Here is a 55,890-nt window from a genome sequence, read left to right on the forward strand (position 1 = left end):
CCAGGCATCGTCCGTGATGGCGTCGCCGGCATAAAAGGCGATTGTATAGGATGCGGGAAGCAGCACCGCCCCCAGAAGCCCGAGAATAGCGAACGATCTGGCAAGACGGTCGAGCAATGGTGGGACCCGACGTACCGAGTAAGTCAAAACAGCACAGATCAACGCGAAAACCGCCAGACCCGCCGCGGCCACCTTCGCCACGGGGACGAGGACCAGCGACAGGATGCCTGAGACGATGGCGAGGTAAAAGAGAAGATCGACCATCCTCTCAATCGTATTGATCACGGGCTGCAACAACTGCCCCGGACTGGCCGTGACCGACGCCACGCCGACGCCACCGGTGATATCGGCATCGCGGGCAACGCTCATCAGCGAGTTCGCGATCCGCAGCGTGCCGTAAAGCGCGCCACTGCCGATCATAACTTCACGGCTGAATCGGGCAGCAACATCCGCAAGCGGGTTGATAAAGAAAATGGCCACCGCGAACGTCGCGACGCTGAGCCAGATGATCGTGCCGTTGGTCCTGGTCATATGCGCTCCTCAGCAGTGGGACGATGAAACCACATGTCGAACGTTGACGCCTGGATGCCCTCAAAAACTATCGCAGGAAACTGCTAGCGACGCTGTCCAGTTCCGCTGTCTCGATGTTAGTATGCCTGTCATGCCGTTCTCAGACTATTCCGAATTCCTAGCCGCTCATCCGCGCCTGATTCTCGTCGAGGTTCTTGAAGCCAAGGGTTCGACCCCGCGCGAGGCAGGTGCCTTCATGCTTGTGGCAACGGAAGCGACATCCGGAACGATCGGCGGCGGCTATCTCGAATTCATGACGATAGACCATGCCCGCCGGCTGCTGGCGGGGGACAATGTCGACGCCGAGCTGGACGTGCCCCTTGGCCCCGAAATCGGCCAGTGCTGTGGCGGGCGCACGCGGATCGGCTTCACCGTCGTGGATGAAGCAGTGCGCGAAAACCTGCTACGCCGAGAGGATGAGCGGCGAGCCGCCGACCCGGACGTGATGATCTTTGGCGCCGGCCACGTCGGCCTGGCGCTGGTATCGGCACTGTCTTCCCTGCCCTTCAACGTTTCGGTGATCGAGACACGGTCAATCGATGAAACCGCCCTGCCCCGAAACGTCATAGCGAAACGTGTCGCCATGCCGGAAGCGGAGATAGCAGCGATCCGACCGGGCGGAGCGGTGCTGATCCTCACCCACGATCACGCGCTTGATTTCCTGATCGCTCGCCAGGCGCTCGCCCGGACAGACCTCGCCTATGTCGGCATGATCGGCTCGGCCACCAAGCGCGCCACCTTCCGCCACTGGCTGGAGCGCGAGGGCGGCGAAACGGATGACTTCGCCAGGCTGACGCTGCCGATCGGCGGCGATACCGTTCGCGACAAGCGACCGCCCGTCATAGCCGCCATGGTGGCGGCGGAACTGTGCTGCGTCCTGCTTGGCGGCAGGACGTGACATCAGAACGGCAGGTCGCGCATATGCCCGCGCCGACGCTGCTCCCAGAACTGCTCGACGCGCCCGAGCGGCTCGGGGTTTGGAAGACCGATATCATCATGAGGCGCGTCGAGAGCCTCGTCAGCCGTAACCTTCGACGGGGCGGCGGATCGTACGAATAGCGCCTTCAACAGACCGAAGAGCCGCCGGGTCAAAGGCATGGAAAGGGCGTTTGCGGACAGCACGGCTGCTCCACCTCGATGAATAAAACTGATTGTCATTCTTCCTTGATCGCGCCGATTGCAGCGTAAATCCAATTCAATTACGGTGACCAACGATCAAGAGAGCTTATCGATGAAATTGTCCCGCCAGTTTCCCCTGAATGCGCTGCGTGTCTTCGAAGCGGTCGCCCGTCTCGAAAACTTCACCCGCGCCGGCGAAGAGCTCGGCATGACCCAGACGGCCGTCAGTTACCAGATCAAGCTTCTGGAGGAACATCTCGGCGAAGCCGTCTTCATCCGCAAACCCCGGGCGCTGCAACTGACACCTGCTGGCGAGCGTCTGCTTCCCAAGGTGTCCGACGCCTTCAACCTTTTGGCCGAGGCAGTGTCCAGCGCCCAGAAAGCGGGTGGCGAAACGCTCGAAATTCACACGATCCCGACCTTCGCCTCGCAGTGGCTGGCCCGCAATCTGGGCAATTTCCAGCTGGCTCACCCGGAGGTGGCCGTGCGGTTGCTGCGCATTGCCAAATTCACGGACTTCCGTAACACGACGGCGGATGTGTCGATCTTTTGGGGCGGGGAGCAGCGGGACGACCTTGTCTACGTCGACCTTCTTCGTCCACTCTACTCCCCACTACTGTCGCCAAAGCTGGCTGCAACTATCGGTGGGATCGAAACGCCTGCCGACCTTCTCAAACTGCCGCTGATCAGCCCGAACGATTCCTGGTGGCTGCAATGGTTTCAGGCCGCCGGGCTGAGCGATCCTAAGCTTCCGGCCACCCGCCAGAACATTTTCGAATCCCAGGACCTCGAGGCCAGTGCAGCCCTGGCCGGCCAGGGCGTTGCGATCGTCAGTCCCTTCTTCTTTCCCGACGAGCTGGCATCAGGACGACTGATCCAACCCTTCGACCTTGCGCTGCAGGCCCGAGACCCAATCCGCCTCGTCTACCCCAAGGCCAAGCGCAACCAGCACAAGATCCGCGCCTTCCATCACTGGATCGAAACCGCGATACAGGCCTCAGAGGAAGCGCGGCGGACCGTCAACCAGTCTCCAGACGTCACGGCTTGAGAGCGCCTCCCGGCGGTCCGCACGTGCCTCGCGTTCTCCGATGTCGCGCCGCATCTCTGCGGACAGAAGCCCGCTCCTGCGCCGGGTCAGCGAAGGAGCAAGAAGCCGTTTGAGAAGACGCAGAATTCGCCTCGGCGCAATGAAGCTCATGGCCGTTCCTCGTTGACAAAGATGCTGTTCAGTTGATCTATGAGAGAGGAAATAGTGCGGATAATGATTGTAGACCAACCGAATATCCGTCTTGATGGATCAAGAGAACTCATCCATGAAACTCTCCCGCAACCTGCCGCTGAACGCGCTGAAGGTCTTTGAGGCAGCCGCCCGGCACCTGAGCTTCACCAGGGCCGGCAAAGAACTCGGAATGACCCAGACGGCGGTCAGCTATCAAATCAAGCTGCTGGAAGATCTGCTCGGCGAGCCGCTGTTCCTCCGCCGCCCGCGACAGGTGAGGCTGACGGAGGCGGGCGAGCGGCTGGCGCCAAAGCTGGGCGAAGCCTTTTCCATCATGCAGGAAGCGTTGGCGAACCTGGGTGAAAAGACACAGACAACGCTGACGATCCACTCCACCGCGACATTCGCGCATCAGTGGCTGGCGCACCATATCGGTGACTTTCAGCTGAGGCACCCGAAGATCGCGGTCAGGCTGGAGACCTCGCAGGACATGATCGATTTCCAGAAAACGGAAGCCGACGTGGCAATCCGGGCGGGAAAGGCTCCTTGGCCCGGCCTCGAACGGCAGCGCCTGATGAAGATAGACTTCACGCCCATGCTGAGCCCGCAATTGGTGCAAAGCATAGGCGGCCTCTCCTCGCCGGCCGACCTTTTGAAGCTGAGGCTGATCGATCCGGGCGATCCCTGGTGGAGGATATGGCTGACCGCCGCCGGAGTGACAGACCCGGACCTCGACAGCAGGCCACGCAGCAAACTCGGAGCGCAATCCATCGAAGCGCAGGTCGCGATCGCCGGAAAGGGCGTGGCCATTCTGACGCCTGCCTTCTACGGCCCAGAACTCGCGTCAGGCCAGCTCGTCCAACCGTTCCCGCTGGTGTGCAGCGAGGACTGCGACTACTGGCTTGCCTACCCCGAGAACCGGCGGAACATCCCCAAAATCCGCGATTTCAAAGCGTGGATCATGGAGGCATGGCAGCGTTGACAAATATCGACACAGCCGCCGATCTCCAACTCAGAACGACATATCGGGCGCATAGAGGCAGCGTGGCGTATTTTCGTCGGGGAACAGACAGAGATGATACTCGCTGTCCTTCGACCGCCGCGTGCTGTCTTGCGCAAACTTGAACGTGTGGCTCCTGGTAACCAGCCTGTGGTCACCGGGCGCCAGCGTCAGCTGGTATCCGCCTTGGATGATGCGGACGCTGCTCGCCGGAATCTGCTGGCAATCACCGGAATGTTCATTGCCGTTGCAGCAGAAGGCATCGTAGCGCCATCCGGAATGGGCGTCATGAGCCGAAACATCGAACGCAAACAATACACCGAAGGTCATCGCTATTGTGCGCATTGGCGGTTTCTCCGTTGAAGACCTTCCGCCGGTACCAACGCAAACCACCTCCCCAGCGGAATTGCGACACAAATATAACAGTTCTCAAATATGAGGACCAATGCACGTTCTCAGGGGTGCGTTTTCGCAGCGCACCATAGCCTGAGGAAAGCTTGGCCTTCGTCCGTGATTTCACTTTCCAACCCCGGCCTTTTTCGACAAGGTAACCGGTCGGGAGGAAGAAAGGGATGCTGCATGTATGAGTTCGCCATAGCCTGGGAATGGCTGTCCTTCGCCGTCCGCTGGCTGCATGTAATCACCGCGGTCGCATGGATCGGATCGTCGTTCTACTTCATCGCGCTGGACCTCGGACTTGTGAAGCGACCGGGCATGCCAGCAGGCGTTTACGGCGAGGAATGGCAGGTCCATGGAGGCGGCTTCTACCATGTGCAGAAATATCTGGTAGCACCGGCGTCGATGCCGGAGCATCTGACCTGGTTCAAGTGGGAAAGCTATTTCACCTGGCTCTCCGGCTTCGCCATGCTCTGCGTGGTCTACTACGGCGGCGCCGATCTCTTCCTGATCGACAGGCATGTGCTCGACATCGAGCCATGGCAGGCGATCTGTCTGTCGCTCGCCTCGCTCGCCGTCGGCTGGCTGATCTACGACCTGCTCTGCAAGTCGCCGCTCGGCCGCAACACCTGGGGCCTGATGATCCTGCTCTACATCGTGCTGGTTGCCATGGCCTGGGGCTATACCCAGGTCTTCACCGGCCGCGCCGCCTTCCTGCATCTTGGTGCGTTCACCGCCACCATCATGTCGGCGAATGTCTTCTTCATCATCATCCCGAACCAGAAGATCGTCGTCGCCGACCTGATCGCGGGGCGCACCCCCGATCCGAAGTACGGCATCATCGCCAAGCAGCGCTCGCTCCACAACAATTACCTGACGCTGCCCGTCATCTTCTTCATGCTGTCGAACCATTATCCGCTGGCCTTTGCCACGGCATACAACTGGATCATCGCGGCGCTGGTCTTCCTGATGGGCGTGACGATAAGGCACTGGTTCAACACCACGCACGCCCGCAAAGGCCGCCCGACATGGACCTGGGCGGCGACGGTGATCATCTTCATCGTCATTGCCTGGCTGTCGACGGTGCAGAAGCCGGCGCCGGAGACGGAACTCTCCGTCGCACCGTCGAACCTGCGCTTCGTGGAGAACCCACACTACGAGGCGGCGCGCGACATCGTGCAGGGCCGCTGCTCCATGTGCCACGCCGCCGAACCGGTCTGGGAAGGCATCGCTCGTGCACCAAAGGGCGTGAAGCTGGAAACCGACGCGGAAATCGCCAGCCATGCGCGCGAGATCTACATCCAGGCTGCCCGCAGCCACGCCATGCCGCCCGGCAACATCACGGAGATTGAAGAACAGGACCGCGCCTTGCTGGCTGCCTGGTACGAAAGCGCCGTCAGCGGGACCGCCACGCCATGAGCGCGGTGCTCTACCGTGGACGGCTGCTCTCCTTCTATCGCGCACCGCTCTCGGTCGACGACAACGATAGCTATCTTTATGAAGCGGACGGCGCCCTGCTGGTGGAACATGGCCGGATCGTCGCATGCGGTGACTTCACTGCCGTTAGGAGCGCGAGCCCGGATGACATCGAGGTCGTGGATCACCGCCCTCACCTGATCCTGCCGGGGCTGATCGATACGCACGTGCATTTCCCGCAGATGCAGGTGATCGGCTCCTATGCCGCCAACCTGCTGGAATGGCTGGATACCTACACCTTTCCCGAGGAATGTCGCTTCGTCGAGACGGCCCATGCCGAACGCATCGCGACGCATTTCTTTGATGAGTTCTTTCGCCAGGGGACGACGACCGCCGTCGCCTACCTCTCGGTCCACAAGGCTTCTGCCGACGCCTTCTTCGCCGAAAACCTGCGCCGCGGCAGCCTGATGATCGCCGGCAAGGTGATGATGGACCGCAACGCCCCGCAGGGCCTGCTGGACTCACCGCAGCTCGGCTATGAGGAGACCCGCGCCGTCATCGCGCAATGGCACTGCAAGGGCCGCAACCATGTCGCCATCACGCCCCGTTTCGCCATCACCTCGACGCCGGCTCAAATGGAGGCAACGCAGGCTTTGGCGCGGGAATTCCCGGACCTTCACATCCAGACGCATCTGTCGGAAAACCTCGCCGAGATCGACTATACCTGCTCGCTCTATCCTGAAGCGATCGACTACACCGACATCTACTCGCGTTATGGACTGCTGGGCCGCAAGACCCTGCTGGGCCACGCCATCCATCTTTCCGACCGCGAGGCCGACGCGATCAGCGAGGCGGGCGCGATCGCCGTCCATTGCCCGACGTCAAACCTCTTCCTCGGCTCGGGCCTGTTCCCGATGAAGAAGTACCAGAAGCGCGACAAGCCGGTCCGGATCGCGGTCGCCACCGATATCGGCGGAGGATCCAGCTACTCCATGCTGAGAACCATGGATGAGGCCTACAAGATCCAGCAACTGCTGGGGGAGCGGCTGAATCCGCTGGAAAGCTTCTATCTGATGACACGCGGCAACGCCGAGGCATTGTCGCTTGAAGACCGTATCGGCACGCTTGAGCCGGGGACCGATGCCGACTTCATTGTCATGGATGCCAGTGCGACACCCGCGATGGCGCTCAAGATGGAGGTCGTGAAAACGCTGGCGGAGGAACTCTTCCTGCTGCAGACCCTGGGCGACGACAGGTCGGTGGTGGAGACCTATGTCGCCGGTAGGCCAATGAAACCGGTCGCGACGATGTGAGGGACAATGAGCGACAGCGGCTATTCCGGCACGCCCCTTCCCCGGAAGCTCGGATTGAAGCCGGGCCTGTCCGCGCTGTTCGTCGCGCTGCCGGACGATCTTCGCCACCTGACCGACGAACTGCCTGAAGCGAGGATTGAGCCTTCAATGCCAGGAAGCGCGAGCGTCCGTCTTGATTATCTGCACGTCTTCGAAACAGAGCGCACAGCACTGGAGGATAATGCGGAACGGCTGAAAGGCAGGCTGAAGCCCACCGGCATGCTTTGGATTTCCTGGCCGAAAAAGGCCTCCAAGGTCCACACCACGATAACCGAGGATGTCCTGCGGGCGATATTCCTGCCGATCGGTCTCGTCGACATAAAGGTGTGCGCGGTCACGGATATATGGTCGGGCCTGAAATTCGTTTTTCGCAAGGACCAGCGCGGAAGCCTGGGTTGACGTCACGGACACCGCAATGAACATGCTCCTCAATCTGGCCCTTGGCACGCTCATGATCTCCCTGACGGTCGTGATTCATACATTCGGCCTGATGGGTGTGACCCAGGCGATGAGTTGGATCAGCGATCGCATCCGCCTTCACCGTCATCGCAGTCGCCTGATCGCGATGAACACCGTTGTGCTGGGGGTTTTTGCAGTCCTGACCACAGAAGTTTGGCTGTGGGCGATCTGTTATTGGCTGATCGGTTTCTTCGACAGTTTCGAGGTCGCCCTCTACTTCTCGACGGTCACCTTCTCGACCATTGGATACGGCGACGTCATCCCGCACCCCGAATGGCGCCTCTTGGCCGGCATGGAAGGCGTCGACGGCTTTTTGTTGATCGGTTGGTCTACGGCCTACCTCGTCGCGGCCGGCATCCGCGTCGGCCCGTTCCGGTCCGGCGAGCATTTTTGAGCATCTCTCGGCCGAAAAGAACGGAGGTAAAATATTTTTACCTCTTAAGTCCCTTCCTGTTTCCAGCGCGCCGCCTGTCGTGATATGGGCGATGGGGAACCTGGCCGAGGAGTGGATAATGGGCGCGAACCTGGAGATTGCCGACCTGAAGAAGCTGGCGCGCCGGCGCGTGCCGAAGATGTTCTTCGACTATGCCGACAGCGGCGCCTGGACCGAAGGCACCTACCGGGCCAACGAGACTGACTTTTCCAGGATCAAGCTGCGTCAGCGCATTCTGGTCGACATGACGAACCGCACGCTTGCCTCCGAAATGATCGGCCAGCCTGTCTCGATGCCGGTCGCCCTGTCGCCGACCGGCCTCACGGGCATGCAGCATGCCGATGGCGAGATGCTGGCGGCACAGGCGGCGGAGGAAGCCGGCGTTCCCTTCACGCTCTCGACCATGAGCATCTGCTCGATCGAGGACGTCGCCTCGGTGACGACCAAGCCCTTCTGGTTCCAGCTCTATGTGATGAAGGACCGGGATTTCGTCATCAACCTGATCGACCGCGCCAAGGCGGCTAAATGCTCGGCACTGGTACTGACGCTTGATTTGCAGATCCTTGGCCAGCGGCACAAGGACATCCGCAACGGCCTCTCCGCGCCGCCGAAGTTCACGCCGAAGCACATCTGGCAGATGGCGACCCGACCCGGCTGGTGCCTGAAGATGCTGGGCACGCAACGCCGCACCTTCCGCAACATCGTCGGCCACGCCAAGAGCGTCACCGACCTCTCCTCGCTCTCGGCCTGGACGGCGGAGCAGTTCGATCCGAAACTGTCGTGGAACGATGTCGCCTGGATCAAGGAGCGCTGGGGCGGTCCGCTGATCCTGAAGGGCATTCTCGATCCGGAGGATGCCAGGATGGCGCTCTCCACAGGCGCGGACGCGATCATCGTCTCCAACCATGGCGGCCGCCAACTGGACGGAGCCCATTCGTCGATCGCCATGCTACCGCGCATCGTCGACGCGGTCGGCGACAAGATCGAAGTCCACATGGATGGCGGCATCCGCTCCGGTCAGGATGTGCTGAAGGCCGTCGCCCTTGGCGCAAAGGGCACTTACATCGGGCGTCCCTTCCTCTATGGCCTCGGTGCCGGCGGCAGGCAGGGCGTCACGACGGCGCTTGAGATCATCCGGAAGGAGATGGACATCACGATGGCCCTTTGCGGTAAGCGCGATATCAAGACCATCGACGGATCGATCATCGCCGAAAACCCGTTCGCCGTCTGATTATCCGGCCCAGCCGGTCGAAAGCACACGCGCCCATGTATCGAAGCCTTGCTGCCGCGCGAGTTCAGCGGCTGCGAGATGATCGTAGGCAACCTGCTGGAAGGTCGGCTGCCAGCCGTGCGTTGTTTTCTCAAGGATCGCATAGCAGGCAAAGGGCGCGCCCTGCTCCAGCCGGTGCTCCCAAGGCTTGTGATAGGCAAACCCGGGGCAACCGACGCTCCCGGGATTGACGACCAGCCGGCCATCCGAAAGCGTTACCGCGCGTTGCACATGCGTATGGCCGCACAGGATCAGCGGATAATCGACACCTGCCGCCTGACGCTCGATATAGTCTCGGTCGCTGAGGCGAAAATAGCCCTCGGGCGTCAGCGTTTCGAGCCAGGCAACCGAGTCGCTTTCCGGCGTCGCATGGCAGAGCAGAACCTCGTCGGCGAAGACGAGCGTCAATGGCAATTGCCCGATCCAGTCGAAGTCCTCCCGGCGCAGCAGCGGATAGGCCGGCCGCTCCCAGTCGCCGAAAGCGTCTGGCTGCTCCTCGATCAGGGCCCGGTCGTGATTGCCCCTCACCGTCGGGAGATTCAGCGGCGCGAGGATCGCCGCAGTCTTTCCCGCATCGATCGGACCTGAGAAGATATCGCCGAGGTTGACGATATCGGTGACGCCGAGTGTTGCAATATCCTCGAGCACCGCCTCAAGGGCCAGATGATTGCCGTGGATGTCGGCGATAGCTGCAAAGCGCACTCAGTCCTCCGCATCGATGAAGCCGGTGGCAAGACCGCTCGCCCACCCCGCCCGACCGTTGCGCGCGGCGAGGTCGGCCATGGCCATATGATCGTACGGCACCTGCCGGAAGGTCACGGACCAGGCTCCATTCAGCTTCTCGCAGATCGCGTAGCTCGCGTGAACATGTCCGGCCTCCACCTTATGCGGATACGGCGTGTCGTCCTGGTATGCTGGCCCGCCGACACTGCCGGGATTGACGATGAGGCGCCCGTCGGAAAGCCTGACCATACGAGGCAGGTGTGTATGTCCACACAGGATCAACGACTGAGGTATGCCCTGGGCCCAGGCCTCAATCTCGCCAGCGCGACGCATGACCACGTGTCCGTCTGGTGTTACCGTCTCCAGCCAATACGTGTTGTCGTCTTTCGGGGTCGCATGGCAGAGATACACCTCCTCGCGCCAGACCATGGAAAACGGCAGGCTTCGCAGCCATTCCAGATGCGCCGGCGCCAGCTGCGCGAAGGAATCCGCCTCCCAGCTGTGCATGGCATCGACCGCATGCTCGACGAGATAACGATCGTGATTGCCGCGAACTGTCGGCAGATCCAAGGATACCAGAAGATCGGCGGTCCGGCCTGCCTCCAGTGGACCCGAGAGGCAGTCGCCGAGATTGACGACATCAGAAGGGGCGATGCCCTTATCTGCAATGTCCGAAAGGACGGCCTCCAGCGCCAGGCAGTTGCCGTGCACATCCGCGATCGCCGCAAATCGCATGTCAGCTGCCCCTGTAGGTGGAATAGCCGTAGGGCGACAACAGCAGCGGCACGTGATAGTGCGCCGTCGTGTCGGAAATGCCGAAGCGGATCGGGATAACGTCGAGGAACGGAGGTTCTGTGAGAGGAATACCGAGGTTCTTCAGGTATTCGCCGGCGTGGAAGATCAGTTCGTATTGCCCGACCGAAAATTCGTCTCCCGACAGGATGGGACCGCCGTCGACGCGCCCGTCGTCGTTTGTAAAAACCGTCCGGATCAGCTCGGGCGCTTCGCCGGCCATGCGCACCAACTGAATCCGCAGCCCCTTCGCTGGCTTGCCGAGGGCGGTGTCTAGGACGTGGGTGGTGAGGCCGGTCATAAGCTGGGCTCCAGAATCGTGAACGGGGCATCGAAGAAGAACTCCTCGAGATTGTGACCCGGTCCGTCGCGATCGACAATGAGGAAATCGCTCACCTCGCCAACCGCGATCAGCGGATGATGCCAGGTATTGCGACGATAATTCACCCCCTGGTCGCCGCGCGCCAGAAACGCCTGTGGCTTACCTGGCTTGCCGCTCTCATCTGGCGAAACGGCAACGAGATATGGCCTGCCGTTGAGCGGCGAAAAGCTCTGGCTGCCGAGAGGATGGCGCTCCATCATGCCGATCTCGTAGGGGAAAGATCGCGGCTGCCCGCGGAAGATATTGATGATCACCCGGGCGCCGTCACCCACGACGTCGGGAGTAGCAAGGGCATGGAAACGTTCCGTCGTGCCACCATTGATCAGCCGCATGGTGTCCGGCCGCGCTTCTATCACGTCTCCGAACGGAGCGAAGGCCTCCGCCGTTAGCGGACGGATGATGAGGGTCTGGAGCAAAGGGGTCATTCTCCCTGGATATTCGGATGTCGGAGCTGGTGGATCTGCCGGACCAGTCTTGGAAGGTCCGACTGCACCGTATCCCAAATGATACGCCAATCCAGTCGGTCGTATTGGTGAACCACGAGATTGCGCAGGCCCCTGATCTTGGCCCAGGCGATCTCCGGTTGCTCTGACGCGATATCCGGAAACAGCGTCTGGATACGAACTGCGGCGGCGGCAATCAGCACGAACGTCATGGCAACGGCGCGCTAACGCAAGAGATCCGACTCGAACGCCTCGAAGCTTACGCCATCAAGGAATCCGATGGCCTCAAGTGCCGCCTCCTCCATATCAATGAGATTATCGATCAGGCGCTCTGCCGGGGTCATATGGCTCTCGCCTCGGCAAGGATCCGGTCGCGCGTCCGCGCTTTCAGACCGCCGGCCGTGACAATGTCCACCCTGCAAGGCAACAGGCCTTCCATCTCTGCCTGCAGTCCTCCGAGATCGAAGAGCGTCATGCCCGGCAGCGCGTCAACCAAAATATCGAGATCGCTGTCCGGACCGTCCTCACCCCGCGCGACAGAGCCGAACACACGCGGGTTCGCTGCCTTGTGACGCGCCGTCGCATCGCGGATAGCCTGCCTGTTTTTCTCCAGCACTTCGGACGGTCTCATGTCTCGCCTCCTTGACCGCAATTATAGGACAAACGCGAAGCGCGAGAAAGCGCCGGACTTCCGCACCCCTAAAACGAAAACAGCGCCGGCGTTTCCACCGGCGCTGCATTCTTACGGTCAACCCGTGACGGATCAGGCAGCAGACTTTGCGTAGTCTGCGGTCGGAACTTCCGCGATGGTCTTGAGGACCTGGGAAGCGATCGCGTAGGGGTCGCCCTGGGAGTTCGGACGGCGGTCTTCGAGGTAGCCCTTGTAGCCGTTGTTGACGAACGAGTGCGGAACGCGGATCGAGGCGCCGCGGTCGGCAACGCCGTAGGAGAACTTGTTCCACGGAGCCGTCTCGTGCTTGCCGGTCAGGCGCATGTGATTGTCCGGACCGTAGACGTCGATGTGCTCTTTCCAGTTCTTGGCGAAAGCGGCCATGAGTGCTTCGAAGTACTCCTTGCCGCCGGTCTCGCGCATGAATGCGGTGGAGAAGTTGCAGTGCATGCCCGAGCCGTTCCAGTCGGTGTCGCCGAGCGGCTTGCAATGGAATTCGACGTCGATGCCGTACTTTTCGCAGAGGCGGAGCAGCAAGTAGCGTGCGATCCAGATCTGGTCCGCGGCCTTCTTGGAACCCTTGCCGAACACCTGGAATTCCCACTGGCCCTTGGCCACTTCTGCGTTGATGCCTTCGTGATTGATGCCGGCTTCAAGGCAGAGGTCGAGGTGCTCTTCAACGATCTCGCGGGCGATCGAGCCGACGTTCTTGTAGCCGACGCCGGTGTAATACGGGCCCTGCGGAGCCGGGTAGCCCTGCTCGGGGAAGCCGAGCGGACGGCCGTTCTCGTAGAAGAAGTATTCCTGTTCGAAGCCGAACCATGCGCCTTCATCGTCAAGGATCGTCGCGCGGGTGTTCGATGCGTGCGGCGTGACACCGTCCGGCATCATGACTTCGCACATCACGAGCACGCCATTGGTGCGCGCCGGATCGGGATAGACGGCGACCGGCTTCAAGACGCAGTCCGACGAGTGGCCTTCGGCCTGCATCGTCGACGAACCGTCGAAGCCCCACAGCGGCAGCTGCTCCAGGGTCGGGAAGCTGTCGAATTCCTTGATCTGCGTCTTGCCACGCAGGTTCGCTACCGGCTTGTAGCCATCGAGCCAGATGTACTCGAGCTTGTACTTGGTCATGGTTCTCTCTCTTCAGTCTCGCGTCCGTCATGGGCGCACACAGAGGGGTGATTCCCCGAATTCCGGGGCTCACTCAACGTGTAAGCACACAGCGTGCCAGTTTGAGCCTGAGACCAGCGCTCTGCCTGAATTGGGGGTACGCCCCGGGCCCATCGTCCCGGATTGCGACAGTTTTATTAAGGCTTTCCGACTATTATGAAGGAACTAGGACAGCCGTACCGTGTTTCCCGCACGAACATGCCGGCCAGAGGGCGGGTGATGAAAATCCACTCATCCATTTTCTTGTCGGAATACTGCACATAAAATAGGCAATATGCACTTTTCATGTGCATTCAGCTGAAATCTATGTTAGGGATGTGTCATCGACCGAGAAATCGGTGACGAACGAGAGGCAGTAGCATGACAACGAACATGGTTCGGGAATCGGCGAAGATCTACGAGTTCCCGGTAAGAAATGCCCAGAGACTGCGTGAAATGCAGGCGCGCCAAGCACTGGCCGGCCGCGTCATCATCGAAAGCGGCTGCGGCAGCTGGTACCACGAGGAAGCGATCCGCGAGGACCAGGAAACGCGCAAACAGTAGGCGCGATAAACCGGAAATTCCCGGAACCACCAGTGGCGCCGGGGACTTTGCTGTGTGCGGAAGAGCGGGCCTTGCGGCCCGCTTTGTCGTTTCAGGCCTTCGTTCCGAAAAGCCGCAACCGCATTACCCCGCCATCGGGATGCATCGCGATCCGCACATGGGTGACGGGGCCGATATCGGCGACCTTGTCGCCCTCGTAGAGATGTTCGGCATCCATCTGCATCTTGGTGCGCGCAACGATCGGCTTCCAGGTTTCGGACGCGGCGATGTCGGCATCGCTGAACGTGTCGCCTGCCGACGGAAGATGAGCCCCGAGAAGTTCGCAGGTGTCGGGGTAATTGCCCTTGTAGAAATGCGTGTCGATGATCACCCGCTTGATCAGCCCCGGATGGCCAAGCCGGATGATCGCCCAGTCGTGCCCCGGTCCGCGACGGCGCTTGGTCTCCCAGCCGTCGCCCATATTGGTACCGCGTCCAGGAGACAGAATCTTGTCGGGATGGCCATAATGCGCATCCGACCACGCGAGCGCCTTGGCGCCGTGGAAGATGTAGCCGAGATCGATCTCCTCGTCCGCCCCTACCTTCGACCAGTCGAAGAAGGCCGAGCCATAGACACGCAGGCGGGCAACGCCGCCGTCAGGGTAGATATGCAGGCGCAGATGCGTCCAGACCTTTTCCCGGTCGGCATTCTCGAAGAAATGCTGCGCCGACGGCCCGAGCGGCGACTTCGACACCAGTTCCACCCAGTCGGTCGCCTCCGTCGGATCGCCATCCGCCACGAACGCGGCTTCAATCGAGCAATGCGGTGGATAATTGCCGGTGAAATAGCGGGTATCGACGTCGAAGCCGAAGATACGGCCCGGCATGGCGAGCCGTATCACCGACCAGTCATGGCCGGGCACACGTTTGCGCCGGCTTTCCCACCCGTCCATGTACTTGCCGTTGTCGTCGTAAAGCGCCGGATCGAACCAGGCCGGCTCGTCGTTCAGCATGCGCTCGAGCGGAGCGAAGAACTCGTCCGTGGTGAACACACCCTTCGCGCCGAGACGGGCGGAGGCGAGATTGACCGCACCGGCCGCGAAGTCGGGCAGCGTGACGGTGGAGGTTTCGATCATGTCAGAGTGTCTCCGGTAACAGGCTTTCAAGACGAAGCCTTGCGATTTTCTCGACCTGTGCGCAAGCCGTCTCGAACTCCGTGTCACGGTCGTTGTCGATACGATGCTCGAAGGCCGCGAGAATGTCGTGACGGTTGAGCCCCTTCACCGCGATGATGAAGGGAAAGCCGAATTTCTGCGTATACTGGGCATTGAGCTCGGTGAAGCGGGCGAACTCCTCCGCCGTCAGCCGGTCCAGCCCTGCGCCCGCCTGCTCCTTGCGGCTGTCTTCGGTTAGTTCCCCCGCCACGGCGAGCCGCCCGGCGAGATCGGGATGGGCGCGCAGCACGCCAAGCCGCTCGTCCGGCGAGGCTGCACGAAACATCCTGACCAGAGCCGCATGCACGCCGGCAGCGGTCAACGGCTCCTCGATCAACCCGGCATCGAAGGCGCGTTCGGCGATAAACGGCGAATGCTCGAACACGCCGCCATACGAGGAAACAAAAACATCACGTTCCATCATCGTCGCCTCACCAGGTCGGCTTGTGATGTTTGTGCCAGTGTTCGGCGATCTCGATGCGCTTCGGGATCCACACCTTCTCGTGGCCGGTCACATAGTCGATGAAGCGTGCCAGCGCCGCCGCGCGGCCAGGACGCCCGACCAGGCGGCAGTGCAGGCCGACGTTCAGCATTTTAGGCGCGCCATTTTTCCCTTCCTCGTAAAGCACATCGAACGCGTCCTTCAGGTAGGTGAAGAACTGGTCGCCGGTGTTGAAGCCCTGCGGTGTCGCAAATCGCATATCGTTGGTTTCGAGCGTATAGGGGATGATCAGGAACGGCTTGCCGGCAAGGTCCGGCACCCAGAACGGCAGATCGTCGGCGTAGGAATCGGACGAATAGACAAAGCCGCCCTCCTCCATGACCAGCTTCAACGTGTTCATCGACGGCTTGCCCTGATACATGCCGAGCGGATGGGAGCCGGTGAGCTCCTTGTGCAGGCGCACGGCCTCGCGGATATGCTCGCGCTCGACCTCCTCCGGAAAGTCCTTGTACTCCAGCCATCGATAGCCGTGGCTGGCGATCTCCCATCCGGCCTCCTTCATCGCCGCAACGGCTTCCGGATTGCGGGCCATGGCAAGCGTCACGCCGTAGACCGTCGCCGCCACCTTGCGCTCGGTAAACATTCGCCAGAGCCGCCAGAAGCCGGCACGGGAGCCGTATTCGTAGATGGATTCCATGTTCAGGTTACGCTGCCCGGGCCACGGTTGGGCGCCGACGATTTCCGACAAAAGGCACTCCGACGCCGGATCGCCGTCGAGAATACAGCTCTCGCCGCCCTCCTCGTAGTTGATCACGAATTGCACGGCTATGCGCGCATCGTTCGGCCATTTCGGATCGGGAGCGGAGCGGCCATAGCCGATGAGATCGCGCGGATAGGAACTGGACTGCATCAAATCACCCTGTCTTTCGGCGAGACGGTATGCGCCGATGCCGGGGTTGTCGAGATGCAATTGCGCGACCGGACCGTTGCCTTGAGGGCATCGGTCCTGCGGTCGATCAGGCGATCCTGCGCGCCGAGACCCGGCCCATCGGATGCAGCGAATGCACCTGGAAGGGCGCCCCCTGCTCGCGTTCCACGAACAGCGCCAGGTTCGAAAACGGCACGGGATCACCGATCACCGGAGCGAAATACCCCTCCAGGACACTGGCGAACCGGCGCATGGTGTCGCCATCCAGCGGCCCCGTCAGATCGATGTGGAAACGATACTCGTCCATGACATAGGGATTGCCCCAGCGATAGAGATTGGCAAACTGCGGTGCTGTCAGAGCGTAAGGGTCGCGACGCTCGATCTCCGCCTCGGTCAGCGGCGCCCGGAAACCGTCGAACTGCTGCACGACCGTGGCGGCCAGGAGATCAATCATCCTGCAAGGTGTTTCCGGAACAAGCCCGAGATGGTCGCCAAGTCGACCGACGTGAAGCGGCGGAATGGCAAGGGGCTCGATGGTACCGGCGAACCGCATGAGCTCTCGCAAGAGCGCCGCCTCCGTAACATCGGGATGCAGCTGGAACGGCGCCATCAGCACCGCGTGGAAGCCATAGCGGCGCGGCAGGGCCGTATGGAACGCAATTTCGTGGAGGCCGAGGCCCCGGACGGAGGGATGGTCGACGGCCTCGCCTGAATAGACGCTGCGTCCGAGCCAGCTGGCGGCTGCCAGCGTCAGCGGATCGCCCGCGGGGGGCGTGAAGAAGATTGCGTAGCGCATGTCTCACCTCGTTCTTTCCGCCGCCGCGAACTTTAGCGATCGATGGGATAGTCGAGGAGGTAGGTGATTTGCGTAACAGTTTGACGACGCGTAGGTTCGGCAAATTCACGTTTTGCGTGAACAGAGGTCGAGATGGCTTTCGAAGCGGAAGCTTTCGGGAACGGCAAAGGCCCTTCCCTCCACCGCATCAAGCGCCGCATCCGCAAGCTTGTGGGCGAGGCCGAAGGACACCTTGAAGCCGCCCGTCAGGGCTACGATCCGGGGCTTTTCGGGATCCGGGCCGATCATGGGATCACGTCCGATCGCCTTTGGCCTCAGGCCCGCCCAACGCTTAACGACGAGCCCGTCCGCAAGGACAGGCGCCAGTTGCCGTGCCGAGGCGATCAGCGCGTCGAGCTGTTCGTCCGTCGACAGCGGATCGCCAAAACTGTTTTCGCTGGTGGAGCCGATCGCAACAGTGCCATCGTCATGCGGCACGATGTAGAGCCCGTCGAGATAGAGCAGCGGCCAGTCCGGATCGATATCAGCCTTGATCAGCGCCGCCTGCCCCTTCACCGGCTGGCCCAACGGTTTCTCAAGACCTCGCCCCGCGCCCAGAAGCGGGAACGATCTGTGGCCTGCCGCAACGATCACGTGACCGAAGGACAGGCGCTCCCCATCGGTCAGTTCGGCGAACCCGGCCACAGGGTCGAGTTTCTCAAGGCCGATATCCTCCCGAACCGAAACGGATGCCGCGCGTCCGATGGCCGAAACCAGCATTGCCGCCAGGCGTCGGGGCGAAACGCGGGCAGCGAAGGTGTCGTGGACGATCCCCGCCTTGGTAAAGCCGGCGTCGGGCCAGCCGGCAATGTCGCCCGCGTCCCCGACAGCCCATTCAAAGCTTCGACTCGTCTGCCGCCACCTGTCCTTCGCATCGAGTTCATACCGCAGGGCGATCGGACGGAGGTGATCCTTTGGGAGAGGGATCAGACGGCCACAGCGCCGATAGCCGGCTGCAAGCCCGGTCTCCGCCTCGAGACGCACAACCTCGTCTTCCAGCTGAAGAAGAGCATCGAACTGGAACTGCTTCTTTTCATTCCACTTATCCGGCGTGTGCGACATCAGCGCACCGAGCAGCCCGCCGCTGGCACCACCGGCCAGGCTACGCTCGTCGATCAGGAGCGTCTTCAATCCCCGTCGTCCCGCCTTCAGCGTCGCCCACAGCCCCATGATGCCGCCGCCGACAACGAGCAGGTCGACGGACGATTGACCGCCCGGCGGCTTCGCTCTATCGGCTGAGTCCATGACAGTATCCAATCCCGATCCGGAAGACGGAAGCGACGCCGAGGCCCTCACCTGGCACGACGGCGATATGCCCTATTCGACCGCCTTTGGCGATCATTTTTATTGCCGCAGCGACGGACGTCTCGAATGCGGCCACGTCTTTCTCGCCGGCAATGGGCTGCCGGATCGCTGGCGGAAAGACGGCACGTTCCGCATTGGCGAACTCGGCTTCGGCACCGGCCTCAATGCATGCGAGACATGGCGGCAGTGGAAGGCAACGCGACGGACCGGCGGCCTTTTGCACTTCATGTCCTTCGAACTTTATCCTATGCGGGCCGCCGACATCGACCGTGCACTCTCCCGCTGGAGCGAGATAGACGAGGAGCGGCTCAGGCTGGTGTCACAGTGGCCGGACCGGCCCGAGGGCATCATCGACCTTCAACTCGACGACCAGACGACGCTGACCGTGACCTGCGGCGAAGCCCTGGATGGCGTGAGCGTCACCGACCTCCCCTTCGACGCCTGGTATCTCGACGGCTTCGCACCGTCGCGCAATGGCGCGATGTGGAGCGAGGAGATCATGCGCGCGCTCTTCGACCGCACCGTGCCAGGCGGAACCTTCGCGACCTATGCCGCCGCCGGCTTCGTCAGGCGCAACCTCGTTTCCGCGGGCTTTGCTGTCGAGCGCTGGCCTGGCTTCGCCGGCAAGCGGGAGATGCTGCGCGGCGAAAAGTCCGCCTCAGCCGCCTGACCGCTGCGGAATAGTGTCAGCCGATCCGCTCATCCACTGCGCAATCTTCCCGCCAAGCAGTTCGGGACTGATCGGCTTCGACAGGTAGTCATCCATGCCGGCGGCAAGGCAGACATCCCTGTCCGACTCCATGGCATGCGCGGTCACGGCGATGATGGGAACATGCGCCGCCCCGCCCGCTGCCCGTTCGCGCTCGCGGATCGCCCGCGTCGCCTCCAGACCGTTCATGACGGGCATCGACACGTCCATCAGGATGAGCCCGGGCTGCAATCGCGCCGACGCTTCGACGGCCTCGCGACCGTTTCCAACGATTTGAAACTGCATGCCGAGGCTTTCCAGCACCTGCGTGAAAACGATTTGGTTCACCTCATTGTCCTCCGCCACGAGAATGTCGATGCGGTTGGGGTAGACCGTGACTGCCTGTGCCGGGGCTGTGTCCACCAGCGGGCTTTCGGATGCCGCGAGGCCGGAGGTAGACGCTCTCTGTCCGCCGTCCGTAGCCCCGCGCCGCCGCGACCGGACCGCCTCGATGATGGCGCCTCGCAGAACATTGGCACGAGCCGGTTTCATCAGATGAGCCTGCACGTCGAGCGACGCGAAAACCTGTTCATCACCGCCCATGTCCATCGACGTGAGAAACACCATGGCAACCGGATCGAAGCGGCGGTCAGCCCGCACGCGTCTCGCGAAATCGATGCCGTTCACATCGGGCATGTGGTAGTCGACGATCAGCGCGTCGATGCTTATTCCCGCCTGGAAGGCGGCATCGAGTATCGCAAGCGCGGTCGCTGCGTCTTCCGCGACCGCACCGTCGAAACCCCATTGTTGCAGCTGTTCTGCCAGGATCTGGCGATTAACGGGGTTGTCGTCGATGACAAGGACGCGCGCGCCTTCGACGTTGACGGGCAACTGCGTCTGGCGTCGGCGCTCACCCGCGATCGAGAGCGGCAGGTGGACGGTGAACACCGAGCCCATCCCGGCTTCGCTCTCCACTTCGATCACGCCGCCGAACAACTGGACTAGGCCGGCGGTTATGGCGAGCCCCAGGCCTGTGCCTTCGTGACGGCGGGTAGACGAAGAGTCGACCTGCGAGAACTTGTCGAAAATCGCCTTCAGCTTTTCCTGCGGGATGCCGATGCCGGTATCCGAAATCCGCAACGTCACCATCAACTCGCCGGACGGCATCGGCTCGCCCGAGAGCTCGATCAGCACATGGCCCCGCTCTGTGAACTTGATGGCATTGCCGAGCAGATTGGTGACGATCTGCCGGAACCGTCCGGGATCGCCGACCACCAGATGCCGGAGGGTCGCCTCGGCCCGGATGATCAGTTCGAGATCCTTTTCGGCCGCGGCGGCCGACAACAAGGTCGCCACGTCCTCGATCGCCTCCACCGGATCGAACGGCGCCTTGCGCAGCGTTAACTGCCCCGCGTCGATCTTGGAGAAGTCGAGGATGTCATTGATGATCGTGAGCAGCGCATTGCCGGATTTGACGATGATGTCGACGAAGGTCTTCTGTCGGGCATCGAGAATGGACTTCTGCAGGAGTTCCGCCATGCCGAGCACACCGTTCATCGGCGTACGGATTTCATGGCTCATATTGGCCAGGAATTCCGACTTGGCGCGATCGGCCGCCTCCGCGCGTTCGAGCAGGCTTGTCAGTTCCTGTTCGCGCTGCTTGATCTCGGTGATGTCGCTGAGCACCACCATCCAGTGACCGCGGCGGCTGACCGTCGCCTCCATCTGAACCCATGTGCGGCGGTCGATAAGGAAAGTGGCGGAAAAACCCTGACCGTCCTCCACCTTGTGTTGCCAATCCCGCAGCAGGGCCATCGGATCATCACCGAAATCCCCCCGCTTGGCGCAGTGGGCGAAACTGACGTGCCAGCTCTGGCCCGGCTCGAGGCTCACCGCAGGGACATCGAGAATGATGTGCGCGGCCTCGTTGCTCTGGACGATGACACCGTCTTCAATGACCAGAAGGCCCTGCGACATGACGCGGATCGCATCGCGCATCTGTTGGCCGATACGCTCCAGCTCGGCCCGTGCCTCGCTGATTTCCCGCTCGCGGCGGCGGGCTTCCGAGATGTCCGCATAGGTCACCAGAACCCGCTGATCGGTCAGACGCTTGGAGGTGATGACCACCTGACGGTCATCCATGACCATTTCGCGCTGGTGATCTCCGTCAAGCGCCTGCAACTGCTCCATGCGCCAACGAACATCAGAATCGAAATCCTCTTCCTCGGTCCAGCGCCAGCCGCGGTCGTAGTTGACCTTTGCGTAGGTGGGGAAATCGAGCCCGATCAGTTGCTGGTCGCCTGGCCAGTTCCAGATGTCGTAGACCCGCTGGTTGGCGTATTCGATCCTCAGTTCGCTATCGAGGATGAGGACGCCGATCGGCATCGAGCGCATGATGCCTTCGAGGTAGGCGTTGAGATTCTCCGCCTTGGCCTGCGCGGCCTCGAGCTGTCGCTCGCGCAGTTTGAGCGCCGAAACGTCGGTCACAGAGCCGACGACGTAGCGCTGCCCCGCCGACGTAACGATGCGGCCAAGACGCGTGATTGAGGTGATATCCCGCCCCTCGAATTCGAAGGTCTCTGTCTTCTCGATCGCCTCCCCTTCGAGCACGCGCGCGTTTTCCCGAGTGAACTGCTCGGCCCGCTCCGGGTACATGTCGTATTCGGTAAGTCCGATGATCCGTTGCCGATCGCCGCCATGCATCCGCTCGTAAGCGAGGTTGGCGAAAACAAGCCTGTGCTCCTCGTCGCGCACGAACACCGGAACCGGCACCTGCTCGATGGCGGAGCGGTAGAGCTGGCTTTCCTCCTCGCGCTGACGCAACACCGTGATGTCCGAATAGGTGATCATGTAGCGGCCGGTGCCCAGACGCTTGCTGGAGACCGCCAGCGCCCGCCCGTTCGGTATCAGCCATTGCCAGACAGGCGGCTCCTCGATCTGCTTGAACTGCCGGATGCGCGACTGGTAGATGTCATCCGCCGGAGGCGCATCCTCGCCATAAAAGCCGCGCCGATGATTGTAGGCGACGAAGTCGCGATAGGACCAACCCGCCACCTTCACAGGTTCGGATACGGGCCACATTCCATAGAAAGTGTCGTTGACGTATTCGATCCGGAAATCGGCGTCGAGAATCAACACACCCACCGGCAGCAGCCTCAAAAGCAGTTCCAGGCGCGCATGCAGTTCCAACGCCTCCTGCTGCGCGGCGATGCACTGGGCTTCGCGCTCTTTCAGCGCCGAGACGTCGGAAAGGCTGCCCAGCAGATAGTGGCGGCCGTCGACACCGCTGAGCCGGGTGCGCCGGGAGATGACCGGCACGCGACGATCCGCCGCGCCGAACATCTCCTCGACCTCGATCGACTCGCCGGTTTCGAGCACGCGGCGGTTTTCACGATGCAGAACCTCGCCGGCGGGGCCAAAACTTTCAAGTTCCGTCTTGCCGATCAACGCATCGGCGGAAAGACCGGAAATCTCGCGATAGGCCCGATTGGCGAGGATCATCCGGTTCGCGTCGTCGCGCATGAACATCGGCGACGGCAGTTCCTCGATCATCGCCGCCAGGGTCGCGATTTCGCCGGCGTCGTTGACGGATGGCAGCAAGGGACGGGAACCGCCTACGAATGGCAAGGTCTCAAAGAAAGCAAAGAGGTATGGAAGGTCGTCTTCGGTCAGGAAACGCTCGACCTTCAGCGCGTGACGCTCGTGACCGGCGGGATCGTAACAGAGCGCGGTCGCCTCCTCGCCGAAAACCAGGACACGCCGCTCGCGATCTTCCCGTTCGTGCTCTTCGGGCCGCGACAGAAGTTCGCTGCTCGTGCGACCGATGAACTCTTCGGAAGGACGGCCATAGAAGCGCGCATAAGCATCGTTCACCGCGACATGGCGCAGTTCGCAATCCTTGATGCATGCGGGAACGGCGAGATCTGCGATCTTCGCACTGGCACGCCCCAGCAATCCGCCCCTGACCGTCAAAAAACGATTCCTTCCGCCTTACGCAGCGCAATATCTAAACACGTTTATCCGCTTTGGCATAACCAAGGGCTGTACCACCCGAGAGCTTTACCCAGGCATCGTCCCGGCAATGAAATTCGCGACACGCCAACCCCTTTCCCTGTCGCATTTGGCCACTGATTTGTCGCAGCAACTCTGCCAGAATCGACGCGTCCAACATAGCCACGGTGAAACGATGCGCGAGACTGCCACCACTGCCTTGCCCGAGACTGAAACTGCCGGATCGGGCGAACGCCGCCGCCGGGGAGGCGGGCGCGGCGGAGATCGGGTCCGCACCGGTTCGGCGCGGAGCTATCTCAACATCGTCAACACGCTGAAGCCGACTGAACTGCTCTCCGAAGAGGCCCTGGACGCAATCCACGACACCTCGCTGACGGTGCTTGAGGAAGTCGGCATGGACATCATGCTGCCGGAAGCCCGCCGACGCATGAAGGCGGCCGGCGCCGATGTCCGGGAAGGCGAGGAACGGGTTCGCTTCGACCGTGGCCTTATCATGGAGCTCATCGCCTCGGTTCCGCGGCAGTTCACGCTGCACGCGCGCAATCCGCTGCGCAATGTCGAGATCGGCGGCAATAATCTGGTGTTTGCCCAAATCGCCTCGGCACCGTTTGTCGGAGACCGCGAAGGCGGCCGTCGGGCCGGCAACCAGGAGGATTTCCGCAAGCTGGTGAAACTCGCGCAGAGCTACGACGTGATCCACCTCACCGGCGGCTACCCGGTCGAGCCGATCGACATCCATGCGTCGGTGCGCCATCTCGACTGCCTGTCGGATCTTGCCAAGCTGACCGACAAGGCTTTCCACGTCTACTCCCTCGGCCAGCAACGCAATCTCGACGGCCTGGAGATCGCACGCATCGCTCGTGGAATCAGTGCTGAACAGATGGAGCGCGAGCCCTCGCTCTTCACCGTTATCAACTCGTCCTCGCCTCTGCGCCTCGACGGTCCCATGCTGCAGGGCATTATCGAGATGTCCTCGCGCAACCAGGTGGTCATCATGACGCCGTTCACACTGGCCGGCGCCATGGCGCCGGTCACGATCGCCGGTGCGCTCGTCCAGCAGAATGCGGAGGCGCTCTGCGGTATTGCCTTCACACAGATGGTGCGCAAGGGCGCGCCAGTGCTCTACGGCGGCTTCACCTCCAACGTCGACATGAAGACCGGGGCTCCGGCCTTCGGCACGCCGGAATACATGAAGGCCGTGATCGCCGGCGGACAGCTCGCCCGCCGCTACGGCTTCCCCTACCGCACCTCGAACACCAATGCCGCCAACACGCTCGACGCGCAGTCCGCCTACGAGTCGGCGATGTCGCTCTGGGCGGTGACGCAGGGCGGCGGCAATTTCGTGATGCATGCGGCCGGCTGGACCGAGGGCGGCCTCACGGCCTCGTTCGAGAAGTTTATCCTCGACGTCGACATGCTGCAGATGGTGTCAGAATTCCTGAAGCCGCTTGATGTCTCGCCGGATGCACTGGCGCTCGACGCAGTCCGCGAAGTCGGTCCCGGCGGCCACTATTTCGGCACAGCTCACACACTGGCGCGCTACGAGACCGCCTTCTATTCCCCGATCCTCTCCGACTGGCGCAACTTCGAAACCTGGACCGAAGCCGGCAGGCCGACGACCTACGACCACGCCAACCGCATCTTCAAGGAAACCTTGGCCCGCTACGAGCGTCCGCCGATGGACCCGGCGATCGAGGAAGAACTCGATGCCTTCGTTGCGAGACGCAAGGCCGAAGGCGGGGTGGCAACGGATTTCTGATCCTCAGACGAACTGCTTAATGTAGGCCTGATAGGTCTGGTGCGGTGCCGCCTCGAAGCGGTCGGTCAGAACCTTCCAGTCCTCCACGCGGTCAAGCCGGAAGTCGCGAAATCCATTGCGCATCTCGCACCAGGCGGTCATCACCCAGATCGTCCCGAAAGCGGCCAGCCCAAGCGGCCAGACGACCCGCTGGCTGCGCTCGCCGGGAAGCGAGTGATAGGCGATCCAGACCTTCCGTTTGCCTGAGAGCGCCGTTCTGACGTCGCCCAAACTGTCCGGCACCTCCGGCTGCGCCGAGGAGCGGAAAGCCCGGATTGGAGCGGTGACGAGCCTTTCCGCGTGCTCAACCGGTAGCATGCCAAGCATCTTCTCCTTGGCTTCCCTCGCCACCTGCCCGAGACGCGGATCGCCCAGCATCTCAACGGCCCGCAAGCCGAAAGCCAGCGCCTCCAGTTGCTCGAACGTGAAAGTAAGCGGTGGCGCGTCGAACGCCTCGCGCAGGAGATAGCCGACACCGCGCTCACCTTCGATCGGCGCGCCTGACGCCATAAGGTGCTCCATGTCGCGATAGACGGTGCGGGGCGCGACTTCCATCTTCTCCGCGATCTCGGCAGCCGTCATGGCCCGGCCGGTCGCGCGCATGAGCTGGATAATACGGAACAGGCGATCGGCGGGGCGCATTTGCAACTCCGTGAAGTCTATGGCCACAAGGCTGTCAGTTGCGCTGTGCTACGTCAAGCCGGCACACCAGCAACAGGAGAACCCGATGCACGACACCAAAATCCTCGAAATCGCCATTTGCGCCGTTGCCGACAAAGCGACGGCCGAACACGCACGTCTGACGGCAATGGAATCGGTACGCCACTATCCCGGTTTCATATCATGGCGGGCGACGAGCGCCCATGGCAATGAAGACATGGTGGCCGATATCGTCGAATGGGAAAACATCGACGCCGCCCGTGCCGCCGCCGAAAAAGTGCAGACGGACCCGGCCTTCATCCCTTACATGAAGCAGATCACTACCGTCGCCGTGATGCAGCACTTCGACACGAAGAACATCGTCTGAGCCATGCCGGAACCGCTGAAAAACCTGATCTCCGCCACCACCGCCCGCGACACGGCGGACGCCTTGTCGCGGACATGGCCGGACTTCGACCGGGATGCCTTTCTCGAACTGGTGCTGCCGACGTTAAACGAACTTGAGCTGATGCAGCGCAGCCAGTCGATCAGTGCAGCCATGCAAAGCTGCCTGCCCGACGATTTCGAGGCCGCGGCCGATCTTATGGAAAAGTGCCTTCCATCTTCGGGAGGTTCTTTATCGGGCTGGGCTTTGCTGGCCTTCAACCAGTACATTGCGGCTCGGGGGCTTGGACATCTCGAACGTTCGCTCGACCTGCTAAAAGCACTGACGCCGCATTTCACCGCCGAATTCGGAATACGCCCCTTCATCCATGCGGAACAGGAGCGTGCCCTGGAGATCATTTCCGGCTGGACGAGAGACCCGAACCACCATGTGCGCCGTCTTGCGAGCGAAGGCACACGCCCTCGCCTTCCCTGGGCGATGCGGCTACCGGAACTTGTGAGGAACCCGACCCCGATCTTGCCCATTTTGGAGGCGATGCTCGATGATCCCGAGGACTATGTTCGTCGCTCCGTCGCCAATAGCCTCAACGATATCGCCAAGGATCATCCCGACGCCGTCGCCGATTTCGTCGAGCGTCACCGGCAGGACGCCTCACCGGAGCGGATGTGGCTGCTGAAACACGCGTCGAGAACGCTGATCAAGAAGGGCCATGGCAAAGCGCTTGCGAATTTCGGCTACGAGGCAGTTGCAGACATCGTAGCCACCCTGACCGTCGCAACGGAGACGATCGTCTTCCCCGGCGAACTCGCATTCGCCGTTTCGCTGACGAATTCCGGCGACAAGCGGCGCACCGTGATGATGGACTACGTCCTGCACCACCAGAAAAAGGGCGGTTCGCTGACGCCGAAGGTGTTCAAGGGGAAAAGCTTGTCGATCGCCTCCGGTGAAACGGTCGTGATCGAAAAGCGACATGGCTTCCGACCGATCACCACCCGGATCTATTATCCCGGCCGGCACCGGCTGGAAATTCTAGCCAATGGCGGCATCGTGGCTGGCGCTGATTTCGAACTGATCATCGGGGATGAGTGACGGTGACGGGCGAACAACACGAAATCAGTTTCGAGGCGACGGTCGAGAAGTTCGAAGGTCCGGGCGGCTGGCACGCCGTCTATCTACCGGAGGATGCAGCCTCCGCGGCCTGCTTTTTCGGACGTGCCAATGCGCTTGGCGCCATATCCGTGTTCGCCCGCATCGGCAATACCGAGGTTCGAACCTCGCTGTTCCCTGACAAACGGCGTGGCAGCTTGATGTTACCCCTTAAGGCAAAACTGCGCCAGCGCGAATCCGTTCACGAGGGCGACCGCATCTCGGTCGTCCTCGTGCTGGCCGGCTGAGGGGGATTGTGCATGCTCAGTGACGGCGCTTCCAGCCTGTGATCATCGAGCGGACGAGGTTTTCCCGGTGTTCGATGCTGGCGAAAATCACACCTCCGACATGCAGTGCGATCAGGACGAGCGTCGAATAGACGAGCGTCTTGTGCGTATCCTCGACCCATTCGATGCCCCAATAGGCGTCTGTCGTCATCATGTAGCCGGTCGTGACGATGCCCGATACCATCAACAAAAGGGCGATCACCATGACGCCACCCGCCGGATTATGCCCGACATACCGCTTCGCGCGCATCGCAACGGAGTCAGCCAGGAAACGCGCGACGGTCATCGGCGAGTAGACGAAGCTGGAAAACCGCGCATGTTCGCTGCCGATGACGCCCCAGAGGAGCCGAACGCAGATCAGCGCCGCGATAATGTAGCCAGAGATGATATGGGCCGACTTCCATTCGTCTCCGGTGAGGAAGGAGAATGCAAAAAAGCCCACGAGCGACCAGTGGAACAGGCGGACGAGTGGATCCCAGACCTTCACCAGGTCCGGCCGCGCGATGCGGCCGGAGGCGGTGCCGGGCATATCTTGCTCGGCGTTGACCATCAGTCGTCTCCCTCGGAGCCGATTTGCTCGCCGGTTTCCGGGTTGAAGATCGCCTCGACCTTCTTGCCGTCCTTGATGCCATAGACTTCGTAGCAACCGTCTTCGACCTTGACCTGGCGCACGTCGTAGCCGAGTTCGACCGCCTTGGCCTTCATGGCGTCCTCGGTCATCCACTTGTCCTTCGGCACGTTGCATTCGTGATTTTCGCTGGCGCGGGCGATACCGGCAGCAGCGGATAGCGTCATAAGCGAAAGGATGATCAGCTTCTTCATCGGATAAAGTCCTTTTGAAACGACGAGGCGGGATTGCTCTCGACCGTTGGCGAAACAATTAGCTGACCGCTGCTGAGCGATGGCTGACGGTGAATGTCAGCGAAATTTCAGTTTCGCGGTGCTATGGTCAGGCCATGATCCGCACGCGCAGAGAATTTCTGATCCGATCCGTCGCGCTGGTCGGCGCACTGGCGTCGACCGGAATCGCCGTCGCTGATGATGACGACCACGACCACGACGAGGATGATCGGCAAAGGGACAGGCTCCGCGAAAAGGTTGCTCGCGGAGAAGTGAAGTCGCTGGCAGAGCTTAGGCGGATCGTCGCAAACCGCGTCGAAGGAAAGATTGTCGACACGAAGTTCGACCTGGAAGATGATCGCGCTGTCTATGAGTTTCGGGTCCTGAGAAGCGACGGCCGGCTGGTGGAGGTCGAGGTCGACGCCGCGACCGGTTCGATTTTGGAGATTGAGAACGACTGATGCGCATTCTCCTGGTCGAGGACGACCCCCGCATCGCGAGAGACACGATCGCGCATCTGGAACGCGCAGGCTTCGTTGTCGTCCACGAGACAGACGGTGAGGCAGGCTGGTTTACGGGTGACGAGGAAGAATTCGCGGCTGTCGTTCTGGACCTAGGCCTGCCCGGAATGGACGGCCTGTCGGTCCTGAAGCGCTGGCGCGCCGCCGGACGGCAAACACCGGTGCTGATCCTCACCGCCAGGGGCAACTGGCAGGAACGCGTCGAAGGCATCGACGCCGGCGCTGACGACTATCTGACAAAACCGTTCCAGATGGCGGAGCTTCTGGCGCGTCTGAGAGCGATTATCCGCCGCAGTTCGGGACAGGCCAATCCGGTTCTCCAGTTCGGCGATCTCGCGGTCGACACACGCAACAAGACCGTAACCGTCGGCGGATTGCCTGTCGACCTGACACCGCTGGAATACCGCTGCCTCAGCCATCTGGCCCTCAACGCGAATCGCCACGTGTCGCAAGCGGAACTGACCGAGCAATTATATGCTCAGGATTTCGAGCGTGACAGCAACTCCATCGAGGTCCTAGTCGGTCGTCTCCGCCGCAAGCTCGGAAAGGACGTGATCGCGACCCGGCGCGGTTACGGCTACAGGCTGGGGGGCGCCGCGCCTTGAGCAGGTCCATTCGCGGCAGGTTTCTGCTGGTCTCGCTAGTCACCGTGGTTCTGGCCCTTTCGCTTGCGGGAATCGCATTCGTGGAGCTCTTCACCCGCACCTTCGAAAAGCGGATCGACGAGGAGCTGGCCGATCACGGCACCAACATCGCCGGCGGCATCCGGTTTTCTGCCGACGGCAGTCTCACGTTGCCGAACCGCCCCGTCGATGCGCGCTTCAACGAGCCCTACGGGGGTCTCTACTGGCAGATCGTCGACGACCAAACGTCCGAACAGCTCCGCTCCCCATCCCTCTGGGACTATACCCTTCCCCTACCCGCGGACGGCCACGAAACCGGAGAGGTCCATAGATACCACCTGGAAGGCCCGGAACAATCAACCGTGCTCGTTCAGGAGCGGAAAGTGATCGTTGCGGCGCCAGACGGGCAGCATCCGGTGCGTATCGCCGTTGGCATAGATGTCGCAGCGGTTGCGAAGGCACGGTCGTCATTCGCGACCGATCTCTTTCCCTATATGGTGGCCTTGGCAGCCTTCCTCATTGCCGCTTCGCTTGTACAGCTCATCATCGGTCTGCGCCCCCTCTCTTCGGTGAGTGAAGGGCTGAACCGCGTGCGGGAACGACGGGCGGAGCGCCTGACCGGACAATATCCGGCAGAACTTCAGGAAGTCGTCGGTGCCGTCAACAGCCTGCTCGACGCCCAGCAACTGATTATCGACAAGGCACGCAGCCGGGCGGCGGATCTTGCGCACGGGCTGAAAACCCCGCTGACCATTCTCTCCAATGATGCCGCTACCCTGCACGACAAAGGCGAGACACAGATCGCCGACGAACTGGCACATCTCGCCGATGTCATGCGGGCCCACGTCGATCACGAACTGACCCGCAGCCGTATCGCCGCCAATGCCGGTCTGCGGCGTTCCGATGCGTCGCCAGCGCGCTGCATCGACAACATCATCAGAACGTTGAAACGCTCGCCGCAGGGGGAAACCCTCTCCTGGATCGCTCGTGTACCGGACGACCTGACGGTGCCGGTCGACCCCAACGATCTTCAGGAAATGCTTGGCAATGTGCTTGAGAATGCGATGAAGTGGGCCCGGTACGAGATCATCGTGGAGGCGGAAACGGACGATCGCGCACCGCGCCTGCGTATCCTGGACGATGGCCCGGGCGTTCCGCCGGAGCAGATCGATGCGATCATGCACCGGGGCGTCCGGCTGGACATGCAGACGCCGGGAAGCGGGATTGGCCTTTCAATCGTCCGGGAAATCGGCGAAATCTACGGGATCGGTGTCGCCATTGAAAATCGCAAAACCGGCGGGCTGTCAGTAACTTTGACCTTTCCGGCGTGATTGAACGCTACCCATCGTTTTGCCGCACTGCGAAGAATAACTTGACTTTCGGCAGCAAACGGCCCATTTGCAGGTCAGCTTTCCCCTTCCGGCCGCCGCGTGAGCGCGCCCTGCGACAGTAAGAGACGCGAAGAAGGGCAAGCGCGCAGCGAATGCGGGCCTCGCGAATGTTGGCCGGACGCGCTGGAAAGCTTTTTCAACACAAGTTCCCAATTCACGCGGGGTTCTTGACGCCACAAGGCAGTCGGAACGCGAAGCTGCGTGCGCCGATCTATGCCTGTGGCGCCCCCGAAAGGCATGACTTTGACCAATTTCGACCAGCTTGGCCTATCCAAGAACACTCTGAAGACCCTCGTTCAGCTAGGCTTCACCGCCCCCACCCCAATCCAGGCCCAGGCCATCCCCGTCCTTCTCGAAGGCCGTGACCTGATCGGCCTTGCCCAGACCGGCACCGGCAAGACGGCCGCCTTCGGCCTGCCGATCATCGAAATGCTGATGAAGAGCGAAGACCGGCCGCAGTCGCGTTCGACCCGCGTCCTGATCCTGGCGCCGACCCGCGAACTGGTGAACCAGATCGGCGACAACCTGCGCGCCTTCGGTCGCAAGTTCCCGCTGAAGATCACCCAGGTTGTCGGCGGCGCCTCCATCAACAAGCAGCAGCAGCAGCTTCTCGGCGGCACCGATATCCTCGTCGCCACGCCCGGCCGTCTGATCGACCTGATCGAGCGCAACGCCGTAACCCTGCGCAACGTCACGCACCTGGTGCTCGACGAAGCCGACCAGATGCTCGACCTCGGTTTCATCCACGCCCTGCGCAAGATTTCGAAGATGGTGCCGGCACGCCGCCAGACAATGCTGTTTTCGGCCACGATGCCGAAGCAGATCGCCGATCTCGCCGGCAGCTTCCTTACCAATCCGGCAAAGGTCGAAGTAACACCTCCGGGCCGTACCGCCGACAAGATCGAGCAATACGTGCATTTCGCCCGTGGACAGCAGCACAAGACGGATCTCTTGAAGGAGCAATTGACGGCGAACCCGGACGGCCGTTCCATCGTCTTCCTGCGCACGAAGCACGGCGCCGAAAAGCTGATGAAGCACCTGGAGCTCACCGGTTACTCGGTCGCCTCCATCCACGGCAACAAGAGCCAGAACCAGCGCGAGAAGGCACTCAAGGGTTTCCGTGACGGCGAGATCAAGACGCTGGTCGCCACCGACGTCGCCGCGCGCGGCATCGATATCCCGGCCGTCAGCCACGTCTACAATTTCGACCTTCCGGAAGTTCCGGACGCTTATGTCCACCGTATCGGCCGCACCGCGCGCGCCGGCCGCGATGGCATCGCGATCGCCTTCTGCGGTCCCGACGAAGGTCAGCTGTTGCGCGATATCGAACGCCTGATCGGCATCGAAATCGCTGTTGCCGGCGGCGAGGCTCCGGCCAAGATGGAACGTCCGGTCCGCAACAATGGCGGCGGCCGTCGCGGCAATGGCGGCGGCGGGAACCGCAACCATTCCGGCGGAGCGAAGGATGCCCGCAAGCCGGCTTCGGGCGGCGGCAACCGCCAGGCCGGCGAAGGCAAGCGCGCCGATGGCGCCAAGCCGTCCGGCCCCCGTCGTGAGCACCGCAATGATGGTGCTCGTCCAGCGGGTCAGCGCCGTCGTGGCGGTCGCGGCAAGGGCGGCCCTGCCGGCCAGGCTGCTGCCGGCGGGCGCCGCGGCGAAGCTTGATATAGCGCTGCGGACAAGCCTGACCGGCACCGAGTCCTGACAATGCCATGGTTGACGGGGTCGGCTCGCTTCATATAGCGCAATCAAAAATGATGCGGCCGGCCTCGTGTTCGGCCGCTTTCTTTATTGTGACCTTGGGAGGAGAGAGACCTATGGTCGAGCGCAACCTGATTGCCAACTACGTCCATTTTCATTCGTCGGGCGCCTATGGCTACGGCGGCAAGCATTTGCCCTGGGTACTGCCTCACATCATGGCCTTTAAGCCGGCGTCGCTGATCGACTATGGCGCGGGCCGCAGCTTCATTGCGCAACGGCTCGGCCGAAAGGCCGGCATCGCCGATGTCGTGTCCTTCGACCCCGCCGTGCCGGAACGGTCCACCCTGCCCGACCGCCGGTTTGCGGTTATCGTCAGCTTCGACGTGCTGGAGCACATCCCGGAAGAAGAAATGGATGCCGTTCTCGGCGAGATGGCCAGACTGGCACCCGACGCGCTCCACGTCATCGATACCCGCCCGGCCATAGCCATCCTGGAAGACGGCCGTAACGCACATGTCTCCCAGCACGACGAGGCGTGGTGGCTGGAGCGGCTCGGACGTTTCTGGCCACATGTCGTCGCCTTCCCGATGCGCAACGGTCGCGTCGGTATCAAGACCTGGACGACATCTTTCCCGACATGGCGACACAACCTCATGACGCTCCGCGAGCGCGTGAAGATGAGGCTGCGCAAACGGCTGGGCATTCACTGACGGGAACGACGCGGGAATCCGAACCCGCTCAAGCGCCGGCCGCCTTCCGGTTCGTCAGATAGACACCCGTCACCGCGATCGCCGTGCCGATCATCATCGGCAGGGTGAGTTCCTCTCCGAAGATCAGCGCCGCCTCCAGTGCGGCAAGCGGTGGCACGAGGTAGATGAGGGACGCGGCCTTGGCCACATCGCCGCGACGGATCAGGTAGAGCAGCAGCAGGATCGCGCCCATGGAGATGCCGATCACGGCCCAGCCGAGCGTCGCGACAAGCCCGAAGCTCCAGCCGATATGCATGTCCTCGAACAAAAACGCCATCGGCAGCGTCACCGCGAAGGCACCGACATATTGCAGCGTCGCGACCGCCCGGATGTCGCCTTCCTTCAGATAGCGCTTCTGGTAGATCGTCCCATAGCTGACGAACGCCATGCCGATCACGTTCACTGCTATAGCGAAAGCCGGAATGGCGGAGGCATCGACGGCAAAGACTTTCGGCAAAACCGCGAGCGAAATCCCGACGAAACCGAGGCCTAGGCCGAGCTTCTGGATGAGCGTCAGCCGCTCGCCGATGAGATAGGGCGCGGCGAGCGCTGTCATCAATGGCTGCAAGCCTGCGATGATGCCGGAAATCGCGGCCGGCACGCCTTGGCCGATTGCCCACCACACTGCCCCGAGATAGAAGCCGTGAAGGAAGAAACCGGAGACAATCGCGTGCAGGATCGTCTCCCGGTTGCGCGGCCAGATAACGCCCGTAAAGCGGCAGAGCAGAAAGAAAAGCGCCGCGGCCACCACATAGCGGAGGGCGAGGAAGGTGAGCGGATCGGCGAACTGGTCGGCAAACTTCGCCACGACCCAACCGGTCGACCAAAGGAAAACGAAGAGAACGGGGGCAAGGCGGGCAAGCAAGGGAGAAACTCCGGCACGACGGGGCAGAGGATCGGATGGCGCGCCCCGTTAAAGGCGTTAGAGACCTCCTGCCCGATCGTCAAAGGACTTTTGCTGATCGCTGCCGTGAATTCATTTGACGAAACATGCGTGCATCAGACGCGTCTAAAATTTAAGCAGTTTTCGCCGGGTTGTTTCAGAAATAGGCGAATAATGATGGAGCCAGCCATCTTTATTCGGAACACCTCACCCGCCAGGCCGTTTCCTCTGCCAAAATGCCGGGCTTCTGACGATCTTTTGCGCCGGCGCATAATGATGCGAATGTTCCTCGTGAACTGTGCACGCTTCTTGCATTGTGATGAACGTTGTACTCAAATGATAAGAAAAAGGGGACGGCGCCATTGGCATTCGATGAAATGTTGACCGCGGAGAACTCACCGCGGGACCCTTACAAGGCTTATTTCGATTGGTATTCCGGGCAGGACCCAGCTCACCTCCTTGCCAAATCCCGTGACGCGGAAAACATCTTCCGGAAGACGGGCATCACCTTCGCGGTCTACGGTCACGCCGACAGTTCCGAAAAACTGATCCCCTTCGACATCATCCCCCGCATCATCTCAGGCCGCGAATGGCGCAAGCTCGCTCAAGGAATCGAACAGCGGGTGCTCGCGCTCAATGCCTTTCTCGATGACATCTACCACAAGCAGGAGATCATCAAGGCCGGCCGCATCCCGCGCGAACTGATCGAGAAGAACGACGCCTTCCTTCCTGAAATGATTGGTTTCCGGCCACCGGGCGGCGTCTACACCCACATCGTCGGCACCGACATCGTCCGCACGGGAGAGAACGAGTTCTACGTGCTGGAAGACAACGCCCGCACACCCTCAGGCGTTTCATACATGCTGGAAAACCGCGAAACCATGATGCAGATGTTTCCGGAGCTCTTCCAACTGAACAAGGTGCAGCGCGTCGAGGACTATCCATACCTGCTGCGCCAGTCGCTTGCCTCGCTCGCCCCGCCCGGCTGCAAGGGCAAGCCGCGTGTCGCGGTTCTCACGCCTGGCATCTACAATTCCGCCTACTACGAACACTCGTTTCTCGCCGACATGATGGGCGTGGAACTGGTGGAAGGCTCCGACCTCAGGGTCGTTGACGGCAAGGTGAAGATGCGCACGACCCGCGGTTACGAGCCGATCGATGTGCTCTATCGCCGCGTCGATGACGACTTCCTCGATCCGCTCACTTTCCGCCCGGACTCGGCGCTCGGCATTCCCGGCATCATGGATGTCTACCGCGCCGGCCACATCACGATCGCCAACGCCCCCGGCACCGGCATTTCAGACGACAAGGCGATCTACAGCTACATGCCGGAAATCGTCCAGTTCTACACCGGTCGCAAGGCGATCCTCGAAAACGTGCCGACCTGGCGCTGCTCGGAAGCCGACAGCCTGAAATACGTGCTGGAACATCTGGAAGAACTCGTGGTGAAGGAAGTTCACGGCTCGGGTGGCTACGGCATGCTCGTCGGACCGACGGCCACGAAAAAGGAGCGTGCCGCCTTTGCCGAGAAGCTGAGGGCGAAACCCGGCAACTACATCGCACAGCCGACGCTCTCGCTCTCAACGGTGCCGATCTTCGTCAACAAAGGCATTGCGCCGCGTCACGTCGATCTTCGTCCCTATGTTCTCGTTTCCGACCAAGTCCGCATTATTCCCGGCGGCCTCACCCGCGTCGCGCTCAAACAGGGCTCCCTCGTCGTCAACTCCTCCCAAGGCGGCGGCACGAAGGATACCTGGGTGCTGGAGGACTGAGGCCATGGTGATGCTTGGAAGAACTGCAAACGGCCTCTACTGGATGTTCCGCTATATCGAACGGGCCGAAAACATAGCACGCCTGGTGGATGCCGGCCTCCGGATGTCGCTGACACGGTCCACCGCCGCCGATGATGACTGGGACGGCGTGCTGCAAAGTGCCGGCGTGCGCGAGAGCTTTTGCGACGCCACAGGCAAGGTCCCGGCGGCAGACGCCATCGACTACTTGATGCGCGACCGCTCCAACCCCTCGAGCGTGCTGTCCTGCATCGAATCGGGTCGCAACAATGCCCGCATGGTTCGCACGGCGCTGACGCGGGAAACCTGGGAGGCGACCAATGAATGCTGGATCGAACTCAAACAGGTGCTCGGCCGCAAGCTGAAATCGGCTGACCTGCCGGAGGTGATCGACACCATCAAGCGCCGGGCGGGTCTGATCCGTGGCGCCTTCCATGGGTCCATGCTGCGCAACGAGATATACAACTTTGCTCGCATCGGCACCTTCATCGAGCGCGCTGACAACACCAGCCGCATCCTGGACGTCAAGTATTACGTCCTCCTGCCTGCCATCACCCACGTCGGCAGTTCGATCGATAACATGCAGTGGGAATCTATCCTGCGCTCGGTCTCGGCGCACCGCTCCTATCGCTGGGTCTACGATGGCGAATACCGGCCGGCCAACATCGCCGACTTCCTGATCCTCAACGGGCAGATGCCACGTTCTCTGGCCTATTCCTACGAGAAGATCGTTTCGAATCTCGGGTATATCGCCAAGGGATACGGGGAGCGCCTCGCCGCCCACGACACGGCCGATTCCATCCGCAAAATGTTACAGTCGACCACCATCGAGGCGATCATGGATCAGGGCCTCCACGAATTCCTTGAGGATTTCGTGACACGAAACAATCGGCTGGGCGCGGAAATCAGCGACGGCTACCGCTTCTACATCTGAGGCAGAGGGTAAATCATGCGTCTCAAGATCACCCACACCTCGGAATACCGTTACGACACCCCGGTCAGCTATTCGCTGCAGCGTCTCCGCCTGACGCCCTGCTCCGGTCCCGTGCAGAATGTCATCAGCTGGACCATCGTCGTCGATGGCGCAAACGTGGAAGCCGGCTTCAACGACCAGTTCGGCAATCACGTCCATCTGGTGTCGACCGAGGGTGATACCCATACGGTCAATATCGTGGCGAGCGGCGAGGTGGAAACCCATGACAAGGCGGGTGTTTTCGGCCCTCACCAGGGCTACGTGCCGCTCTGGCTTTATCTGCGCGATACACCGCGAACGAAGGCGGGCAAACTTGTCCGCGAACTCGTTCGCGCCCTGCCCCAGGACAACGATCTGGCCCGCATGCATGCGCTGATGAAGGCCGTGAGCGAGGCGGTATCCTACATTCCCGGCACCACAGGAACGGAAACCACTGCCGAACAGGCGCTGGAAGCGGGCTCCGGCGTGTGCCAGGATCATGCGCACGTGATGATCGCCGTCGCCCGAGCACTCGCCATACCGGCACGCTATGTCTCCGGCTACCTGCTGACGGCCGGCACCCACGACCAGCCAGCAAGCCATGCCTGGGCGGAGATGTATCTCCAGGGACTGGGCTGGGTCGGCTTCGACGCGGCTAACAACCTATGCCCTGACGACCGTTACGTGCGGCTGGCCACCGGTCTGTCCTATGCGGATGCCGCACCGATATCGGGCATGCGGATCGGCCGGCCGGGCGACGAAGACCTTTCGGTATCGGTCGTGGTCGAGGCAACCGGCCAAAGCCAGAGCCAGTCGCAGAGCTGATGTCTGTTGCTGCGCAAGCCTGACACCATGTTGCCGCGCTGAAATGGCTGCGAGAGGATCGCGCCATGTTGTTCGGAAAATCGCTGTTTCAGTCCGTTGTCGACCGGCTATCGGCTGAGCGGCCGCCGGAGTTTGAAACGGAAGATATTGCCCCGAGGCGACGAGGCCGCGGGTCGGGCGTTTCCGCAAGCTTTCTTGCCACAGCTCCGCAGGTTGAGGATGAGGCGGAAGAACATCTTCTTCATCACAATCCCTATCAGGATGCGATTGTCGCAGGTGAGAGACCCGCCGCCGCCGTCGAGATTGCCGACACACCACCACCCATGCCGCCCCATCTGAGGCGGATCACCGAAAAGGAAGTGAGGGAGGATTTGGGCATCAGTCCAGGCGACGACGCCGCCAGGCTCACCGTCTTGCGGCGCGAATTCGCCCGCCTGAATCATCCGGACAGGGTTCCCACGCGCTACCGCACACAGGCAACGGTGCGCATGATGCTGGCCAATGCCCTGATCGACGACGCGCTGCGGCAGATCCCGCCCTCGGCGGCGGTTTACTCCGCCGCGCGGCGTCGTCAGTCGTAGAGTTTCAGCAGATACTCGTTGAGGCGGTCGCGCGCCTCGCGTCCGCCGAGACGCGCGATGATGCGCTCCTCGTGGTCGCGCAGGATCGGCTGGATCTCGTCGAGATAGTCGAGCCCGCCCGGCGTGATGTAGAGCGACTGGACACGTCGGTCCGTTTCCGACTTGCGCCGCTCCGCCAGGCCCTTCTGCTCGAGCCCATCGACGATCGCCACGAAATTGGCGCGCTGGATACCCAAAGCTTCGGCCACTTCGCTCTGTTTGAGCCCCGGATTCTTGGAGAGCAGCAGCAGAACGGCAAAGTCCGCAGGCCGCAGTCCCTTTGCGGCGAATGCTTCGTTGAAGTCCTGGTAAACGACAAGTTGGGCACGACGGAGACGATAGCCGACAAACTCGGCCATGGCTGAAAAATCAATTTTCGCGCCAGACGATTCTATGATTTCGTTTTCAAACATGATTCAATCTTCTTGTTCCCCCATCCGTGCGATCGACCGCCCCTTCGGTATCCCGCCAAATGCAGCAGCGAGCCTACAGGACGGCGCTGCCAGAACAAGCCGCCAGCGCAACATTTGTTCAAAAAAAAACAACTTAAATAGGGGAAATTGGAATGAGAATCCGCGTTTTGGCACCTGCATCCCACTGAGCGGCGGCTGCAACGCATACTTCGGGTAACCAATGGATTTTTGCCGTTGAAGCCGGCTCCGGTCTGCGCTATGAACCCCTCGCGGCTACAAATCGCCGCCAGCGCACCCGTAGCTCAGCTGGATAGAGTGTTGGATTCCGATTCCAAAGGTCACAGGTTCGAATCCTGTCGGGTGCGCCAAATCTTAAAAAATCCGCATATCCGCGTTAACCCTGCCCGTGTCGCACACGAGGAGGACTATCATGGGATTGTTCGACGGACTGCTCGGCCACGGAAGCAGCGTTGATCCGGCAGATCTGGCAAAACGCCTTGATGGCGTGCTGATCGACGGAGAACGGGCGGAGCTCGCCTACAGGGTCATTCGCGACTTTTTCGTCTTCACGCAATGGCGGTTGATCCTTGTCGACATCCAGGGGATGACTGGGAGCAAGGTGGACTACCTCTCCATCCCTTACCGTGCCGTCACGCGTTTTTCAGTGGAAACGGCCGGCACCTTCGATCTGGACTCCGAACTGAAGGTGTGGGTGTCCGGGTCGAATGAGCCGATTCAGAGAACCCTGAAAAAGGGAGCCGATGTGCGCGGAATCCAGCGTGCGCTTGCCACCGGTGTCCTCGCTCCGCGGTGAGACCGCCCTTCCCTACCTGACAGCGCGCCAGCTGAGTCCCACCACATTCCCTTGAACGGAAAAAACGGCGGCCCGTTTCCGGACCGCCGCCTGATCGTGTTGTACGGCGCGGCGAGTGCCGCGCCGGATGTCATCAGAGCGCGTTGTAGGCCGCGATGATGGCGTCGACCTGGTCGCCGCTGAGGGCTTCGACCTGCGAGGTCGTGAGGGCCAGCAGCAGATCGCTTTCCAGGTTGATGATGTCGTCGCTCGACAGACCGGCCATGGCCTTGGTGCTGATCGCTGCGATCTCGTCGGTCGCGAAGAGATTGATATCTTCCGACGACATCGCCGAGATGGACGCGGCGCTCAGAACCGCGACCTGAGCCGAGGTCAGCGCCTCGATCTGGTCGGTGGACATCGCGTCGATCTGCGTGGTGGTCAGACCACCGATCGCCTTCGAGCTGAGAACGGCCACCTGGTCCGTCGTCAATGCGCCAACCAGATCCGTGCCCATGGCGCCGATCTGAGCAGCGGAGATCGCCGCCACCTGGCCGGTCGTCAGGTTGGCAACCTGATCGGTCGTCAGGCCGGCAACCTGACCGGAGCTGAGGGCTGCGACCTGTGCCGTCGAGAAGGCGGCAACCTGGTCGGTTCCCATGCCGGCGAGGAAGGTGGTCGAGAGACCCTGCAGCGCCTTGACGCTGATCGCCTGGACGTCCGCCGAGTCGAAGGTGGCGAGGTCGTCCGTCGACATCGCGGCGAGGCCGGCAGCCGAGAGCACGCCGATCTGGGCGGTTGTCAGCAGGGCAACCTGGTCGGATGTCAGTGCGCCGACCTGATCGGACGTCAGGGCTGCGAACAACGTCGTTGTCAGGGCACCGAGCTGGGCAGTGTCAAGCAGCGCGACGTTGTCGGTCGACAGCGCCTGAAGCTGCGTTGCTCGCATTGCGCCGATCTGCGCCGTGGACACCGCACCGATCTGGTCAGTGGTGAGGGCTGCGACCTGCGTCGAGCTAAGACCGCTGAGCTGGCCGGTGGTGATCGCCGCAACCTGATCGGTCGAGAGCGCGGCGACGTTGGTGGTCGACAGACCGGCCAGCGCCTTCGTGCTGATCGCCGCGATGTCGGTCGCGTCGAAGGTGGCGAGATCGTCCGTGCCGAGCTGGCCGAGAGCCGTCGAGCTCAGCGCACCGATCTGGGCCGTGTCGAGCATGTCGAACTGGTCGGTGGTCAGGGCGTTGATCTGGCCGGTGGTCAGCGCGGCAATCTGGGTCGAACCAAGAGCGCCGATCTGGTCGGAGGACAGAAGTGCCACGTTGTCGGTCGACAGCGAGGCAACCTGCGTGGCGCTCAGAGCACCAATCTGGCCGGACGTCATGGCACCGATCTGGTCGGTGGTCAGAGCCGAAATCTGATCAGACTTGAGCGCGGCAACCTGGAGCAGCGTCAGTGCGGCAACCTGGTCTGTGCTGAGCGCTGCGATGCTGCCGGTCGAGAAGCCGGCCAGAGCCTTGACGTTGATCGCAGCGATATCGGCGCTGTCGAAGGTCGCGAGGTCGTCGGTTCCCATTGCGCCGAAGGCAGCGGAGCTGAGCGCACCGATCTGGCCGGTGGTCAGAACGCCGATCTGGTCCGTGGTCATGGCGGTGATCTGATCGGAGGTCAGTGCGGCGACCTGGGTTGTCGTCAGCACGACAACCTGGTCGGTCGTCAGGACGGCGACGTTGTCGGTCGAGAGCGACTGCAGGGCCTTGGCGCTGATGGCGGCGATATCGTCGGTCGAGAAGGTGACGATGTCGTCGGTGGTGAGCGCGCCGATTGCGGCGGTTCCAAGGGCGGCGACCTGGCCGGAGGACAGCGCCTCCAATTGTTCCGAAGTCATGGCGTCGACCTGAGCAGTGCTGAGGCCGGCAACCGTCTTTGTGGCGAGAGCAGCAACCTGATCGGTATCGAGCAGGGCGATGTTGGTCGTGTCGATCCCGGCGATCTGTGTTGCCGACAGGACCGCGATCTTGTCCGTGGTGAGGGCCAGAAGATCGTCCGAGCTAAGGACGGCGATCTGGTCGCTCTTCAGCGCGGCGACCTGACCGGTCGTCAGAGCGGCGACCTGGGTGTCGGACAGCGATGCGAAGTTGCCTGTCGACATGCCGGCCAGAGCCTTGACGTTGATGGCGGCGATGTCGCCGGCGTCAAAGAGGGCAAGAACGTCGGTCGACATGGCGGAGAGGCCAGCCGATGTGAAGGCACCGATCTGACCGGTCGTCAGCGCGCCAGCCTGGTCGGTCGTGAGAGCCGCGACCTGATCGGTGCTGAGCGCGGCGATCTGCTGCGTGGTGAGAACGCCAACCTGATCGGTCGTCAGGACTGCGACATTGTCTGTCGAAAGGCCGGCGAGAGCCTTTGCGCTGATGGCGGCGATATCGTCGGTCGAGAAGGTGACGATGTCGTCGGTGGTCAGTGCGGCAAGCTGGTCCGAGGTCATCGACTTGACCTGAGCCGTGGTCAACGCCTGGGCCTGATCCGAGCTCATGGCATCGATCTGGGCCGTCGAAAGGGCGGCGATCGCCTTCGAGCTCAACGCCGCGATCCGGTCGGTACCGAGTTCGGCGAAGTTGTCGGTGGAGAGGGTGCCGATCTGGGTTGCGGTCAGGGCAGCGGCCTGGCCGGTCGTCAGGGCAGCAGTCTGATCCGTTGATAGACCAGCGATTTGGGTTGTCGAAAGACCGACAATCTGGGCCGTGGTCAGAGCCGCCACCTGGTCGGTGGAGAGCTCGGTGATGTCGAGACCCTGGATCGCCTTGGCGCTGATCGCCTGGATGTCAGCTGACGACAGAGTGGCGACGCCATCCGATGTCAAACCACTGATTGCCGTGGAGCTGAGCGTGGCGAGTTGGGCGGTCGACAGAGCGTCGACCTGATCCGTGCTCAGCAAGAAGAACTGGTCGCTGGTCAGCGCAGCCGTTGCCTTCAGGTTGAGGGCCGCGAGCTGATCGGTCGAAAAACCACTGGCCAGGAAGATTGGGCTGAGATTGGCGATTTGTGACGCCGTGAGGGCAGCCGCTTGAGTGGTCGTCAGCGCATCGCCGTTGCCAATTGCGAAAAGGTCTTGCAACTGTTCGTTACCCAGTGCGGCTACCTGCGACGTTGTAAAGGCTTGGATCTGGGCGGAAGAGAAGTCCACACCAAAAGCTACTCGGTTAATGCTTGAAACCGCCTTGGAACTGATGGCGGCAATCTCGTCGGTGCTGAAGGTCGCGATCTGGGTCGCGGACAGTGCGCCAATTTGCTCCGAGCTGAGGACGGCGACCTGGCTCGTCGTGAGCGCGGCGACGCTGTCAGTGTTGGCCATAGCAAGCTGATCCGTTGTCAGACCCTTGACGGCCTTTGTGCTCAGTGCTGCGACCTGGTCCGTGGACAGATAGCTGCCGGTAAGCAGGAAACCGCCCATCCCTCCCACCTGAGTGGCGCTGAGGACGGCGATCCGGTCAGTGGCAAGTGCGCCAAGCTGGTCGCTCGAGAGGGGAATCAGCTGACTGGTGTTGAGCGCGGCAACCTGCGCCGTGGTCAGAGCAGCGATCTGGTCGGTCGACAGATCGGAAATTGAGATAGCACCGATAGCCTTGGCGCTGATGGCGGCGATTTCGTCAGTCGTGAAGGTGCCGATTTCGTCGGACGTCATGGCTGCCAGATCGTCCGAGCCGAGCGCGGCGATCTGCGTGGCGTTCAAGGCGGCGATCTGGTCGGAATCCATGGCGAAGATCTGGGCAGTCGAGAGAGCCGCAATCGCCTTGGTGCCGAGCTGGCCGATCTGGTCGGTCGTCAGAACCGCGATATTGTCGGTCGAGAGAGCACCGATCTGAGCGGCGCTGAGAACGGCGATATGCGCCGTGGACAGAGCGCCCATCTGGTCGGTGGTCAGGACGGCGATATGGTCGGTCTTGAGCGCCGCGAGCTGGCCGGTGGAGAGGCCGTCGAGCTGGTCGGTGGTCAGGGTGACGAAGTTGGCGGTCGAGATGCCTGCAAGCGCCTTCGGGTTGAGAAGCGCGATTTCATCCGAGGAGAAGGTCGCGATTTCGTCGGAGCTGAGAGCCGCGATGGCAGCGGAACCGAGCGATGCGACCTGGGTGGTGGTGAGAGCCGCGATCTGGTCGGAATCGAGCTGAGCGAACTGGGTCGAGCTCAGGGCCGCGAGCTGCGCGGTGCCGAGGCTCTGGATGTGGGTGGTGTCGAGCGCATCGAGCTGCGCAAGCGTCAGTCCCTTGATACCAGTGGCGGAGATGGCAGCCAGCTGATCAGAGTCGAACGCAACGAGATCGTCGGTCTGCAACGCCGCGATCTGCGTGGAGGAGAGCACTTTCACCTGATCGGTGCGGAGCGCTGCGATGTCGTCACTCGTGAGCGATGCGATCGTGTTCGTGGAAAGCGACCGGATCTGGTTCACGGTCAGAGAGGAGATGATCGAGGTCATGGACGCGCCCTATCAAGTTGGCCAAATTAAAGTGTTCGTCTCGCTGCCACGGCCACGCGGTCGGACTGACGTCCTCCGTCGCAACCTCGAACGCATCCTGCGCCCTTCGGCATCCTTGCCCCCCGTCGCCTGGCACCCCACGGGCATCCACACTTCGGGCGTCCTTACGGACAAAATGAATTTTCACGGAACATGGCTCGACCGAGCCGGCAGGTTGGTAAGGGCATCATGCTCAGGACGCTACAGCGCCCTGCCCCCCGCCTGAATAGAAGTGCCCGCCCCCATGGAGAGACACTGTCGGCTCCCACCCTGAGCGCACCTGAAAGATTCGTGCAGAGATGGAAACTCGAGGAAGAGTTAGTTCCACACTCGCTAATTTTGGGTTAACCGAAGCCTAAAGTGCAGTCTTCGGCAAAAATAACTGTCCATTATCGGAACAACGCGCCCAACACCCGGCTGCCGAGCATAAATATTAAAAATCAAAAACTTATAAGAAATTTCGGCGTCCTTTCGGGCCCAATTAAGCAGAGGCTGCAATACGGGGTAGAGTTTTCAGTTCAAGCAAGGCATGACTTTTTTTGGTTAAACAGTGAGGCGTGACTGCTGGAGCGAGTAAAAAATCGGCCACGGCGGCGGCTCAGCACTTCACCCCTATGTATTGTCTCGGCTTTTTTCGTTCAGCCCGCAAATTTTAGTCGCCGGCCACAAATGCTTTCGGCAAGTCCAACGCAAGCTAGCGCGCCTAAGCAGGTTCAACGCTCCTGCGTGTGATTCAACCAGAGCCGTCAGGCCGCCTGCTTCGGGATTAATGTCGATGAACACCAATGTTCCTGCTCCAGATCAAGTATCGCCGCTTCCCAATCTTCTTGATCGGGCACGTAACGGGCAGATGTCGCTCATCGAACTCTTCCAGATTACCGAAACACTCAACGCTGGCGGACATCGCCCGCAGGCCATGGAATTCTTCAAGAACTGGATTGCGTTTAACGAGAGTAATCCGCTCGCCCATGTCGCTCTATTCAACTATTCCGTGGCGCTGAGCCAGTCCGGCGACACGGCGGGCGCCATCCAGGCGCTGCGCACGGCGATCAAGCAAAACCCGCTGTTCGGCCCCGGCCACATCAATCTTGGCCGAGCGCTTGAGGATGCCGGCCAGGCCGCCAAGGCGATCGAGCAGTGGCGCCAGTATGTGCAGCTGACGGCCGACGTAACGCCGGACCGCCTGTCACACAAGCACATGAGCCTGCAGCACATCGGTCGTGTGCTGGAAGGTGCCGCAATCCTCGAGGAAGCCGAAAACGCACTCTGGCAGGCGATCGAACTGCATCCGGACCGTACCGAGGCCGGACAGCACTGGACTGCGCTGCGCCAGCGCCAGTGCAAGTGGCCGGCCCTCGTCTCGTCAGAACACGTCTCGATCCGCCAGTTGATCGACGCGATGTCACCGCTGACGCTCGCAAACTATGCCGACGACCCGATCTTCCAGCTCGCCAAGGCCTATCGCTACTACAAACACCTCGTTGGCCGCCCGGACCTTTCCGCCGTCCAGCGCAAGCCCGTGCGCCACAAGACCGGTACCGGACAGCGCCTGCGCGTCGGCTATGTCTCGTCGGACCTCCGCGAACACGCCGTCGGCTTCGCGCTCTGTGAAGTCTTCGAACTGCACGATTCCAGCAATGTCGAGGTGTTCGCTTATTATTCCGGCGAGAACCGTCCGGCTGATTCCACCCAGAACCGCATCAAGGCCGCGGTTCACACCTGGCGCGACATCACAGCGATGAGCGACGTGGATGCCGCACGCCTGATCGTCTCCGACGAGATCGACGTGCTCGTCGACGTCAACGGCTACACCAAACATGCCCGCACGAAGATCTTTGCCTATCGTCCGGCACCGGTCATCGTCAATTTCTGCGGCTATCCGGGCACCATGGCGACGCCGTTCCATCAGTACATGATCACCGACGACACCATCGTGCCGCCGGAAAACGAGATCTACTACACGGAGAAGGTTTTCCGCATTGCCTGCGACCAGCCGCTCGACCGTAAGCGCCCGATCGCGCCGCGTCCGTCGCGCAAGGATGTCGGCCTGCCGGAAGACGCCTTCGTCTACGCCTGCTTCAACGGCATGCAGAAGATCACCGAGAAGACCTTCGCCCGGTGGATGGAAATCCTGAAGGCGACGCCGGGCAGCATTCTCTGGCTGCTGGTCGGCGACGAGGACGTCAACCAACGCTTGCGCAAGCTGGCCGGTGACGCCGGTGTCGAGCCGGAGCGACTGGTTTTCGCCAAGAAGACGCCGAACCCGCTGCACCTCGCCCGCATCGGCGTTGCCGACCTGTTTCTCGACACCTTCCCCTACGGCGCTCACTCGACCGCCGCCGACGCGATCACCTCGGGCCTGCCGGTGCTCACCATGCCGGGCAAGAGCTTTGCGTCCCGCTTCTGCGCCAGCATCGTCAACGCCGCCGGCGCACCGGAATTGATCTGCTCGTCACCCGAGGAGTATGTCGAGCGCGCCATCGGCTTCGCGCGCAATCCGGAAAGCCTGACGAAAATCCGCCAGGCGATCGCCGACCAGCGCGAAGCGAGCGTGCTCCGCGACATGCCGGGCCTCGCCAAGCGGCTCGAGGAGATCTACTGGGACATGCAGGGCGAATGCGAGCGTGGCGAGACGCCGGTTCCGGACCTGCGGAACCTAGACGTCTATTACGAGGTCGGGCGCGAGATCCTCGCCGAAAACGTCGAGTTCGAGGATGACACGACCTACCGCCAGCGCTATCTCGACAAGCTGGTGAAGTGGAACGAATACGAACCCCTGATGCGCGACAGACGCCTCTGGACCGAGCCGAAGGCCTGAGACCCGGGATTACGACGCGACAGGACGTGGGGGCACGATGTCATACAGGAAGATAGCCGCCGTCGGCGCCGGCCTTTCCGGCGCCGTGATCGGCCGGGAACTTGCGGAAGCCGGTTACGAGGTCGAGATTTTCGACAGTCGCGACCACATCGCGGGCAACTGCCATACCGAGCGCGATCCGGAGACGGGGGTGATGGTCCATGTCTACGGACCGCATATCTTTCATACCGATGACGCTGAGGTCTGGAACTACGTCAACCGCTTCCAGGCCTTTCTGCCCTACAAGAACCGGGTGAAGACGACGAGCGGCGGGCAGGTCTATTCCCTGCCGATCAACCTGCACACCATCAACCAGTTCTTCGGCAAGACGCTTCGCCCGGACGAGGCGCGCGCCTTCATCGAAACGCAAGCGGATACGACGATCGAGGATCCGCAGACCTTCGAGGAACAGGCGCTTCGCTTCGTCGGCAACGATCTCTACGAGGCCTTTCTGAAAGGCTATACGCAGAAGCAGTGGGGCTGCTCGCCCAAAGACCTGCCGGCCTCGGTCCTGAAGCGCCTGCCGGTCCGCTTCAACTACGACGACAACTATTTCTTCCACAAGTTCCAGGGCATGCCGGAAAACGGCTACACCGAGATGGTCGCCGGAATCCTCGATCATCCGCGCATCACCGTTCACCTCGGCACGCGATTCGGCCGGGACCAGGTGAGTGAATACGGCCATGTGTTCTATTCAGGCCCGCTCGACGGCTATTTCGGCTATGAACTCGGCCAACTCGGCTATCGCACCCTCGACTTCGAACGCTTCACCTATGACGGCGACTATCAGGGCTGCGCGGTGATGAACTATGGCGACGTCTCCGTCCCCTACACCCGCATCACCGAGCACAAGCACTTCTCTCCGTGGGAGGAGCACAAGGGCTCCGTCTGCTACCGCGAATTCTCACGCGAGTGCGGTCTCGACGACATCCCCTATTACCCGATCCGGCTGGTGAAGGAGAAGGAACAGTTGGCCGCCTATGTCGCTCGCGCCGAGCGGGAAGACGGCATTACATTCGTCGGGCGCCTGGGAACCTATCGGTATCTCGATATGGACGTGACGATCCGCGAGGCGCTCGACACGGCGCGCCTGTTCCTCACAAATGCGGGGGAGAACGCACGAATGCCGGCCTTCTTGCATCCTCCCGTCTGACGCGCAGGCCTTTTAGCGAGACGATCACCGCGCTGTGACGCGGCGGTAGCCGCGCAGGAAGCGCATGATCTTGCGCAGCAGGACAGAGGGTGTGAGCCGCTCCACATCACCGGGACCGGTGTCGATGGTGGTGGTAAACGTCGTGGTCTCCGGGTTGGCGAACTTGTCCTGTATCGCCACCGCAGGCGTCAACTGATAGATGTTGAGGAGTTCCGGCACGGGCGACGCTTCGTAGCAAAACAGAAAATAGTCGGCGACGGTGTGCGTGCTCTTGTCGAGGGCAAGGAGCTTTGCCGCCGCCGATTTCGACAGCAGATAGGCGCCAGTGCACCAGGTGGACGACCGGATACGTCGCAGCGAGCGACCGTCCGCGTCGAGCGTGGATGGTCCTAGCAGCACCGAGTTAGTGGTGGACTCCAGTCTGACGATGTCCGCATCAGTCGGAAAGCCGGCAATCGTGTAGAGCGCCGCAAATTTTCCAAAGTCCCCGGACAGATGCAGGTCGTCCTCGAGCACAACGCCGTACGGGTCGTCGCCGGCGGCAATCTTTGCCCATGCTTCGACGTGGCTGAAGAAGCAGCCGACCTGGCCGCGCGACCAGCTTGCTCCCGGCCGCTCGGCGCGGATCACAGCAAGCTCCTCGTCGGTCAATCGGCGACCGTCGAAAGCCGGCAGCCGCTCGAACGCCAGCCCGTCGAGCTGTCGCGTCATGTGCTCCAGCCGGTCCGTGTCGCGGTCCATGTTGATGAGGTAGATTGCCATGGAAACACAGCTGCCTTTTGGTCCCTGAAAATGAAAACGACCCGCGCCATAGCCCGGCGCGGGAAGACCGCCGCACCCAGAGCTTAGCGCGGGCGCAGTTAAGTTTGCGTGAAATCCCGAGCGCTTCTGTCCGCCCGGGCGACGCTTCGAATGATATCGACCAGTTGTCGGCGGGCCGAAAGCGGTGTGAGCATGTGGTCCGTTTCCTCGATGATCTGAAGGTCGATATTGTCGAATGATTTGAGGCCGGCGAGGTCGCCGCCGAAATAGCGGGCGAGTTCGTCCAGACTTCCATCGATCCGGCAGCCTACAAAAGTCACGCGGGCGCCACGGGCTTTCATGTCCCGCAGCATGCCAAATAGCGTTGCGCGGAAGCGTCCGAGCTTTGTGAGCCTCCCGAGATAAGGCGCAAGTCCGCGGACAAGACGGCCGGCAACGAGGCGAAGAAGATTGCCGATAGCGCGCCGGACATCGATGTCGCCGTCCAACAGTCGGCGATAGGTCCCAAGGCTGAACGCACGTCGCTGGTAGTCGGCCAGAGGCCTTGCTCCGGCCCGAAGCGTCTCCTCGACATCCTCATCTTCGTCCCAGATCAGCCTCAACTGGTTTACGCTAACCACACCGGCAATGTCACTGTTGGCGCCCGCGAAACTCAGTGCCGCATAGGCACCGCTGCAGGTTCCGATCAGATAGACCGGTCCGCAATTCTCCTGTTGAAGCGCGTCTACCGCCTCCCTGAGATCGTGCTGCTGGGCGGAGGCATAGACGACCTGTTCGGGTGTCCCAGGTCGCGCCGGACTGTCGCCGATATTGGAAAGATCGACGCGCAGCGACCGGATGCCATCGGCCGCCAGTGTCCGCGCGGCATCCACCCAGAGGCAGCCCCAGCCAATGTGGTACGTATAGGCCATGTTGACGAACACCACAGTCGCGCGCGGTTCGAGATCCCGTGGCTCGCACAACACACCGAACAACCTGGGCTCTGCTCCAATCAGCAGCGGTGTCTCGATATAACTCCCGTCCTCTATCGAAGGAGCGGGCAGATCCGGCGTCACCTGCCGCCCGACAGAATCCGCAATGGGCCAGCGAGCCGCGATCCATTCAACGACAGCTCCAATCGGTTCAGGCGGCGTCACCGACACATTGAGCCCGTTCATCATCTCGCCGTAGCCCGGAAAGGTAGCCACATCGACGGCATGTCCGGCCTCGCGCAGCCCCTGAAGGACCTGTTCGTCGGTGGCGTTCTCCGGACGTTTGAGGAAAAGCAGTGGCGTACCGTCTTTCAGGCCGCGACCCTCTACGCCAAAGGATTTTAGCTCTGCCGCGACACCTGTCGGCAGGATGAAACCGGCCAGCGAGACGCTACCCTCGGGATAATCGAGGGTGATGCCGAGGTCTTCGACAATGACCCGTTCGCGCAGGCCGGTCTCGCGGAGAAACCGGCGACCATTGAGTGCCGGCACCGCAAGCACGACGCCGGATGTGGCGTTGAAGCGCTCGGCCGCAGCCAGGGCAATCGCCCCGCCGAGCCCCAACCCATAGAAAATCACGGAGCCGCAACCCGAAAGGCGACGCAATTCGTGGCCCGCAGACACAGCGCCTTCGATCCAGCTTTCCAAATCAGCGCCACCCTTCACGGCTGGGGCATCACCCTCACCGGGATAATCGAAGCGGAGCGTCGGATATCCACGCGAGGCTATAGAAGCGGCCAGCACGCGATGAAACTTGCGCGCACACAGCTGGTCGAAACCCCAGGGACCGCAGATGACGATTCCAACCGGCCCGCCACCCGGCCCGAAATGGCCCACCATTCCGGCAAAGGCGATCGGAATTTCAGCCCATTGCGTGACAGAGCCCTCGATCCGCGCGGCGCTGTTTTTCTTGACTGTCGACATGGCCACCGTCACCGAACCAGCAAGGCGTAACGCAGGATACCGGCGAAACGATTTGGAATTCGACCAGCAGCCCAATCCGCAATCATTGCGCGGTCCTCGGCTGGAATGGCAGTCAAGGCCAAAAGACCGACGCCGTAAACGACGGCACCTGCGACGATGCCAAGCAACATGCCGGATGGTCCAGGCAACCACCACATGCAGGCGCGCGCAGCCGCAGCGCAGAGCGCCGCCGCCGCAAGGACCTTGAAGAGACCCGCGAGCCTGAACGATACCCCCAGCACGCGTTTGCAGAAGATAGCGTAGAAGACCATGGTGCCGACCGACACTGCTCCCTTCGCCCAGGCCGCGCCCTCACCGCCATAACGTGGCACCACCAGCATCAGCAGTATGACCGATATCAGTCCGCTGACGATCGACAGCCGCAACGCCTCGCTGCTGCGCTCCGTCGCCAGCAGCAGTCGTCCCGGAACATATTCAAGTGCCTGCGACAGGCAGAAAACCAGGAGAACAACAGAAACGGATATGGACGGAGTAAACTCTGCTCCGAACAGGAACGGGATAAGAACCGGGGCAATGGCAGCTCCCCCGAAACTGATAGGCGCAAGCACGATCGTCATGCCAAGCAGGCTGCGATTGAAAACGCGCGTCAGGGCTTCCCTGTCGCCACGATCGTAATGATGCCCGAGATAGGGAACGAGCGTCGCGACCAGAAAGAGCGCGACCTGGATAACCATGCCGCTCATAGTGATCCCGATACTGTAGAAACCGACATCGGAAAGCGTGAAGAACAGGCCGATCAACGCAAGTTCGATGCGAGAACTCAAGATGGCCGACAACCCGCCCGACAGCCAGTTGTCGCGGGCGTAGCGGCGCATGGCGGGTGTGACGACAGATGGCGCTGCCGGTCCCTTGCTCATGTAGCGGCGCAATGACAGCGCTTGCGGCAGGTGGCGAAGAGCGTGGCCGAAAATCGCACCAGCCGGCCCAAGCAGCAGGCCGCCAACAAGAACGGAAAACGGTTGAATCAACGATCCGACGGCGGCGTAGAAAGTGCTTTCACGAAACCGGCCAAGCCCTTCGGCTGCGGCGAGCGCCATCGTCGAGTAGCCATAGGTCAGGAACAGTACGGTCGTCGCAATCCACATAAGACTGCTCTCGCCATTTCCCTGAAGGCCGATCCAGATCGCGTAGGCGCAGAGTGCTGCTCCGACTATCCCCGTCGAAAGCGCGAAACGGCGTGTCAGAACGTTAACCAGGCCACCACCTTCAGGTCCACCCTCGGTGCGCGCGATAAAGCGCAGAACGGTGTGCGGCATGCCGAAGCCTGACACGAGCGTTGCAAGTGACATGATCCAGAGCGCATAGGCGACGAGACCGGCTCCCTCGACACCAAGCAGTCGCGCCACGAGCACGCTGCTCCCAAGTCCCGCGACCAGTGACAGCAGACCGGCAGCGGTATTGATCAGCGATGAGCTCAGCATAGACTGCATGGGCTGGGAAACGTCTCCGTGGCGCCGGCGGCGTCCTGCATCGGACAGCACACCCATAAGCCGTAGTCCTTCGGGTTTAATATTCTGTTTCCCTTTCGCATGCCGCCTTTTTCTTTGCGGTGCACACTTAACCGGGGCTTAATGATGCGACGTTAGCGTGGAAGATGCGGACTGACATAGTTCGCGAAGGATCCCCGATGCCCGACATTTCCCTTTCCTCGCATCACGAAAGCTGGCTGAAAACAAAGCTGCAGCATCTGTTCTGGCGCCTGATTTCAAGGTTGCCGGACCGGCCTTATCTGCGCTGGAAATACTTCTCTATGGCCGGGCGCTTCCCTGATCTCGATCGTCCGACGCTGTTCAGCGAGAAGGTCCAGGTCCGCAAACTTTACGACCGAAACCCGCTTTACCCCGTGATGGTCGACAAGCATGGCGCTAAAAAACTGATCGCGGATCGAGTGGGTGAGCGCTACGTCGTTCCAACATATTGGGCGGGCGAGGATTTGACGACGGTCGACTGGTCGAACGTGCCCTTGCCAGCGGTCGTCAAACCCACACATGCGTCCGGATGCGGCGCCTTCCTTCACCGGCAGGCGGATATTGACGCGCTTTTATCCGCGAATCCCACCGGGGAATGGCTGAATCTCAAGTACCACCGCATCAATCGCGAGTGGGCCTACGGCCAGTTCAAGCCGCTGATCATCATCGAGAAAATGTTGGTCGAGCACGGGGATGCCCCGGACGATTTCCGATTCTTCGTGTTTAACGGTCAAATTTCCCATATTGAAGTCCGGCTTCGACGCGGCGGCGAAGGCTACGAGTGCAACTATACGCCCGATTGGCAACGAATGGAGTTCGACACCGGCTACTACCGGTCCTACCCTGCACTGTCCAAACCGGATCAGTTGCCGGAGATGATCGAGGTAGTGAAAGGGATTGCCGCCGATAGCGACTTCATGCGTGTCGACCTCTACATTTGCGAAGGGCGCATCTATGTCGGCGAACTGACGCTCTATCCGGGTGGCGGTTTCAAGGGTTGCGTTGCCGACGAATATGACGCGATGCTGGGTGCGAAATGGAAGCAGACGCTCACGCCGGCGCACGGATCGGCCGAGACATGACGAACCGATGAAATTCCTGTTCCTCTCGACGCACGCGTTTCTGCCGACGACACGCAAGACCAGTGTGCATTTCGTCTCGGAGGCGCTTGCCGAGCGGGGGCATGATGTCTCGACGATCAGCGTCGGCTACAGCCGCCTCACCGCCCTCAAGAAGCCGGAACTGCACGCGCAACTCTCGGCCGATCAGAAAAACCGCTTCGTCGAAAGCCGCCCGCGATATCGATCGGCCTGCTACCTGCCGCCGCTCCATCCGTTCAGTTCCGGCAACGCCCATATCAACAGGCTGACCGCCCTATTTTTCCCGCTCTATGGCAACCTGTTGCCGGGCTTCTTCCGTGAAGCGATCCGCGACGCGGATGTCGTGGCGATCGAGTCCGGCACGGCGATCGCCTTCTTCGATGCCGTCCGCCGCTTCAATCCCCGCGCCCGCACGCTTTACTTCAACCGGGATCGGCTGGATACGGTGGGCGCGTCGACCTATCTCCAGGCCCTGGAACAGCGCGTGTCGCCGCAATTTGATCGTGTTATCGTTCCGTCTCCGAAGATGGCTGAACACCTGCCGCCGAAAAGCCGCGTCGTCTATATCCCGCAGGGCATCGACAAGGCTGGCTTCGACGCATGCGATACCTCACCCTTCGCGGCGGGAACGAAAAACGCCGTGTCCGTCGGAAATATGCTCTTCGATCGCGAAGCGGTCGTGGCGATGGCGTCGAGCAGTCCGAATGTGACCTTCCATTTCTTTGGCGCGGGAATACCCGAGGATCTGCCGGCGAACGCGGTGGTCTACGGCGAAAAGCCGTTCCTGGACATAATACCGTTCATCAAGTTCGCAAATTTCGGGATTGCCCCCTACCGGCTCAGCGAGCGCGAGCTCTACCTCGCCCAGTCCAGCCTGAAGCTGCAGCAATACAGCTATTGCCTTCTGCCAATCATGGTACCGAACCTGCTGGAGGGTAGCCGCGCCAATCTGGTTTGCTACGGCCAGCATGGCGAGCCCGACTGGACGGGCAAGGTGGCAAGGGCCGCTTCCATGCCGCATGAGGAGAACTGGCGAGACGGCATTCTGACCTGGGCAGAAGTGGCCGGCCGCATCGAAGAGGAAATCGCCGCTCTCTGAGGCGGGCGGGCCGTCCATTTGTCGCACCACCCGCGATGACGACGCGCTTGCGCGGCGAGAGCTGTCGGGGCAAAAACGCGTCAGTTGCGAAAGGACGACCGTGACACAAGAGACGATCACCCTCTATGAGGCCATAGGCGGCGACGATACCGTGAAGGCGCTGACCCGGCGGTTCTACGAGCTGATGGACACGCTTCCCGAGGCAGCAAGGTGCCGGGCCATTCATCCTTCGAACCTCGCGGAAAGCGAGGAGAAACTCTACGAGTATCTGAGCGGCTATCTCGGTGGCCCGTCTCTCTACATCGAAAAACGCGGGCATCCTATGCTGCGCCGTCGCCATTTCGTCGCTGAGATCGGAGCCGAAGAACGCGATGAGTGGCTGCTCTGCTTCCGTCGCGCCATGGACGACACGATCGCCAACGAAAAACTCCGCGACATCATCTGGGAGCCGGTCGAACGGCTTGCGCACCACATGCAGAACAAGGAGTGAGCCACATGGATCTGCCGGAACGCCTGAGTCCATTGGTTGGCGTGCTCGCCGGGCTGATCGGCATGGCCGGGGTAGGCCTTGCCGCCGCCGCAACCCATGCAGGAGGTGTCCTGCTCGGACCGGCATCGGCCATGTGCCTTGCCCATGCGCCAGCCATGCTCGCACTGTTCGCGGCGCAACGTCTGCTGCGCACGGCAACTGTTGCGGCGCTGGTGATGGGGCTTGGATGTTGCCTCTTCGCGGGCGACCTGACGCTCAAGCAGTTCTATGGCGTCGGCATTTTTCCAATGGCAGCACCCATTGGCGGCATGACGATGATGGCCGGATGGCTGCTCGCCGGCGTAGGCGCTCTCATCCGCCAGCCGAAACGCTGAGATCGACCAGCAAACACGGTCCGCGGTCGCCGTTTTCGAGACGATCCGCTTAACCGGGATCGGCGGGCCGCGTTCAGAGGCTGCCGGTCTCGCGCTGACCGAACATCAAGAGGTTGCCGTGCGGGTCGCGGACATAGAACCGTGCGATGCCGCCATCGTCTTCGGCTGTGCGCATCACACCATCGATGCCACGTGCAACAAGTTCCTCATAGAGACTTGAAACGGAATTGCAGCGGATGAAAACGGAGCTGTTGCTGGACATCAGCGGATCCTCACACTGCCAAAACTGCAATTCCATGCGACCACGCCGAAACACGATGTAGTCTTCACAGGCGACCGGCTTCTGTTCGAAGCCGAGCGCATTGACGTAGAAGTCGCGGGTC

At 61.5% G+C, this 55,890-nt stretch carries 56 protein-coding genes and 1 tRNA gene (2 of these 57 cut by a window edge); 31 read left to right on the forward strand and 26 right to left on the reverse strand.

Going from position 1 to position 55,890, the window contains the following annotated elements; genetic code table 11:
- On the reverse strand, window positions 1-531 hold the 5' portion of the coding sequence (locus J5J09_RS15535) for a hypothetical protein (RefSeq protein ID WP_208551977.1). It extends 351 nt beyond the left edge of the window; 531 of the gene's 882 nt are visible here — the first part of the coding sequence; its start codon is at window positions 529-531; the stop codon falls past the left edge of the window.
- A gap of 130 nt (window positions 532-661) precedes the next feature.
- On the opposite strand from J5J09_RS15535, the gene xdhC reads away from it, so the two are divergent.
- Window positions 662-1,468 (forward strand): xanthine dehydrogenase accessory protein XdhC, encoded by an 807-nt coding sequence (gene xdhC, locus J5J09_RS15540; protein WP_208551979.1) that lies wholly within the window; start codon window positions 662-664, stop codon window positions 1,466-1,468.
- Between the two features lie 2 nt (window positions 1,469-1,470).
- Here xdhC and J5J09_RS15545 read toward each other — a convergent pair whose 3' ends face one another.
- Window positions 1,471-1,692, reverse strand: a complete 222-nt coding sequence (locus tag J5J09_RS15545) for a hypothetical protein (protein ID WP_208551982.1) — start codon at window positions 1,690-1,692, stop codon at window positions 1,471-1,473.
- Window positions 1,693-1,801: 109 nt separating this feature from the next.
- Between J5J09_RS15545 and J5J09_RS15550 the strand changes: the two genes are divergently transcribed.
- Window positions 1,802-2,737: a LysR substrate-binding domain-containing protein gene (locus J5J09_RS15550; protein ID WP_208551983.1), complete on the forward strand. Its 936-nt coding sequence runs from the start codon at window positions 1,802-1,804 to the stop codon at window positions 2,735-2,737.
- Between the two features lie 265 nt (window positions 2,738-3,002).
- Window positions 3,003-3,890 (forward strand): LysR substrate-binding domain-containing protein, encoded by an 888-nt coding sequence (locus J5J09_RS15555; RefSeq protein WP_246745853.1) that lies wholly within the window; start codon window positions 3,003-3,005, stop codon window positions 3,888-3,890.
- A gap of 30 nt (window positions 3,891-3,920) precedes the next feature.
- Here J5J09_RS15555 and J5J09_RS15560 read toward each other — a convergent pair whose 3' ends face one another.
- Window positions 3,921-4,253 (reverse strand): hypothetical protein, encoded by a 333-nt coding sequence (locus tag J5J09_RS15560; RefSeq protein ID WP_208551988.1) that lies wholly within the window; start codon window positions 4,251-4,253, stop codon window positions 3,921-3,923.
- 234 nt (window positions 4,254-4,487) lie between these two features.
- Between J5J09_RS15560 and puuD the strand changes: the two genes are divergently transcribed.
- From puuD to J5J09_RS15585, 5 genes are all read left to right on the forward strand, one after another.
- Window positions 4,488-5,723 carry a urate hydroxylase PuuD gene (gene puuD, locus J5J09_RS15565; RefSeq protein WP_208551992.1) on the forward strand — a complete coding sequence of 412 codons (1,236 nt, stop codon included), beginning with the start codon at window positions 4,488-4,490 and terminating at the stop codon, window positions 5,721-5,723.
- A complete protein-coding gene (gene guaD, locus J5J09_RS15570; protein ID WP_208552003.1) occupies window positions 5,720-7,033 on the forward strand; it encodes a guanine deaminase in 1,314 nt (437 codons plus the stop codon). Before puuD ends, guaD begins: the two co-directional genes overlap by 4 nt.
- Window positions 7,034-7,039: 6 nt before the next feature.
- Window positions 7,040-7,471, forward strand: a complete 432-nt coding sequence (locus J5J09_RS15575) for a hypothetical protein (protein WP_208552008.1) — start codon at window positions 7,040-7,042, stop codon at window positions 7,469-7,471.
- Window positions 7,472-7,487: 16 nt separating this feature from the next.
- Window positions 7,488-7,925 carry a potassium channel family protein gene (locus J5J09_RS15580; protein WP_246745854.1) on the forward strand — a complete coding sequence of 146 codons (438 nt, stop codon included), beginning with the start codon at window positions 7,488-7,490 and terminating at the stop codon, window positions 7,923-7,925.
- A 118-nt stretch (window positions 7,926-8,043) separates the two neighbouring features.
- Window positions 8,044-9,195 carry an alpha-hydroxy acid oxidase gene (locus J5J09_RS15585; RefSeq protein ID WP_208552011.1) on the forward strand — a complete coding sequence of 384 codons (1,152 nt, stop codon included), beginning with the start codon at window positions 8,044-8,046 and terminating at the stop codon, window positions 9,193-9,195.
- Here J5J09_RS15585 and J5J09_RS15590 read toward each other — a convergent pair whose 3' ends face one another.
- From J5J09_RS15590 to J5J09_RS15620, 7 genes are all read right to left on the reverse strand, one after another.
- On the reverse strand, window positions 9,196-9,936 hold the full coding sequence (locus J5J09_RS15590) for a metallophosphoesterase family protein (protein WP_208552013.1): 741 nt from the start codon (window positions 9,934-9,936) through the stop codon (window positions 9,196-9,198).
- A complete protein-coding gene (locus J5J09_RS15595; RefSeq protein WP_208552015.1) occupies window positions 9,937-10,692 on the reverse strand; it encodes a metallophosphoesterase family protein in 756 nt (251 codons plus the stop codon). It abuts the gene before it with no gap.
- Window position 10,693: 1 nt separating this feature from the next.
- A complete protein-coding gene (gene uraH, locus J5J09_RS15600; protein WP_208552020.1) occupies window positions 10,694-11,050 on the reverse strand; it encodes a hydroxyisourate hydrolase in 357 nt (118 codons plus the stop codon).
- Window positions 11,047-11,547 (reverse strand): ureidoglycolate lyase, encoded by a 501-nt coding sequence (locus J5J09_RS15605; protein WP_208552021.1) that lies wholly within the window; start codon window positions 11,545-11,547, stop codon window positions 11,047-11,049. The genes uraH and J5J09_RS15605 overlap by 4 nt, the downstream gene beginning before the upstream one ends.
- 5 nt (window positions 11,548-11,552) lie before the next feature.
- Window positions 11,553-11,786 carry a DUF86 domain-containing protein gene (locus J5J09_RS15610; protein WP_208552022.1) on the reverse strand — a complete coding sequence of 78 codons (234 nt, stop codon included), beginning with the start codon at window positions 11,784-11,786 and terminating at the stop codon, window positions 11,553-11,555.
- 128 nt (window positions 11,787-11,914) lie between these two features.
- The gene (locus J5J09_RS15615) at window positions 11,915-12,205 is read right to left on the reverse strand and encodes a nucleotidyltransferase family protein (protein WP_208552024.1); all 291 of its coding nucleotides are present in this window, start codon (window positions 12,203-12,205) and stop codon (window positions 11,915-11,917) included.
- 132 nt (window positions 12,206-12,337) lie between these two features.
- Window positions 12,338-13,378, reverse strand: coding sequence for a glutamine synthetase beta-grasp domain-containing protein (locus J5J09_RS15620; protein ID WP_208552027.1), 1,041 nt, complete (start codon window positions 13,376-13,378; stop codon window positions 12,338-12,340).
- A gap of 399 nt (window positions 13,379-13,777) precedes the next feature.
- On the opposite strand from J5J09_RS15620, the gene J5J09_RS15625 reads away from it, so the two are divergent.
- Window positions 13,778-13,960: a DUF2735 domain-containing protein gene (locus J5J09_RS15625; RefSeq protein ID WP_208552029.1), complete on the forward strand. Its 183-nt coding sequence runs from the start codon at window positions 13,778-13,780 to the stop codon at window positions 13,958-13,960.
- A 91-nt stretch (window positions 13,961-14,051) separates the two neighbouring features.
- Here the strand turns inward: J5J09_RS15625 and alc are convergent, their stop codons facing one another.
- The 5 genes from alc to J5J09_RS15650 all read right to left on the reverse strand — a co-directional run bounded on the left by alc (window position 14,052) and on the right by J5J09_RS15650 (window position 18,602).
- The gene (gene alc, locus J5J09_RS15630; RefSeq protein ID WP_208552032.1) at window positions 14,052-15,074 is read right to left on the reverse strand and encodes an allantoicase; all 1,023 of its coding nucleotides are present in this window, start codon (window positions 15,072-15,074) and stop codon (window positions 14,052-14,054) included.
- 1 nt (window position 15,075) lies between these two features.
- Window positions 15,076-15,576: a 2-oxo-4-hydroxy-4-carboxy-5-ureidoimidazoline decarboxylase gene (gene uraD, locus J5J09_RS15635; protein ID WP_208552034.1), complete on the reverse strand. Its 501-nt coding sequence runs from the start codon at window positions 15,574-15,576 to the stop codon at window positions 15,076-15,078.
- A gap of 7 nt (window positions 15,577-15,583) precedes the next feature.
- A complete protein-coding gene (gene puuE / locus J5J09_RS15640) occupies window positions 15,584-16,504 on the reverse strand; it encodes an allantoinase PuuE (RefSeq protein WP_208552037.1) in 921 nt (306 codons plus the stop codon).
- Between the two features lie 106 nt (window positions 16,505-16,610).
- Window positions 16,611-17,318 carry a DUF1045 domain-containing protein gene (locus J5J09_RS15645; RefSeq protein ID WP_208552039.1) on the reverse strand — a complete coding sequence of 236 codons (708 nt, stop codon included), beginning with the start codon at window positions 17,316-17,318 and terminating at the stop codon, window positions 16,611-16,613.
- A 105-nt stretch (window positions 17,319-17,423) separates the two neighbouring features.
- Window positions 17,424-18,602 (reverse strand): FAD-binding oxidoreductase, encoded by a 1,179-nt coding sequence (locus tag J5J09_RS15650; RefSeq protein ID WP_208552041.1) that lies wholly within the window; start codon window positions 18,600-18,602, stop codon window positions 17,424-17,426.
- Here J5J09_RS15650 and mnmD point away from each other — a divergent pair.
- Window positions 18,601-19,332 carry a tRNA (5-methylaminomethyl-2-thiouridine)(34)-methyltransferase MnmD gene (gene mnmD, locus J5J09_RS15655; RefSeq protein WP_208552042.1) on the forward strand — a complete coding sequence of 244 codons (732 nt, stop codon included), beginning with the start codon at window positions 18,601-18,603 and terminating at the stop codon, window positions 19,330-19,332. The genes J5J09_RS15650 and mnmD overlap by 2 nt on opposite strands.
- Here the strand turns inward: mnmD and J5J09_RS15660 are convergent.
- The gene (locus tag J5J09_RS15660; protein ID WP_208552044.1) at window positions 19,321-23,322 is read right to left on the reverse strand and encodes a PAS-domain containing protein; all 4,002 of its coding nucleotides are present in this window, start codon (window positions 23,320-23,322) and stop codon (window positions 19,321-19,323) included. The two genes, mnmD and J5J09_RS15660, sit on opposite strands and share 12 nt — an antisense overlap.
- Window positions 23,323-23,536: 214 nt before the next feature.
- On the opposite strand from J5J09_RS15660, the gene J5J09_RS15665 reads away from it, so the two are divergent.
- Window positions 23,537-25,120 carry a trimethylamine methyltransferase family protein gene (locus tag J5J09_RS15665; protein ID WP_208552045.1) on the forward strand — a complete coding sequence of 528 codons (1,584 nt, stop codon included), beginning with the start codon at window positions 23,537-23,539 and terminating at the stop codon, window positions 25,118-25,120.
- Between the two features lie 3 nt (window positions 25,121-25,123).
- Here the strand turns inward: J5J09_RS15665 and J5J09_RS15670 are convergent, their stop codons facing one another.
- Window positions 25,124-25,801, reverse strand: coding sequence for a YafY family protein (locus J5J09_RS15670; protein ID WP_208552047.1), 678 nt, complete (start codon window positions 25,799-25,801; stop codon window positions 25,124-25,126).
- 85 nt (window positions 25,802-25,886) lie between these two features.
- On the opposite strand from J5J09_RS15670, the gene J5J09_RS15675 reads away from it, so the two are divergent.
- From J5J09_RS15675 to J5J09_RS22720, 3 genes are read left to right on the forward strand one after another with little or no spacing between them, the layout of a single operon-like run.
- A complete protein-coding gene (locus J5J09_RS15675) occupies window positions 25,887-26,186 on the forward strand; it encodes a hypothetical protein (protein WP_208552048.1) in 300 nt (99 codons plus the stop codon).
- 3 nt (window positions 26,187-26,189) lie between these two features.
- The gene (locus J5J09_RS15680) at window positions 26,190-27,293 is read left to right on the forward strand and encodes a DNA alkylation repair protein (protein ID WP_208552049.1); all 1,104 of its coding nucleotides are present in this window, start codon (window positions 26,190-26,192) and stop codon (window positions 27,291-27,293) included.
- Window positions 27,294-27,295: 2 nt separating this feature from the next.
- Window positions 27,296-27,598 (forward strand): DUF1905 domain-containing protein, encoded by a 303-nt coding sequence (locus J5J09_RS22720; RefSeq protein WP_348646468.1) that lies wholly within the window; start codon window positions 27,296-27,298, stop codon window positions 27,596-27,598.
- A gap of 16 nt (window positions 27,599-27,614) precedes the next feature.
- Here the strand turns inward: J5J09_RS22720 and J5J09_RS15690 are convergent, their stop codons facing one another.
- A complete protein-coding gene (locus J5J09_RS15690) occupies window positions 27,615-28,166 on the reverse strand; it encodes a cytochrome b/b6 domain-containing protein (protein ID WP_246745983.1) in 552 nt (183 codons plus the stop codon).
- 20 nt (window positions 28,167-28,186) lie between these two features.
- Entirely contained in the window at window positions 28,187-28,459 is a 273-nt protein-coding gene (locus J5J09_RS15695; RefSeq protein WP_208552052.1) for a PepSY domain-containing protein, read from the reverse strand.
- Window positions 28,460-28,593: 134 nt separating this feature from the next.
- Between J5J09_RS15695 and J5J09_RS15700 the strand changes: the two genes are divergently transcribed.
- The 5 genes from J5J09_RS15700 (at window position 28,594) to J5J09_RS15720 (ending at window position 33,423) form a co-directional block, all read left to right on the forward strand.
- Window positions 28,594-28,938, forward strand: a complete 345-nt coding sequence (locus tag J5J09_RS15700; protein ID WP_208552054.1) for a PepSY domain-containing protein — start codon at window positions 28,594-28,596, stop codon at window positions 28,936-28,938.
- Window positions 28,938-29,603: a response regulator transcription factor gene (locus J5J09_RS15705; protein WP_208552058.1), complete on the forward strand. Its 666-nt coding sequence runs from the start codon at window positions 28,938-28,940 to the stop codon at window positions 29,601-29,603. Before J5J09_RS15700 ends, J5J09_RS15705 begins: the two co-directional genes overlap by 1 nt.
- Window positions 29,600-30,952, forward strand: coding sequence for a HAMP domain-containing sensor histidine kinase (locus J5J09_RS15710; protein WP_208552060.1), 1,353 nt, complete (start codon window positions 29,600-29,602; stop codon window positions 30,950-30,952). The genes J5J09_RS15705 and J5J09_RS15710 overlap by 4 nt, the downstream gene beginning before the upstream one ends.
- Before the next feature lie 297 nt (window positions 30,953-31,249).
- Window positions 31,250-32,677 carry a DEAD/DEAH box helicase gene (locus J5J09_RS15715; RefSeq protein WP_208552061.1) on the forward strand — a complete coding sequence of 476 codons (1,428 nt, stop codon included), beginning with the start codon at window positions 31,250-31,252 and terminating at the stop codon, window positions 32,675-32,677.
- Between the two features lie 152 nt (window positions 32,678-32,829).
- The gene (locus tag J5J09_RS15720; RefSeq protein ID WP_208552062.1) at window positions 32,830-33,423 is read left to right on the forward strand and encodes a class I SAM-dependent methyltransferase; all 594 of its coding nucleotides are present in this window, start codon (window positions 32,830-32,832) and stop codon (window positions 33,421-33,423) included.
- 28 nt (window positions 33,424-33,451) lie between these two features.
- Here the strand turns inward: J5J09_RS15720 and J5J09_RS15725 are convergent, their stop codons facing one another.
- Window positions 33,452-34,327 (reverse strand): DMT family transporter, encoded by an 876-nt coding sequence (locus tag J5J09_RS15725; protein ID WP_208552066.1) that lies wholly within the window; start codon window positions 34,325-34,327, stop codon window positions 33,452-33,454.
- A 380-nt stretch (window positions 34,328-34,707) separates the two neighbouring features.
- Here J5J09_RS15725 and J5J09_RS15730 point away from each other — a divergent pair, with 380 nt between their 5' ends.
- From J5J09_RS15730 to J5J09_RS15745, 4 genes are all read left to right on the forward strand, one after another.
- Window positions 34,708-36,117, forward strand: coding sequence for a circularly permuted type 2 ATP-grasp protein (locus tag J5J09_RS15730; RefSeq protein WP_208552068.1), 1,410 nt, complete (start codon window positions 34,708-34,710; stop codon window positions 36,115-36,117).
- Between the two features lie 10 nt (window positions 36,118-36,127).
- A complete protein-coding gene (locus tag J5J09_RS15735; protein ID WP_208553604.1) occupies window positions 36,128-37,069 on the forward strand; it encodes an alpha-E domain-containing protein in 942 nt (313 codons plus the stop codon).
- Window positions 37,070-37,084: 15 nt separating this feature from the next.
- The gene (locus J5J09_RS15740) at window positions 37,085-37,912 is read left to right on the forward strand and encodes a transglutaminase family protein (RefSeq protein ID WP_208552073.1); all 828 of its coding nucleotides are present in this window, start codon (window positions 37,085-37,087) and stop codon (window positions 37,910-37,912) included.
- A 65-nt stretch (window positions 37,913-37,977) separates the two neighbouring features.
- Window positions 37,978-38,493 carry a hypothetical protein gene (locus tag J5J09_RS15745; protein WP_208552075.1) on the forward strand — a complete coding sequence of 172 codons (516 nt, stop codon included), beginning with the start codon at window positions 37,978-37,980 and terminating at the stop codon, window positions 38,491-38,493.
- On the opposite strand, the gene J5J09_RS15750 is transcribed toward J5J09_RS15745, so the two are convergent.
- Window positions 38,484-38,945 carry a MarR family transcriptional regulator gene (locus tag J5J09_RS15750; RefSeq protein ID WP_246745855.1) on the reverse strand — a complete coding sequence of 154 codons (462 nt, stop codon included), beginning with the start codon at window positions 38,943-38,945 and terminating at the stop codon, window positions 38,484-38,486. The genes J5J09_RS15745 and J5J09_RS15750 overlap by 10 nt on opposite strands.
- A 291-nt stretch (window positions 38,946-39,236) precedes the next feature.
- Between J5J09_RS15750 and J5J09_RS15755 the strand changes: the two genes are divergently transcribed.
- Both J5J09_RS15755 and J5J09_RS15760 read left to right on the forward strand, forming a co-directional pair.
- A tRNA-Arg gene (locus tag J5J09_RS15755) sits at window positions 39,237-39,313 on the forward strand.
- Between the two features lie 62 nt (window positions 39,314-39,375).
- Window positions 39,376-39,759, forward strand: a complete 384-nt coding sequence (locus J5J09_RS15760; RefSeq protein WP_208552077.1) for a PH domain-containing protein — start codon at window positions 39,376-39,378, stop codon at window positions 39,757-39,759.
- Window positions 39,760-39,892: 133 nt separating this feature from the next.
- Here J5J09_RS15760 and J5J09_RS15765 read toward each other — a convergent pair whose 3' ends face one another.
- Entirely contained in the window at window positions 39,893-44,209 is a 4,317-nt protein-coding gene (locus tag J5J09_RS15765; protein ID WP_208552081.1) for a hypothetical protein, read from the reverse strand.
- An 808-nt stretch (window positions 44,210-45,017) separates the two neighbouring features.
- Between J5J09_RS15765 and J5J09_RS15770 the strand changes: the two genes are divergently transcribed.
- Both J5J09_RS15770 and J5J09_RS15775 read left to right on the forward strand, forming a co-directional pair.
- A complete protein-coding gene (locus J5J09_RS15770) occupies window positions 45,018-47,066 on the forward strand; it encodes a glycosyl transferase (RefSeq protein WP_208552084.1) in 2,049 nt (682 codons plus the stop codon).
- 37 nt (window positions 47,067-47,103) lie between these two features.
- Window positions 47,104-48,258, forward strand: coding sequence for a UDP-galactopyranose mutase (locus tag J5J09_RS15775; protein ID WP_208552087.1), 1,155 nt, complete (start codon window positions 47,104-47,106; stop codon window positions 48,256-48,258).
- A gap of 24 nt (window positions 48,259-48,282) precedes the next feature.
- Here J5J09_RS15775 and J5J09_RS15780 read toward each other — a convergent pair whose 3' ends face one another.
- The 3 genes from J5J09_RS15780 to J5J09_RS15790 form a co-directional block, all read right to left on the reverse strand.
- Window positions 48,283-49,020, reverse strand: a complete 738-nt coding sequence (locus tag J5J09_RS15780; RefSeq protein ID WP_208552089.1) for a glycosyltransferase family 25 protein — start codon at window positions 49,018-49,020, stop codon at window positions 48,283-48,285.
- 98 nt (window positions 49,021-49,118) lie between these two features.
- Window positions 49,119-50,915 carry an alpha/beta hydrolase gene (locus J5J09_RS15785; protein ID WP_208552092.1) on the reverse strand — a complete coding sequence of 599 codons (1,797 nt, stop codon included), beginning with the start codon at window positions 50,913-50,915 and terminating at the stop codon, window positions 49,119-49,121.
- Window positions 50,916-50,923: 8 nt separating this feature from the next.
- The gene (locus J5J09_RS15790) at window positions 50,924-52,405 is read right to left on the reverse strand and encodes an oligosaccharide flippase family protein (RefSeq protein ID WP_208552094.1); all 1,482 of its coding nucleotides are present in this window, start codon (window positions 52,403-52,405) and stop codon (window positions 50,924-50,926) included.
- Window positions 52,406-52,602: 197 nt separating this feature from the next.
- Here J5J09_RS15790 and J5J09_RS15795 point away from each other — a divergent pair, with 197 nt between their 5' ends.
- The 4 genes from J5J09_RS15795 to J5J09_RS15810 all read left to right on the forward strand — a co-directional run bounded on the left by J5J09_RS15795 (window position 52,603) and on the right by J5J09_RS15810 (window position 55,507).
- Window positions 52,603-53,526 carry an ATP-grasp fold amidoligase family protein gene (locus J5J09_RS15795; RefSeq protein WP_246745856.1) on the forward strand — a complete coding sequence of 308 codons (924 nt, stop codon included), beginning with the start codon at window positions 52,603-52,605 and terminating at the stop codon, window positions 53,524-53,526.
- Window positions 53,527-53,533: 7 nt separating this feature from the next.
- Window positions 53,534-54,643, forward strand: a complete 1,110-nt coding sequence (locus tag J5J09_RS15800) for a glycosyltransferase (protein WP_208552097.1) — start codon at window positions 53,534-53,536, stop codon at window positions 54,641-54,643.
- 100 nt (window positions 54,644-54,743) lie between these two features.
- Complete coding sequence (locus J5J09_RS15805; protein ID WP_208552099.1) at window positions 54,744-55,133, forward strand: group II truncated hemoglobin; 390 nt, start codon at window positions 54,744-54,746, stop codon at window positions 55,131-55,133.
- A 5-nt stretch (window positions 55,134-55,138) separates the two neighbouring features.
- Window positions 55,139-55,507, forward strand: a complete 369-nt coding sequence (locus J5J09_RS15810; RefSeq protein WP_208552101.1) for a DUF423 domain-containing protein — start codon at window positions 55,139-55,141, stop codon at window positions 55,505-55,507.
- A gap of 73 nt (window positions 55,508-55,580) precedes the next feature.
- On the opposite strand, the gene J5J09_RS15815 is transcribed toward J5J09_RS15810, so the two are convergent.
- Window positions 55,581-55,890, reverse strand: partial view of a VOC family protein gene (locus J5J09_RS15815; protein ID WP_208552102.1) — the 3' portion only. 74 nt of this gene lie beyond the right edge of the window; the window shows 310 of its 384 coding nt (coding positions 75-384); its start codon lies beyond the right edge, outside the window — the gene reads right to left on this strand; its stop codon occupies window positions 55,581-55,583.

Source organism: Ciceribacter sp. L1K22, assembly GCF_017599385.1.
Taxonomy (GTDB): Bacteria; Pseudomonadota; Alphaproteobacteria; order Rhizobiales; family Rhizobiaceae; genus Allorhizobium.

Excerpts from the sequence above, each read along its gene's own strand:
- J5J09_RS15785 (WP_208552092.1), bottom strand. The coding sequence starts at position 50,915 with ATGTCGACAGTCAAGAAAAACAGCGCCGCGCGGATCGAGGGCTCTGTC.
- J5J09_RS15680 (WP_208552049.1), top strand. The coding sequence starts at position 26,190 with ATGCCGGAACCGCTGAAAAACCTGATCTCCGCCACCACCGCCCGCGAC.
- xdhC (WP_208551979.1), top strand. The coding sequence starts at position 662 with ATGCCGTTCTCAGACTATTCCGAATTCCTAGCCGCTCATCCGCGCCTG.
- J5J09_RS15620 (WP_208552027.1), bottom strand. The coding sequence starts at position 13,378 with ATGACCAAGTACAAGCTCGAGTACATCTGGCTCGATGGCTACAAGCCG.
- J5J09_RS15740 (WP_208552073.1), top strand. The coding sequence starts at position 37,085 with ATGCGTCTCAAGATCACCCACACCTCGGAATACCGTTACGACACCCCG.
- J5J09_RS15560 (WP_208551988.1), bottom strand. The coding sequence starts at position 4,253 with ATGCGCACAATAGCGATGACCTTCGGTGTATTGTTTGCGTTCGATGTT.
- J5J09_RS15700 (WP_208552054.1), top strand. The coding sequence starts at position 28,594 with ATGATCCGCACGCGCAGAGAATTTCTGATCCGATCCGTCGCGCTGGTC.
- puuE (WP_208552037.1), bottom strand. The coding sequence starts at position 16,504 with ATGCAGTCCAGTTCCTATCCGCGCGATCTCATCGGCTATGGCCGCTCC.
- uraD (WP_208552034.1), bottom strand. The coding sequence starts at position 15,576 with ATGATGGAACGTGATGTTTTTGTTTCCTCGTATGGCGGCGTGTTCGAG.
- J5J09_RS15695 (WP_208552052.1), bottom strand. The coding sequence starts at position 28,459 with ATGAAGAAGCTGATCATCCTTTCGCTTATGACGCTATCCGCTGCTGCC.
- J5J09_RS15770 (WP_208552084.1), top strand. The coding sequence starts at position 45,018 with ATGTCGATGAACACCAATGTTCCTGCTCCAGATCAAGTATCGCCGCTT.
- J5J09_RS15795 (WP_246745856.1), top strand. The coding sequence starts at position 52,603 with ATGCCCGACATTTCCCTTTCCTCGCATCACGAAAGCTGGCTGAAAACA.
- J5J09_RS15580 (WP_246745854.1), top strand. The coding sequence starts at position 7,488 with ATGAACATGCTCCTCAATCTGGCCCTTGGCACGCTCATGATCTCCCTG.
- mnmD (WP_208552042.1), top strand. The coding sequence starts at position 18,601 with ATGACAGTATCCAATCCCGATCCGGAAGACGGAAGCGACGCCGAGGCC.
- uraH (WP_208552020.1), bottom strand. The coding sequence starts at position 11,050 with ATGACCGGCCTCACCACCCACGTCCTAGACACCGCCCTCGGCAAGCCA.
- J5J09_RS15675 (WP_208552048.1), top strand. The coding sequence starts at position 25,887 with ATGCACGACACCAAAATCCTCGAAATCGCCATTTGCGCCGTTGCCGAC.
- J5J09_RS15645 (WP_208552039.1), bottom strand. The coding sequence starts at position 17,318 with ATGCGCTACGCAATCTTCTTCACGCCCCCCGCGGGCGATCCGCTGACG.
- J5J09_RS15555 (WP_246745853.1), top strand. The coding sequence starts at position 3,003 with ATGAAACTCTCCCGCAACCTGCCGCTGAACGCGCTGAAGGTCTTTGAG.
- puuD (WP_208551992.1), top strand. The coding sequence starts at position 4,488 with ATGTATGAGTTCGCCATAGCCTGGGAATGGCTGTCCTTCGCCGTCCGC.
- J5J09_RS15765 (WP_208552081.1), bottom strand. The coding sequence starts at position 44,209 with ATGACCTCGATCATCTCCTCTCTGACCGTGAACCAGATCCGGTCGCTT.
- J5J09_RS15670 (WP_208552047.1), bottom strand. The coding sequence starts at position 25,801 with ATGCGCCCCGCCGATCGCCTGTTCCGTATTATCCAGCTCATGCGCGCG.
- J5J09_RS15790 (WP_208552094.1), bottom strand. The coding sequence starts at position 52,405 with ATGCAGTCTATGCTGAGCTCATCGCTGATCAATACCGCTGCCGGTCTG.
- J5J09_RS15735 (WP_208553604.1), top strand. The coding sequence starts at position 36,128 with ATGCTTGGAAGAACTGCAAACGGCCTCTACTGGATGTTCCGCTATATC.
- J5J09_RS15705 (WP_208552058.1), top strand. The coding sequence starts at position 28,938 with ATGCGCATTCTCCTGGTCGAGGACGACCCCCGCATCGCGAGAGACACG.
- J5J09_RS15715 (WP_208552061.1), top strand. The coding sequence starts at position 31,250 with ATGACTTTGACCAATTTCGACCAGCTTGGCCTATCCAAGAACACTCTG.
- J5J09_RS15575 (WP_208552008.1), top strand. The coding sequence starts at position 7,040 with ATGAGCGACAGCGGCTATTCCGGCACGCCCCTTCCCCGGAAGCTCGGA.
- J5J09_RS15595 (WP_208552015.1), bottom strand. The coding sequence starts at position 10,692 with ATGCGATTTGCGGCGATCGCGGATGTGCACGGCAACTGCCTGGCGCTG.
- J5J09_RS15720 (WP_208552062.1), top strand. The coding sequence starts at position 32,830 with ATGGTCGAGCGCAACCTGATTGCCAACTACGTCCATTTTCATTCGTCG.
- guaD (WP_208552003.1), top strand. The coding sequence starts at position 5,720 with ATGAGCGCGGTGCTCTACCGTGGACGGCTGCTCTCCTTCTATCGCGCA.
- J5J09_RS15550 (WP_208551983.1), top strand. The coding sequence starts at position 1,802 with ATGAAATTGTCCCGCCAGTTTCCCCTGAATGCGCTGCGTGTCTTCGAA.
- J5J09_RS15650 (WP_208552041.1), bottom strand. The coding sequence starts at position 18,602 with ATGGACTCAGCCGATAGAGCGAAGCCGCCGGGCGGTCAATCGTCCGTC.
- alc (WP_208552032.1), bottom strand. The coding sequence starts at position 15,074 with ATGATCGAAACCTCCACCGTCACGCTGCCCGACTTCGCGGCCGGTGCG.
- J5J09_RS15615 (WP_208552024.1), bottom strand. The coding sequence starts at position 12,205 with ATGAGACCGTCCGAAGTGCTGGAGAAAAACAGGCAGGCTATCCGCGAT.
- J5J09_RS15745 (WP_208552075.1), top strand. The coding sequence starts at position 37,978 with ATGTTGTTCGGAAAATCGCTGTTTCAGTCCGTTGTCGACCGGCTATCG.
- J5J09_RS15760 (WP_208552077.1), top strand. The coding sequence starts at position 39,376 with ATGGGATTGTTCGACGGACTGCTCGGCCACGGAAGCAGCGTTGATCCG.
- J5J09_RS15750 (WP_246745855.1), bottom strand. The coding sequence starts at position 38,945 with ATGTTTGAAAACGAAATCATAGAATCGTCTGGCGCGAAAATTGATTTT.
- J5J09_RS15775 (WP_208552087.1), top strand. The coding sequence starts at position 47,104 with ATGTCATACAGGAAGATAGCCGCCGTCGGCGCCGGCCTTTCCGGCGCC.
- J5J09_RS15810 (WP_208552101.1), top strand. The coding sequence starts at position 55,139 with ATGGATCTGCCGGAACGCCTGAGTCCATTGGTTGGCGTGCTCGCCGGG.
- J5J09_RS15800 (WP_208552097.1), top strand. The coding sequence starts at position 53,534 with ATGAAATTCCTGTTCCTCTCGACGCACGCGTTTCTGCCGACGACACGC.
- J5J09_RS15690 (WP_246745983.1), bottom strand. The coding sequence starts at position 28,166 with ATGCCCGGCACCGCCTCCGGCCGCATCGCGCGGCCGGACCTGGTGAAG.
- J5J09_RS15625 (WP_208552029.1), top strand. The coding sequence starts at position 13,778 with ATGACAACGAACATGGTTCGGGAATCGGCGAAGATCTACGAGTTCCCG.
- J5J09_RS15665 (WP_208552045.1), top strand. The coding sequence starts at position 23,537 with ATGCGCGAGACTGCCACCACTGCCTTGCCCGAGACTGAAACTGCCGGA.
- J5J09_RS15585 (WP_208552011.1), top strand. The coding sequence starts at position 8,044 with ATGGGCGCGAACCTGGAGATTGCCGACCTGAAGAAGCTGGCGCGCCGG.
- J5J09_RS15610 (WP_208552022.1), bottom strand. The coding sequence starts at position 11,786 with ATGACGTTCGTGCTGATTGCCGCCGCCGCAGTTCGTATCCAGACGCTG.
- J5J09_RS15780 (WP_208552089.1), bottom strand. The coding sequence starts at position 49,020 with ATGGCAATCTACCTCATCAACATGGACCGCGACACGGACCGGCTGGAG.